The sequence below is a fragment of the Massilia sp. TWP1-3-3 genome (assembly GCF_049897805.1).
Classification (GTDB): domain Bacteria; phylum Pseudomonadota; class Gammaproteobacteria; order Burkholderiales; family Burkholderiaceae_D; genus Telluria_A.
In genome coordinates this window covers 57,672-112,507 of sequence record NZ_JAFCWX010000006.1, presented here as the reverse complement: position 1 = coordinate 112,507, position 54,836 = coordinate 57,672, and the positions used below count along the sequence as shown (strand labels likewise).

The 54,836-nt window shown below is 60.9% G+C and carries 55 protein-coding genes, 2 tRNA genes and 1 pseudogene (2 of these 58 cut by a window edge); 28 read left to right on the top strand and 30 right to left on the bottom strand.

Annotated elements, in window-relative coordinates:
- The 8 genes from ACP7D4_RS07875 to ACP7D4_RS07840 all read right to left on the bottom strand — a co-directional run.
- Positions 1 to 193 carry the 5' portion of a PAAR domain-containing protein gene (locus ACP7D4_RS07875; protein WP_426103309.1) on the bottom strand. It extends 74 nt beyond the left edge of the window, so 193 of the gene's 267 nt are visible here — the first part of the coding sequence; the start codon lies at positions 191 to 193; its stop codon lies beyond the left edge, outside the window.
- A gap of 9 nt (positions 194 to 202) precedes the next feature.
- Positions 203 to 1,960: a type VI lipase adapter Tla3 domain-containing protein gene (locus ACP7D4_RS07870; RefSeq protein WP_426208513.1), complete on the bottom strand. Its 1,758-nt coding sequence runs from the start codon at positions 1,958 to 1,960 to the stop codon at positions 203 to 205.
- The gene (locus ACP7D4_RS07865; RefSeq protein ID WP_426208512.1) at positions 1,957 to 4,338 is read right to left on the bottom strand and encodes a T6SS effector phospholipase Tle3 domain-containing protein; all 2,382 of its coding nucleotides are present in this window, start codon (positions 4,336 to 4,338) and stop codon (positions 1,957 to 1,959) included. The genes ACP7D4_RS07870 and ACP7D4_RS07865 overlap by 4 nt, the downstream gene beginning before the upstream one ends.
- A 10-nt stretch (positions 4,339 to 4,348) precedes the next feature.
- Complete coding sequence (locus ACP7D4_RS07860) at positions 4,349 to 7,093, bottom strand: type VI secretion system Vgr family protein (RefSeq protein WP_426208510.1); 2,745 nt, start codon at positions 7,091 to 7,093, stop codon at positions 4,349 to 4,351.
- Positions 7,094 to 7,477: 384 nt separating this feature from the next.
- Positions 7,478 to 7,553: transfer RNA gene (locus ACP7D4_RS07855), tRNA-Lys, on the bottom strand.
- Between the two features lie 61 nt (positions 7,554 to 7,614).
- Positions 7,615 to 9,420, bottom strand: a complete 1,806-nt coding sequence (locus tag ACP7D4_RS07850) for a GspE/PulE family protein (RefSeq protein WP_426103305.1) — start codon at positions 9,418 to 9,420, stop codon at positions 7,615 to 7,617.
- A gap of 20 nt (positions 9,421 to 9,440) precedes the next feature.
- A complete protein-coding gene (locus ACP7D4_RS07845) occupies positions 9,441 to 10,226 on the bottom strand; it encodes a spermidine synthase (protein WP_426103304.1) in 786 nt (261 codons plus the stop codon).
- 123 nt (positions 10,227 to 10,349) lie between these two features.
- Positions 10,350 to 10,907 (bottom strand): glycine zipper 2TM domain-containing protein, encoded by a 558-nt coding sequence (locus ACP7D4_RS07840; protein WP_426103303.1) that lies wholly within the window; start codon positions 10,905 to 10,907, stop codon positions 10,350 to 10,352.
- 353 nt (positions 10,908 to 11,260) lie between these two features.
- On the opposite strand from ACP7D4_RS07840, the gene ACP7D4_RS07835 reads away from it, so the two are divergent.
- From ACP7D4_RS07835 to ACP7D4_RS07815, 5 genes are all read left to right on the top strand, one after another.
- Entirely contained in the window at positions 11,261 to 11,659 is a 399-nt protein-coding gene (locus tag ACP7D4_RS07835) for a barstar family protein (protein WP_426208509.1), read from the top strand.
- 81 nt (positions 11,660 to 11,740) lie between these two features.
- Positions 11,741 to 12,367, top strand: a complete 627-nt coding sequence (gene purN, locus ACP7D4_RS07830; RefSeq protein ID WP_426103301.1) for a phosphoribosylglycinamide formyltransferase — start codon at positions 11,741 to 11,743, stop codon at positions 12,365 to 12,367.
- 12 nt (positions 12,368 to 12,379) lie between these two features.
- Positions 12,380 to 13,714, top strand: coding sequence for an RsmB/NOP family class I SAM-dependent RNA methyltransferase (locus tag ACP7D4_RS07825; RefSeq protein WP_426103300.1), 1,335 nt, complete (start codon positions 12,380 to 12,382; stop codon positions 13,712 to 13,714).
- Between the two features lie 14 nt (positions 13,715 to 13,728).
- A complete protein-coding gene (locus ACP7D4_RS07820; protein WP_426208507.1) occupies positions 13,729 to 15,024 on the top strand; it encodes a mechanosensitive ion channel family protein in 1,296 nt (431 codons plus the stop codon).
- Positions 15,025 to 15,134: 110 nt separating this feature from the next.
- Positions 15,135 to 16,334: a DesA family fatty acid desaturase gene (locus ACP7D4_RS07815; RefSeq protein WP_426103298.1), complete on the top strand. Its 1,200-nt coding sequence runs from the start codon at positions 15,135 to 15,137 to the stop codon at positions 16,332 to 16,334.
- Between the two features lie 77 nt (positions 16,335 to 16,411).
- On the opposite strand, the gene ACP7D4_RS07810 is transcribed toward ACP7D4_RS07815, so the two are convergent.
- Positions 16,412 to 17,155: an NUDIX hydrolase gene (locus ACP7D4_RS07810; protein WP_426208505.1), complete on the bottom strand. Its 744-nt coding sequence runs from the start codon at positions 17,153 to 17,155 to the stop codon at positions 16,412 to 16,414.
- Between the two features lie 142 nt (positions 17,156 to 17,297).
- Here ACP7D4_RS07810 and ACP7D4_RS07805 point away from each other — a divergent pair, with 142 nt between their 5' ends.
- On the top strand, positions 17,298 to 17,867 hold the full coding sequence (locus ACP7D4_RS07805; protein ID WP_426208503.1) for a 2OG-Fe(II) oxygenase: 570 nt from the start codon (positions 17,298 to 17,300) through the stop codon (positions 17,865 to 17,867).
- Positions 17,868 to 17,896: 29 nt separating this feature from the next.
- Entirely contained in the window at positions 17,897 to 18,373 is a 477-nt protein-coding gene (locus tag ACP7D4_RS07800) for a low molecular weight protein-tyrosine-phosphatase (RefSeq protein ID WP_426208502.1), read from the top strand.
- Between the two features lie 102 nt (positions 18,374 to 18,475).
- On the opposite strand, the gene rpmG is transcribed toward ACP7D4_RS07800, so the two are convergent.
- Positions 18,476 to 18,646 carry a 50S ribosomal protein L33 gene (gene rpmG / locus ACP7D4_RS07795; protein WP_197422130.1) on the bottom strand — a complete coding sequence of 57 codons (171 nt, stop codon included), beginning with the start codon at positions 18,644 to 18,646 and terminating at the stop codon, positions 18,476 to 18,478.
- A 10-nt stretch (positions 18,647 to 18,656) separates the two neighbouring features.
- On the bottom strand, positions 18,657 to 18,893 hold the full coding sequence (rpmB, locus tag ACP7D4_RS07790; protein WP_426103294.1) for a 50S ribosomal protein L28: 237 nt from the start codon (positions 18,891 to 18,893) through the stop codon (positions 18,657 to 18,659).
- A 204-nt stretch (positions 18,894 to 19,097) separates the two neighbouring features.
- Between rpmB and ACP7D4_RS07785 the strand changes: the two genes are divergently transcribed.
- On the top strand, positions 19,098 to 19,595 hold the full coding sequence (locus ACP7D4_RS07785) for an MgtC/SapB family protein (protein WP_426103293.1): 498 nt from the start codon (positions 19,098 to 19,100) through the stop codon (positions 19,593 to 19,595).
- 64 nt (positions 19,596 to 19,659) lie between these two features.
- Here ACP7D4_RS07785 and radC read toward each other — a convergent pair whose 3' ends face one another.
- Both radC and ACP7D4_RS07775 read right to left on the bottom strand, forming a co-directional pair.
- Positions 19,660 to 20,337, bottom strand: a complete 678-nt coding sequence (radC, locus tag ACP7D4_RS07780; RefSeq protein WP_426208501.1) for a RadC family protein — start codon at positions 20,335 to 20,337, stop codon at positions 19,660 to 19,662.
- Positions 20,338 to 20,418: 81 nt separating this feature from the next.
- The gene (locus ACP7D4_RS07775; RefSeq protein ID WP_426208500.1) at positions 20,419 to 20,664 is read right to left on the bottom strand and encodes a hypothetical protein; all 246 of its coding nucleotides are present in this window, start codon (positions 20,662 to 20,664) and stop codon (positions 20,419 to 20,421) included.
- Positions 20,665 to 20,802: 138 nt separating this feature from the next.
- On the opposite strand from ACP7D4_RS07775, the gene ACP7D4_RS07770 reads away from it, so the two are divergent.
- From ACP7D4_RS07770 to ACP7D4_RS07745, 6 genes are all read left to right on the top strand, one after another.
- Positions 20,803 to 21,258, top strand: coding sequence for an FKBP-type peptidyl-prolyl cis-trans isomerase (locus ACP7D4_RS07770; protein ID WP_426103290.1), 456 nt, complete (start codon positions 20,803 to 20,805; stop codon positions 21,256 to 21,258).
- Between the two features lie 36 nt (positions 21,259 to 21,294).
- Entirely contained in the window at positions 21,295 to 22,230 is a 936-nt protein-coding gene (gene ispH / locus ACP7D4_RS07765) for a 4-hydroxy-3-methylbut-2-enyl diphosphate reductase (RefSeq protein ID WP_426103289.1), read from the top strand.
- A 232-nt stretch (positions 22,231 to 22,462) separates the two neighbouring features.
- Positions 22,463 to 23,392 (top strand): branched-chain amino acid ABC transporter permease, encoded by a 930-nt coding sequence (locus tag ACP7D4_RS07760; RefSeq protein ID WP_426103288.1) that lies wholly within the window; start codon positions 22,463 to 22,465, stop codon positions 23,390 to 23,392.
- Positions 23,393 to 23,415: 23 nt separating this feature from the next.
- Positions 23,416 to 24,633, top strand: a complete 1,218-nt coding sequence (locus ACP7D4_RS07755) for an ABC transporter permease subunit (protein ID WP_426103287.1) — start codon at positions 23,416 to 23,418, stop codon at positions 24,631 to 24,633.
- Positions 24,634 to 24,644: 11 nt separating this feature from the next.
- Positions 24,645 to 25,415, top strand: coding sequence for an ABC transporter ATP-binding protein (locus ACP7D4_RS07750; protein WP_426208498.1), 771 nt, complete (start codon positions 24,645 to 24,647; stop codon positions 25,413 to 25,415).
- Entirely contained in the window at positions 25,415 to 26,146 is a 732-nt protein-coding gene (locus ACP7D4_RS07745) for an ABC transporter ATP-binding protein (RefSeq protein WP_426103285.1), read from the top strand. Before ACP7D4_RS07750 ends, ACP7D4_RS07745 begins: the two co-directional genes overlap by 1 nt.
- A 260-nt stretch (positions 26,147 to 26,406) precedes the next feature.
- On the opposite strand, the gene phaP is transcribed toward ACP7D4_RS07745, so the two are convergent.
- Positions 26,407 to 26,970: a TIGR01841 family phasin gene (gene phaP, locus ACP7D4_RS07740; protein ID WP_426103284.1), complete on the bottom strand. Its 564-nt coding sequence runs from the start codon at positions 26,968 to 26,970 to the stop codon at positions 26,407 to 26,409.
- A 346-nt stretch (positions 26,971 to 27,316) separates the two neighbouring features.
- Between phaP and ACP7D4_RS07735 the strand changes: the two genes are divergently transcribed.
- From ACP7D4_RS07735 to pbpG, 3 genes and pseudogenes are all read left to right on the top strand, one after another.
- Positions 27,317 to 28,222 (top strand): DMT family transporter, encoded by a 906-nt coding sequence (locus ACP7D4_RS07735; protein ID WP_426208497.1) that lies wholly within the window; start codon positions 27,317 to 27,319, stop codon positions 28,220 to 28,222.
- A gap of 8 nt (positions 28,223 to 28,230) precedes the next feature.
- Positions 28,231 to 28,953 (top strand): nitroreductase, encoded by a 723-nt coding sequence (locus ACP7D4_RS07730; RefSeq protein ID WP_426208495.1) that lies wholly within the window; start codon positions 28,231 to 28,233, stop codon positions 28,951 to 28,953.
- Between the two features lie 153 nt (positions 28,954 to 29,106).
- Positions 29,107 to 30,225, top strand: a pseudogene (gene pbpG / locus ACP7D4_RS07725) (D-alanyl-D-alanine endopeptidase); the annotation flags it as partial.
- Between the two features lie 195 nt (positions 30,226 to 30,420).
- On the opposite strand, the gene ACP7D4_RS07720 reads toward pbpG, so the two are convergent.
- Positions 30,421 to 31,197: an IclR family transcriptional regulator gene (locus ACP7D4_RS07720; RefSeq protein ID WP_426208494.1), complete on the bottom strand. Its 777-nt coding sequence runs from the start codon at positions 31,195 to 31,197 to the stop codon at positions 30,421 to 30,423.
- A gap of 130 nt (positions 31,198 to 31,327) precedes the next feature.
- Between ACP7D4_RS07720 and ACP7D4_RS07715 the strand changes: the two genes are divergently transcribed.
- The 9 genes from ACP7D4_RS07715 to ACP7D4_RS07675 all read left to right on the top strand — a co-directional run bounded on the left by ACP7D4_RS07715 (position 31,328) and on the right by ACP7D4_RS07675 (position 38,493).
- Positions 31,328 to 31,723: a diacylglycerol kinase gene (locus tag ACP7D4_RS07715; RefSeq protein WP_426103280.1), complete on the top strand. Its 396-nt coding sequence runs from the start codon at positions 31,328 to 31,330 to the stop codon at positions 31,721 to 31,723.
- Between the two features lie 89 nt (positions 31,724 to 31,812).
- Positions 31,813 to 32,376 (top strand): RBBP9/YdeN family alpha/beta hydrolase, encoded by a 564-nt coding sequence (locus ACP7D4_RS07710; RefSeq protein ID WP_426103279.1) that lies wholly within the window; start codon positions 31,813 to 31,815, stop codon positions 32,374 to 32,376.
- Between the two features lie 43 nt (positions 32,377 to 32,419).
- Complete coding sequence (locus ACP7D4_RS07705; protein ID WP_426103278.1) at positions 32,420 to 33,058, top strand: peroxiredoxin; 639 nt, start codon at positions 32,420 to 32,422, stop codon at positions 33,056 to 33,058.
- Between the two features lie 157 nt (positions 33,059 to 33,215).
- Positions 33,216 to 33,989, top strand: a complete 774-nt coding sequence (locus ACP7D4_RS07700; RefSeq protein ID WP_426103277.1) for a sulfite exporter TauE/SafE family protein — start codon at positions 33,216 to 33,218, stop codon at positions 33,987 to 33,989.
- 121 nt (positions 33,990 to 34,110) lie between these two features.
- Entirely contained in the window at positions 34,111 to 34,956 is an 846-nt protein-coding gene (cysT, locus tag ACP7D4_RS07695) for a sulfate ABC transporter permease subunit CysT (protein WP_426103276.1), read from the top strand.
- Positions 34,956 to 35,828, top strand: a complete 873-nt coding sequence (gene cysW, locus ACP7D4_RS07690) for a sulfate ABC transporter permease subunit CysW (RefSeq protein WP_426103275.1) — start codon at positions 34,956 to 34,958, stop codon at positions 35,826 to 35,828. The genes cysT and cysW overlap by 1 nt, the downstream gene beginning before the upstream one ends.
- Positions 35,829 to 35,830: 2 nt before the next feature.
- The gene (locus ACP7D4_RS07685; protein ID WP_426103274.1) at positions 35,831 to 36,904 is read left to right on the top strand and encodes a sulfate/molybdate ABC transporter ATP-binding protein; all 1,074 of its coding nucleotides are present in this window, start codon (positions 35,831 to 35,833) and stop codon (positions 36,902 to 36,904) included.
- On the top strand, positions 36,901 to 37,830 hold the full coding sequence (locus ACP7D4_RS07680; protein WP_426103273.1) for a CysB family HTH-type transcriptional regulator: 930 nt from the start codon (positions 36,901 to 36,903) through the stop codon (positions 37,828 to 37,830). Before ACP7D4_RS07685 ends, ACP7D4_RS07680 begins: the two co-directional genes overlap by 4 nt.
- 150 nt (positions 37,831 to 37,980) lie before the next feature.
- Positions 37,981 to 38,493, top strand: a complete 513-nt coding sequence (locus ACP7D4_RS07675) for a hypothetical protein (RefSeq protein WP_426208493.1) — start codon at positions 37,981 to 37,983, stop codon at positions 38,491 to 38,493.
- Positions 38,494 to 38,595: 102 nt separating this feature from the next.
- On the opposite strand, the gene ACP7D4_RS07670 is transcribed toward ACP7D4_RS07675, so the two are convergent.
- The 5 genes from ACP7D4_RS07670 to ACP7D4_RS07650 all read right to left on the bottom strand — a co-directional run bounded on the left by ACP7D4_RS07670 (position 38,596) and on the right by ACP7D4_RS07650 (position 42,872).
- Positions 38,596 to 39,642 carry an aldo/keto reductase gene (locus ACP7D4_RS07670; protein WP_426103412.1) on the bottom strand — a complete coding sequence of 349 codons (1,047 nt, stop codon included), beginning with the start codon at positions 39,640 to 39,642 and terminating at the stop codon, positions 38,596 to 38,598.
- Entirely contained in the window at positions 39,629 to 40,681 is a 1,053-nt protein-coding gene (locus ACP7D4_RS07665; RefSeq protein ID WP_426208491.1) for a quinone-dependent dihydroorotate dehydrogenase, read from the bottom strand. The genes ACP7D4_RS07670 and ACP7D4_RS07665 overlap by 14 nt, the downstream gene beginning before the upstream one ends.
- Before the next feature lie 63 nt (positions 40,682 to 40,744).
- Positions 40,745 to 41,473, bottom strand: a complete 729-nt coding sequence (locus tag ACP7D4_RS07660) for an arginyltransferase (RefSeq protein ID WP_426103270.1) — start codon at positions 41,471 to 41,473, stop codon at positions 40,745 to 40,747.
- Positions 41,474 to 41,556: 83 nt separating this feature from the next.
- Positions 41,557 to 42,285, bottom strand: coding sequence for a leucyl/phenylalanyl-tRNA--protein transferase (gene aat, locus ACP7D4_RS07655; protein WP_426103269.1), 729 nt, complete (start codon positions 42,283 to 42,285; stop codon positions 41,557 to 41,559).
- Positions 42,282 to 42,872, bottom strand: a complete 591-nt coding sequence (locus ACP7D4_RS07650; protein WP_426208489.1) for an NUDIX hydrolase — start codon at positions 42,870 to 42,872, stop codon at positions 42,282 to 42,284. Before ACP7D4_RS07650 ends, aat begins: the two co-directional genes overlap by 4 nt.
- Before the next feature lie 172 nt (positions 42,873 to 43,044).
- On the opposite strand from ACP7D4_RS07650, the gene ACP7D4_RS07645 reads away from it, so the two are divergent.
- Positions 43,045 to 43,121 (top strand) — tRNA-Met (locus ACP7D4_RS07645).
- Between the two features lie 86 nt (positions 43,122 to 43,207).
- Here the strand turns inward: ACP7D4_RS07645 and ACP7D4_RS07640 are convergent.
- The gene (locus ACP7D4_RS07640) at positions 43,208 to 44,221 is read right to left on the bottom strand and encodes a MerR family transcriptional regulator (RefSeq protein ID WP_426208618.1); all 1,014 of its coding nucleotides are present in this window, start codon (positions 44,219 to 44,221) and stop codon (positions 43,208 to 43,210) included.
- 82 nt (positions 44,222 to 44,303) lie between these two features.
- Positions 44,304 to 45,194, bottom strand: a complete 891-nt coding sequence (locus ACP7D4_RS07635; RefSeq protein ID WP_426208487.1) for a DNA-3-methyladenine glycosylase family protein — start codon at positions 45,192 to 45,194, stop codon at positions 44,304 to 44,306.
- A gap of 128 nt (positions 45,195 to 45,322) precedes the next feature.
- On the opposite strand from ACP7D4_RS07635, the gene ACP7D4_RS07630 reads away from it, so the two are divergent.
- Positions 45,323 to 45,457: a hypothetical protein gene (locus ACP7D4_RS07630; protein WP_426103266.1), complete on the top strand. Its 135-nt coding sequence runs from the start codon at positions 45,323 to 45,325 to the stop codon at positions 45,455 to 45,457.
- Positions 45,458 to 45,712: 255 nt separating this feature from the next.
- On the opposite strand, the gene ACP7D4_RS07625 is transcribed toward ACP7D4_RS07630, so the two are convergent.
- The 8 genes from ACP7D4_RS07625 to ACP7D4_RS07590 all read right to left on the bottom strand — a co-directional run.
- On the bottom strand, positions 45,713 to 46,786 hold the full coding sequence (locus ACP7D4_RS07625; RefSeq protein ID WP_426208486.1) for a M48 family metalloprotease: 1,074 nt from the start codon (positions 46,784 to 46,786) through the stop codon (positions 45,713 to 45,715).
- 16 nt (positions 46,787 to 46,802) lie between these two features.
- Positions 46,803 to 47,252 carry a dUTP diphosphatase gene (dut, locus tag ACP7D4_RS07620; protein WP_426208484.1) on the bottom strand — a complete coding sequence of 150 codons (450 nt, stop codon included), beginning with the start codon at positions 47,250 to 47,252 and terminating at the stop codon, positions 46,803 to 46,805.
- Positions 47,253 to 47,256: 4 nt separating this feature from the next.
- Positions 47,257 to 48,474 (bottom strand): bifunctional phosphopantothenoylcysteine decarboxylase/phosphopantothenate--cysteine ligase CoaBC, encoded by a 1,218-nt coding sequence (gene coaBC, locus ACP7D4_RS07615; RefSeq protein WP_426208482.1) that lies wholly within the window; start codon positions 48,472 to 48,474, stop codon positions 47,257 to 47,259.
- Between the two features lie 13 nt (positions 48,475 to 48,487).
- Positions 48,488 to 49,000, bottom strand: a complete 513-nt coding sequence (gene lspA / locus ACP7D4_RS07610; RefSeq protein WP_426208481.1) for a signal peptidase II — start codon at positions 48,998 to 49,000, stop codon at positions 48,488 to 48,490.
- 18 nt (positions 49,001 to 49,018) lie between these two features.
- Positions 49,019 to 51,835 (bottom strand): isoleucine--tRNA ligase, encoded by a 2,817-nt coding sequence (gene ileS, locus ACP7D4_RS07605; protein WP_426208616.1) that lies wholly within the window; start codon positions 51,833 to 51,835, stop codon positions 49,019 to 49,021.
- Positions 51,836 to 52,061: 226 nt separating this feature from the next.
- Positions 52,062 to 53,033: a bifunctional riboflavin kinase/FAD synthetase gene (locus tag ACP7D4_RS07600; RefSeq protein ID WP_426208479.1), complete on the bottom strand. Its 972-nt coding sequence runs from the start codon at positions 53,031 to 53,033 to the stop codon at positions 52,062 to 52,064.
- 121 nt (positions 53,034 to 53,154) lie between these two features.
- Positions 53,155 to 54,393: a tetratricopeptide repeat protein gene (locus ACP7D4_RS07595; protein ID WP_426103258.1), complete on the bottom strand. Its 1,239-nt coding sequence runs from the start codon at positions 54,391 to 54,393 to the stop codon at positions 53,155 to 53,157.
- A 65-nt stretch (positions 54,394 to 54,458) separates the two neighbouring features.
- Positions 54,459 to 54,836, bottom strand: the 3' portion of a protein-coding gene (locus ACP7D4_RS07590) for an ExbD/TolR family protein (RefSeq protein ID WP_426103256.1). The gene runs 54 nt beyond the window's last position; only the last 378 of its 432 coding nucleotides appear in the window; its start codon lies beyond the right edge, outside the window; it ends in the stop codon at positions 54,459 to 54,461.

Sequence of the window (54,836 nt, the reverse complement as noted above, 5' to 3'; positions counted from 1 at the left end):
CTTGGATGCCGTCAATCGTATAGTGCGGGTCGCCCTCGGCGATGGTGCAGCCGCTGTGGCCCGCTATTGGGCAGCTGCATGGGTCACCGACGCGAGCCACAGCAATGCCCTGCACAATAAAGTGACTGGCGGTGACGCTTTCTACTTTTCCGCCATGGCTGGTGGGGTCGTTCAGGCGAATAACGTTGCGCATGGCGCTCCTCTATTGCTTGTAATTTTCGGGATCGACGGCAGGCGTGCCGTGATGCTGGAATACGTCGCCGCCATTTGGATGGTGCTGGGTCTTGCGCAGCGCCTCGGATGGCGGACTGACCATGATGATGCTCGCCTCATTCGGGTCGCGCATGTTGACCGCAGCGCTCACGCCGCCGGCGCGGTAGCTGCCCATGACGCCGATGGCCATTTGCATGAACAGGGTGGCGGCGCCGGTATTGCCCAGCCGGCGGTCGGTATCGATCAGCAGGCCCGGAGCGCTGCCCGTCAGCTCTGGCCCGCCCTTGGACGCGTGCTCGTTCAGTGCTCCGTGCAAGACGCGCATCTGATCGGTATTGCCGCCGGTAGCGACGATGACGCGCGCGGGAGCGGCTTTTCGTTGCGCCTCTGGCAGCGTTTGCAATGCCTGATCCCATCCGGCCTGCATTGCCTTCTGGCGCTCGTCCGCGCGGATCAAAGGGTGGCCGTCCTTGTCGATAAATTTAACGAACGTCGGGCGGTGAATGTAGCCCAGGGTCGGCAGCCTGTCGAATTTTGCCAGTTGGGCCTTGTTCCATGGGATAGGGAACCATGGCGTTGGCTTCCATTCTTTTGGAGGGCGGTGGCCCCCTTGGGCAAGATCGCTGAGCAGGTCGCGGGTGCTGGTGCCGGTGCCGTTGATCTCGGGGCGATGGACGAATTGCGCCGTGGCCGTCAACCACTCTGAGACCACCGGTGGCCGATCCACGCGCATGTCGGAGTGCGGCAGGGAACGTGAGAGCGCGTTATAAGCGAGGAATAAGCGCCGGGCAAAACCGTGCTGATTGAGCTTTTCCACGGTCGCCCTGTCGTCGTCCATATCCTCGAAGGCGAAGGGCCGCACCGCGTCCACCCGTTCGCGCCGGGCCAGCACGAACAGCGCGGAAGCGTCTGGCATTGCGGGAATGGCATTGCCGTTGGTTGACAGCGGTGGCGTGCCTGGCGCGCGGGCCATGTTGCGTATAAACATGTTGTCGGAGGAATTGAGAACGATGTAGGGGACATCGGGATATGCATCGAAGAATGCAAATACATCCTCCAGAATGCGGTCGGGGCGTTCGTCGAAACGACGCGGGCCGGCAACGAACAGATGGAATTGCATGCCGGACGAATTGGCGCCGTCGGCCAATCCCATGGCGGGATCGTTCGGCTGATCCATCATGTCGGGAGCGTGAATCGGCGCTACAGCATTGAAAACCGGCACGCCCCAATACGTCGGCGTATCGTTCGCGCCGTTCTCGAGCGTGTTGCCGCCGCGGTTTCCGGACTGGCCGTCCCGCTCGTCCACGCTCCATGGGTACTTGTTCTTGTCTTGCTCGCGAATAGTCGTGTGTGGACTACCTTTTTGCAATTCATCCCACAAGGCCCCTTGACGATATTTGTCGAGCGTCACGCCAAGGCCGATCACCTCCAGCGCGTATTCCCGTTTTGCCTGGGCGGTGAGGACTGCAGGCTGCGGCGCCTGGACCTGCGCCTGGGCCGCCGGCTGCGAGTTTTTCGTCGCCATTACCCAACGGGCGCCGGCGAACAACGCTATTACCGTTACCGGTCCTGCAACCCACCACCAAAGTCGAACTCCCATCGTCTGCTCCTGTGACATTAAACTGACTGGCTGAACCACCGACATGACGAAGATTGTCCACAGCGGAATCAAGATGATCATCGCAATGGCGCAGCCCACCAAGTATCGCCCAAGTTTTGGCGGCCCCGTCATCTGACCTGAACTCATTTGGTCGCTCCCGGCTTGACGCTACGGGCGACGGGCTTGACGATGGGTCGCGACGCATGCGGCATCGCCGTTTTATCGGCGGTTCTTTGACAAATCACCGCCGTTGGCAAACCCGCAGTAAGGGACGGTACGCAGGCCGGGAGCACACCGGAACTGTAGTATCTGGCATTGCCTTCAATCACATCCTTGCGCCACTTAGGTTCCACCGACCAGTAGTTGGCGGTCGGGTTGTTGGGGTCCGCCGACGGCGCCCCCGCAAATGTCGTCAAGAATTTTTTCCAGCTAAAAATCCCATCGCGTAGCTCGTCCACCCTCCCTATCTTCAATCGCCAGTCCGCTACAGCGCACAGGTACGCGTAAAAAATCGGATGCGACGAAGCGAGACCACCGCCAATGGCGACATCATAGGCCGTCACGTTGGCATGGTTGGCTTTGTTGCCGAAAATTGCGCCGTGGAAGGACTTAGGACTCACTTCGTTTTGCCATCGCATGCGCGCCTCGTCCGGCGTTTCCTTGCGCTTGACAAGTAGCTGCTTGGTTGGCAACAAGTCTGATCCCTGACAGCTGAATACTTGTATCACCACGCACTGCTGGGTGACTGGTTTGCCTTCGTTCAAGTACTTCTGCACCGGCCCCACCTTATCTGATCGCTCGAGCGCCTTGCCTTGAAAGAGGTGTGGTACCGGACTGTCGCGGGACGTACCTCTCACTGCCCTTGTATCGACCGGACCCGGATCCGTAATGCTGACCCACGTATCGAAATATCCTTTAGCGCTGGCGACCGCAATTGCTGCGTCAATCGGGTCTACTTCTTCGCAAGGGCCTTGTTTATCGCGGGGCAGATTGCGCTTGGCCTGCAGCGAAGCGGCGGGGATGGCCGCTTCCCCCGCTCGCAATTGTGCCGCTACTGGCGTTGGCAATTCTTCACCGTTAATAGTGCGAATGCCTTCGCGCATGAATTCGGCATGCGACTGCTTCGATTCCATAAACATCGTGCCTGGGTCTACTACGGGCCAGTCGACGCCCCGCGATGTGCCGCGATGTCCGCGGTTATCGGCTGCAACGTGCGCCCCCATGTCCTCCTTCTTGAGGCGCAATGCAAAATCATAGGGTGGCTTTCTTCCCAGTAAGACTGGTCCTTCTTTTTTGGTAGCGAGATCGAACCGCCGTTTGAAGGTGAAGACGCGCTGATAAAACCCCGATGCGGGAGGGGATCCGACTTTCGTGGTCAATTCCGCCATCGCTGGTCGAACGGGCGCACCGGGCTCGCCGTACGGGCCATCGCGCACAAAGTCCGCGATGCCTTGCCAGCCGATGCCGTGCAAGTGGTCCAGCGCGACGGTCATGTCTTCCGGCGAAAAATACACATAGACCTTGCCGCGGTTATCTCTGTCGTTCCCCGCTACCCATTTGGCACCGACCATGCCGCAATGTTTGGCATGATCGTCGAGGGTGGCGAAGACCGGCGTTGCAGACTTTTTTCGCGCAACGCCCTGAACTATATTGATTAGCGTGTCCAAACGGGCGTTCAAGCTCTGCCGACCGTCAAGATGGGCATAGTCGGCGCTTGTCATGGCCGTGTTCGACTGGCCGGAAAACACCTCGGCAGCTGCCATCAGGCCGGTCGTGCGCGCCTCTAAACTATAAGGGGAATTGACGAGAACAAGCGTGTCAGCCGGCCGCGCGCCCATATCTAGCAGAAACGCCTGCGCGAGCAAACTGATGACAGTTCCCTGGCTGTGGGCGACAATGGAGACCACTTCGTTTTCGTCATAGTCGCGGATCATCGAGATAAGCGCTGCCAGTCTCTTGGCCGCCAAAATCATGTACATCCGGCCCGGGGCGTTCAGAACCGGGCGGATCGGGTCGCCCACGGGGTCGGTTGGAGCACCCGTTCCCCTGTTCCACATGTCTGGAATAGTGCCGGTGGCATTGGCGAACGGGCCGCCCCCTTTCGACAGGTCCTTGTCCAGCCGATTGCCGTTGCGATCGGTTCTCTGTCCAAACGCGGCCCGGGCGGCGTCCGTTTCTTCTCGGTAGCCCCAGTAAAACGGAATGACGGGACTAAAGGTCTCGTTGGTGACATGACGCTTGAAAAACAAAGCATCCGGGTCGTCGACGAGCTTGCCCTTGTCGTCCACGGTCGGCATGCGATAGCCCGCCGGCACCAGGCCGACCGACAGGCGCTTGTTCAACCCGGCGCACAAGCCTTCCTCGACCGCGCTAAAACCCACCCCGACGTCGTTCACGCCGTGAATGACAATGACATTGCCAGGCAGGTCCGGCTTGACCGCCACGGTCTTGTCGGACTTACGGCCGGTTTGCAGGACGCTGGTGTCTTCGCCGCCAACATAAGGTATTTTTGAGTAGAGTGCCATGGTGTAGCCCTTACGCGTTTTGCTTCAAGATGCGAATGGCGGCAATATGCATGGCGTCGCGCTGCAGAAGGTCCGTCTTGCCCTGCGCGTCGCTGACGCCCTTGAGGAGGCTCCCATCGGACATGTCGATCTCGTAGTGGACGTTGGGCGCGATGACCGCGCTTTCCCCGAACGGGTGGTACTGGAGCGTAAATTTCTGGTCGGGAGCGCCACCGCTAAAAGTGGGAAATTCAGTCGCCATTGTTGCTGGGCCACCAAACGGGAAATTCGCTGCCTTGTGGGCGATGTCTCCCTTCGTGCCAAGCGTGATCCCGCCGCCGATCTTGATGAAGGAACCATCTTCGGCGATGACGTGAATTTCCTTGGCCATCAGTTTGATCGCGCCATTGGTGGCCGTTAAATTGATGTTCTTGTCGGCGTTGATATGGATGTCGCCGTGCTGGCTTTGCATCAGCAGGTCGCCGTTGTGCGCAATGACCTTGATCCCATCGTGATGCGCAAACATTGAAATGCCCTTGCCCGCGTTTAGATTGAAACGCTGGCCAGCGGTCAACTGAAGGTGCTGCTGAGCCACCGTATCGATGTTGGCGCCGGCATAACTGACGATGGTCTTGGGCGTCGTGAAGGCCAGGCCGGCGGGTGCGGTGACGCTGATGCTCGGCTTGCCCCCATCGCCATTCGGTTCCGTGTTGCTGCCAGCCGCGGCCGCCTCGACGTCCTTTCTGATCTCCGCCTGCGGCGCGGCGTCGAGGGCCAGTGCTTGATTCTCGGCAGCATACTGACCAAGCGACTTGAACAAGTCCAGGCAGTCCTGCATCAGCCCAAGGTGCTCTTCACTGCTTAACTGCTTGCCGCAGGCATCGAGCCGCTTCCATGCCGAGATGAGAAGCGACTTGGCAGTGCGGATAGTGCCACTGTCGTTGGTCGTCAGTTCGAAGCCCTCGCCCCGCGCGTCGGCTTTGCCGTCGCAGCGCGGGTGAGTGAGGTAACCGAGATTGAGCTGGCTGTGTCCGTGTTCGCTTTCCAGCTGCGCGCTGATCTGCCCCGGCGTATCATCCATCCGCAGCTGGTTGTAGCGCTGCGCCTTGACTTCCTTGCTCCGGATGCCGGACAGGTATCTGTCGCCGGGCAGCTTGCTGGTGCGACTGAAGGAGGGCGGCGGCGTCTTGGCGCCGTGCACGCGGCCGACGATCAACGGTTTGTCCGGGTCGCCCCCCAGGAAGATAACCACCACCTCGTCGCCTGCGCGCGGCAAGGATATCGCGCCATACTGCGCACTGGCCCAGCTGCCGGCAAGCCGCAGCCAGGCGGAGTCCTTATCACTGTCGGATGTACCCGCGCCCTGCGCATGCGCGTGGTCGGGTACGCGGCACCCCGGGAAGCGCACTTTGACGCGGCCGAATTCGTCGCAATGGACTTCTTCATTGACGGGGCCGACCACGGTGACTGTTTGCGCTTCAGTGCGGGGCAGGTCAAACCGTGGGTCATAGGCGGGTACGATGGGTATGCCGCGCCGCACGCAGGTGAAGTGATTGGTATAGCGCACACCGCGCTCGAAGCTTGCTTGTTCAAGGTCGCCGCTGCTGCCGCCCCAGTGATTCAGCGCGAACAGGCGGCGCACCCGCTCGTCGAGCGTCTTGGGGAGATTGTTTTCGGCCTCGATACGCAGTTCCGTGATGATAAATTCGCGTTCCTCGGCAGGGTGTGAGTCTATCTCCGGATGGCCCGTGACAGCATTCCACTGGCCGCAGCACATGTTGCGGTCACTGCCTTCGCCTTGGAAGAATTTTGACTCGTACTCTTGCCGCTGCATGCGTAGCGCGCCAAGGCTGCGGTAATCCGTGGGATCATCACCGGCGTGTGGGACGTCAATCAAATAGTCATCCAGACTGGCCGCGAACTGATTGCCGAGGATCCCCTGGTCGTTGCCGCTGATGTCGGCGCTGCCCATCGACCATGCTTGCGCGTAGTCCCAACTGCGGCGCGTGACGTTCCCCGCTGTCAGGGTTCGAACCGCTTGCCAATTGGTGATGGTGTCGCGCATTTCAGTGCCGGCGTCGCGATGGTAGCGCACAGCACCCGCGGCGTTTTCCTTGAGCGACATGGCATCGTCGAACAAAACCAGAGTGTGCACGGGCGTCTGGTCGTTTCCCCGGTCGGTAGCCGAACCAGGTTGGACGAACCAAGCGATACCGCGCCGTTTCCATAGACGGCGCAGAAACCCCGCATTCGATTCGTTGTACTGCATCGTGAATTCACGCGACGGATAGCTTTTCAGGTACCCGAGATCGAAGTTGAACGCGCGCGCCGCTACCGGATTGGCTTCGCGCCATTCCCGCAATATGACGTTGGTGATATCGACTTCGCTTGCGTTGCGAAAGACGCGCGTGTTGCAGGTTTTCTCGAAGAGCGAGAATGCATCGCGCACGATCAACTGGTAAGTAGCCAGAGCGCCATCGGCGTGCCCTTCCACCACGGCGCCAACGATGCCGCACACGGAGCGCAAGCCACCTGAATCCGTCACAAACTGCAATTCGACGGGATTGGCGATGAATTGCTTAAGCTGCATGCCCGCCTTGGTGGACACGCACAGCAAAGCGTATTCGATCCCGCCGCAGATTGTTTCTACTCCGCTCACTTGTTTGACCAGCAACAGATCGTCGACGACGCCTTTCTCATTGGACAGGCGCAAACGAATGGGGCGATTCGCTTCTGTGAGGCCGCTAAGGTCAAGGGGGAGATTGCTCAAGTTCATGCACGGTCCTCCAGCGAAAGGGCGCCTTGTTATCGTGGCGGGCGCACTGCAAGTGCGCGAAGAAAGTTGCTTAGTGAACTTATGCTAAGAATGTTATCGAAACAGGAAAAACAGAGGCTCCGCGAAACGTGAACTGGCGACGGTAATAATCGCGCCTTGTCGCCCGGCAGAAAATGCCGTTGGGAAACCATAAATTTGGATGGGTTGCGAATTTCGGTGTTGAGTTGCATCAAGCAATCCGGCTTGTGTTCCGCATGGTTCAAAACGCGACGGTCCGGCTCGGCGGGACGGTACCAAAACACCCAACGCTGCCAGTTCACAAGCCGAAATGGCGCGCAAATGCAAAAAGCCCACAAGTTACCTTGTGGGCTTTTTGGGTATTCGTGGTAGGCCGTGCGGGATTCGAACCTGCGACCAACGGATTAAAAGTCCGCTGCTCTACCAGCTGAGCTAACGACCCGAAGAGGCAATATTATAGCCGCTGAATTGGTTTTCCGCTAGGCAGTTTTTTTACCTGTCGTTTAATTGGTCAGCTTGGACGTGACCTTGAGCACTTCCTCAGCCGTGGTCAAGCCCTCCATGATCTTGAACGCACCCGCAATGCGCAGCGGCTTCATGCCATCCTTGACCGCCTGCGCGCGCAGCGACGCCAGGTTGGTTTCCTTGCCGATCATCCTGGTAAAGTCTTCCGAGATGGTCAGCAGCTCGTACAGGCCCGTGCGGCCCCGGTAGCCCGTCTGGCGGCATTCCGGGCAGCCGACCGCCCGGTACACCTTGGCCGGCTTGGGCATGTTCCAATTGCCGCCGATGCTGTCCCACACATCGTCCGCAATCTCGCCATCGTCTGACTTGCAGTGCTTGCACAGCGTGCGCACCAGGCGCTGCGCCATGATGCCGACCAGCGTCGCTTCCAGCAGGTAATAGGGCACGCCCAGTTCGAGCAGGCGCATCACCGCCGCCGGGGCGTCGTTGGTGTGCAGCGTCGAGAGCACCAGGTGGCCCGTCAGCGCGGCCTGGATCGCCATTTCTGCGGTGGCCAGGTCGCGGATCTCGCCCACCATGATGATGTCCGGATCTTGCCGCATCAGCGCCTTGACGCCGTCGGCAAAGGTCAGGTCAATCGACGGCGTGACTTGCATCTGGTTAAAGCTCGGCTCCACCATTTCAATCGGGTCTTCCACCGTGCACACATTCACTTCCGACGTGGCCAAGGCCTTGAGCGTGGTGTACAGCGTGGTAGTCTTGCCCGAACCGGTCGGCCCGGTCACCAGGATGATGCCGTGCGGACGCACCGTCAGGCTGTCCCAGCGCACGGCGTCCTCGGGCGGAAAGCCCAGTTCAGGCAGCGTCTTGACGACCACGTCGGGATCGAAAATACGCATCACCATCTTTTCGCCAAACGCGGTCGGCATGGTCGACAGGCGCAGCTCGACTTCCTGGCCGCCGGAGGTGCGCGTCTTGATGCGCCCGTCCTGCGGGCGGCGCTTTTCAATCACGTCCATGCGCCCGAGCAGTTTGATGCGCGCCGTCATGGCGATCATCACCACCGCCGGCACCTGGTACACCTGGTGCAGCACGCCATCGATGCGAAAGCGGATCGACGCGATTTCGCGCTTGGGTTCCAGGTGAATGTCGGAAGCGCGCTGCTCGAACGCGTATTGCCACAGCCAGTCGACGATGTTGACCACGTGCTGGTCGTTGGCGTCGAGCTTGTTCGATTTGCCCAGTTCAACCAGTTGCTCGAAGTTGTTGCGCAGCGCCAGGTCCTGGCCCTTGGACTTGTTGGCATCCTTGATGGTCTTGGCCAGGCTGAAAAATTGCGAAATATACTGGGCAATGTCGAGCGGGTTGGCCAGCACCAATTCGATGTCGCGGCGCGAAATCTTGGCGATTTCACGGGCCCAGTCGATATTGAACGGCTCGGCCGTGGCCACCACCAATCTGGTCGCGCTCAATTCCACCGGCAAGATGTTAAAGCGCGCCGCGTAGCTGGCCGACATCACGTCGGCAACCTTGGTGAAGTCGATCTTGAGCGGGTCGATGCGGATGAAGGGCAGGTGAACCTTGCCGGCCGCCCACTCGGTCAGCGCGTCAAGCGTCATCAAGCGATTCGGCGGCAATGCCGAGACGATCTTGCAAAGCGCCACAGCCGACAGCGGATGCATCGCCACGGCATTTTTGTGGATCCCCTGCGCGTGCGCGAACTGGGCCTTCACCGTGGCTTTTTCGACAATGCCGTCGGCCAGCAACCAGGTGAAAATGGCTTGCAGGTCGAGCGCCTTGGGCCGGGTCTTGGGCGCCGTTTCTTTATGGTGTTCTGCGTTCAAGTTCGCTCCGGTTGCGTTGCTTATTGCACTGCAGTCTTGATACCCTTGACCCACGATTTGGCCGGCAGCTTGGTGGCGGCCACGATCTGGAGCGCGCGCGCGGTCAGCACGTCAAAGTCGAGGGCAGGGCGGGCCTGGAAGCAGATCGCCACTACATTACCATCATGCACTTCAGGCAGGCAAATGACGTGCGCGAAGGCGAATTTCATGGCCTTGATGTTGCGAGCAAAGCTGGGGTGGTCGCCAAACAGGTTGACCGTCATGATACCGCCCGGCGCCAGGCAGGCGCAGCAGGCGCGGTAGAACTCGGGCGTGTCGAGCACCGGGCCGCGCGCGGTTGCGTCGTACAGGTCGCACTGAAGGACGTCGAACGCGTCGGCATTGGCCGGGTCGTTGACGAAGTCGAGCGCGTCCATTTCAATCACGTTCAGGCGCGCGTCGTTGGGCGGCAGCTTGAACATCGAGGCGCACACCGTCACGACCGCGGCATTGAGTTCAACCGCGGTGACGCTGGCTTCGGGAAACTGGCGGTAGCAAAATTTGGTGAGGGTGGCGGTCCCCAGACCAAGCTGGGCAATGGCGCGCGGCTGTTCGAGAAACAGCATCCAGGCCATCATTTGTTGCGCGTATTCGAGTTCCGGCCAGTCGGGCTTGCGGATGCGCATCGCGCCCTGGACCCATTCCGTGCCGAAATGCAGGTAGCGCACGCCATCCTGTTCAGACAGCGTGACGGGGGCAAATTTGGGTTTGCGCGCGGGACGGCGCGAGGATTCGACTTGTTCGATGGATTTTCGTTTGATGAGCATAAGGGGCCTGGTTCGATCGCCCATTATCTGTTGGTGCCTTACCGTAGTGCAAGCGAAAAAAACCACATCGTCCCCGGGGGCGGACGATGTGGCGGTCGTGCTGGGGCGCGATTTACCTAGCGATCAGTACTGGTCCGGCTCCACCGTCACGCGCAGGCGCACCCGCTCGCCCGGATCGCGCTGCATGAAGCTGGTGTAGCTGCGGCCGCGGTAATCGTACGTGACGTCATAGCCCATGGTGCGCGATTCGTACGCGTCGACCATGCGGCACTGGCGCACCGCCTGCTCTTGCGGATACTGCGACTGCGCGTACTGGCCCTGGTCCACCGGACGGCCCTGGTTGCTGATCCGGTCGCCCGCCACGGCCCCGGCCATGACGCCGACTGCCGTTGCTGCCGCGCGCCCGCTGCCGCCGCCCACCTGGTTGCCGATGATTCCGCCCGCAATCGCACCCAGGATGGCGCCGCCGGCGCTGCGGGGCTGCTGCTGATACTGCGGCTGCGCATACTGGGATTGCCCCTGTACGTATTCGGTGCGGCATTCTTCGCGCGGCTGGCGGATTTGCTCGGTGCGCGGCTGGACGCGCAGGACGCGGCCAAATTCTTCAAACTGGGCGGCGCTGGCGCCCGGCACGGCGGCGGCGCCCAGGGCAGACAGCAAAAGCGTGATAGACAGTTTCATGATTACCTCTAGGTCGTTATTACGTGCAATTTGACAGGCTGGCTTGCGCCATGCTTGTATGGTAATCCGGTCCGCGCCTTTTACGTAAGTCTCGTGGCAACAAGATGTAACAGCAAGTGGCGAGAGCCACGCAGCACCGCACAATCAACGCATGACTTCGCCATGACCCGTAAATTTAGGTAAAACCTTCTGATTATTAACAAATATTGCGTTTGAAATCACATTCGGGTTGATTCAAGTTACACAAAACGTTACCCTTATACGATTAGGGGGTATATTGGCGCGTGGCAACCACCAACAGGCATTCGAGGATAGATAGCGCACCCGATACACCAGGACGACTTGAGGGAATAATGGATTTGTTGATAACAGTGCCGCCCAATCTTGTACAGTCCATCCGTGCTTTCCGAGTTGTGGAATTGCAGGAGGAAGCGGGGCGCCTTGGCCAGCATTTTTTGTATGCCCATTGCGCCAACACGCTGACCAAGCAGCAGGTGTGTGGACGGATCGGCGAAAGCTTTCATTTCCCCAAACCCTGCAGCAAAAATTTTGACGCACTGCGCGAGGTATTAACCGACACGATCAGCAAGGCGGGCCCCCAGCCCGGCTTCATCGTCGTCATCGAGCAACTGCCCAATACCCAGAAATTCGACAAGGAAGCGCGCGAAACCTTGCTCGACGTATTTCGCGACGCGGCCGACTTCTGGGCCGAGAAAAAGGTCCCGTTCCGCGTGTTTTACTCCTTCGAGTAAGGCCGCAGCGGGCTGCTGCACTGCAACATATTTTTCCTGCCTGCTTGGTCCGGCTTCCCGCTCAGGGTACAATGCCGCCTTATGAAAAACATTGTGATCCTCATTTCCGGTCGCGGTAGCAACATGGAAGCGGTCGTGCATGCAGCGCGGGCCGAGCAATGGCCGGCGCGTATTGCGGCTGTCATCAGTAACCGGGCCGATGCCAAGGGGCTGCAATTTGCGCAGTCGCACCACATTCCCACGGTCGTCGTTCCCAACAAGGATTACGCCAGCCGCGAACAGTTCGACGCTGCCTTGCAACAAGTGATCGACGGTTTTGCGCCCGATCTGGTGGTGCTGGCCGGCTTCATGCGCATCCTCACGCCTGCCTTTGTCGACCATTATGACGGGCGGCTGTTGAACATCCATCCGTCCCTGCTGCCGCTGTTTCCCGGGCTGCACACGCACCAGCAGGCAATCGACGCCGGCGAAAAAATTCACGGCGCCACCGTCCATTTCGTGACCGCCGAACTTGATCACGGGCCGGTGGTGGCCCAGGCCAGCGTCGACGTGATGCCGGGCGACACCGAAGACACACTGGCCGCGCGCGTGCTGGTGCAGGAACACCAGCTCTATCCACGCGCGATCCGCCTGTTCATCGAGGACCGGCTCAGTATTGATCAGGGCAAGGTTCGGATCGCCGAGCCACGTCACGAGTCAACAAAATAACCAAGGAATACCATGAGATTGCCACCAGCAATACTCGGCAATACAGAAGAAGTATTGCGCGAGATTTTGCGTTTTTCGGCGCCCGCCGATTCGACCTTGTCGCGTTACTTCAAGGACCACCCGCGCCTGGGCTCGCGTGAGCGCGGCGCCGTTGCCGAAGGCATTTATGCCATCTTGCGCAACAAATCCTTTTTCACCGACTTTGCCGAAGCGGGCCAGAGCCCGACCATGCGCCGCCTCACCATCCTCGGCCTGGCCGAAGCGGTGGGCGCCGACGCGCTGGGCGGCCTGACCGAAGAAGAGACCGCCTTCCTGGAACGCATCAAGGAAATCGACCGGACCCTGATGCCGGCGCAGATGCGCACCAACCTGCCCAAGTGGCTGTTCGACAAATTCGTCGCCCAATATGGTGAAGCGGAAACGCTGGCCCTGGCCGACGCCTTGAACCAGCCCGCGCCGCTCGACCTGCGCGTCAATTCGATCAAGGCCACGCGCGACGAAGTGCAGGCCGGCTTGCTCGAAGCGCCGATCGCGGCGCTGCCGATGCCGTATGCGCCGCTCGGCCTGCGCGTGCTGAAAAAGCCGTCGCTGCAAAACCTGCCGCTGTTCAAAAGCGGCGCAATCGAAGTGCAGGACGAGGGCAGCCAGGTACTGTCGCAGATCGTCGGCGCCAAGCGCGGCGAGATGGTGGTCGACTTTTGCGCCGGTGCCGGCGGCAAGACGCTGGCGCTGGGCGCGCTGATGCGCAACACGGGCCGCCTGTACGCCTTTGACATTTCCGAAAAGCGTCTCGCCAAGCTCAAGCCGCGCCTGGCGCGCAGCGGCCTGTCGAATGTGCATCCGGTGCAGATTGCGCACGAGCGCGATGCCAAGATCAAGCGCCTGGCCGGCAAGATCGACCGGGTGTTGGTCGATGCACCGTGCAGTGGCCTGGGCACCTTGCGCCGCAATCCTGACGTCAAGTGGCGCCAGAAGGTGGAGGCCGTGGCCGAAATGCAAGTCAAGCAAGCGTCGATCCTGGACGGCGCGGCGCGCCTGCTCAAGGGCGGCGGGCGCCTGGTCTACGCGACGTGCAGCTTGCTCAACGAAGAAAATGATTTCATCGTCGAACAATTCCTCGCCGCGCACCCGGAGTTCGACCTGGTTCCGATGAGCCAGGTATTGGCCGAGCAAAAGATCGACCTGGAAATGGGCGACTATCTCAAGCTGCTGCCGCACAAGCATCATACCGACGGTTTCTTTGCCGCCGTCATGCAGCGCAAACCGATCGAAAAGAAAGCGCCGCGCGAACAGCCGCTTGACGACGCCGACGCCGACGCCAACCCTGACGCCGACGCTGCGCAATAAAGCGCAGCGAGCCTATGCCACTACATAACCTGCTGACCGACCTGTTTGGCGACATCCACAAGCCAGAGATCGTCTGGCAGGCGGGCATCATTGTTGTGTGTGTGGCGCTCGGCTGGTTGCTCGAGCGCCTGTTGCGCGTCAACGGCAACGGCGCGCTGCGCGTGGGCGCGACCAATTTCCGCGATGTACTCACGCCCGCATTGATTGCGGCGCTGATTGCCATTTCTAAACTTGTCGCCAAAGCGTACCTGGGCAACGTCAATCTGTTGAAGGTGGCGCTGCCGGTGTTCGGTTCGCTGGCCCTGATCCGCCTGGCGTTCTACTTGCTGCGCGGCGCCGTCGCGCGCCGCGGAACGGTGGGCGCGACCCTCGTGACGTTCGAAAAAATCTTTTCGCTGCTGGTCTGGCTCGGGGTTGCCCTGTACCTGACCGGGCTGTGGGGCGATGTGTTCCTGTTCCTGGACACAACCACGCTGCCGCTAGGCAAAAATCACGTCGCGCTATCGACCATCTTGCAGGCCGCGGTGTCGGTCGTCATCTTGCTGATGCTGGCCATGTGGGCCGGCGCCCTGATGGAAGAGCGTCTGATGGGCGTGGCAGGACTGCACAGTTCGCTGCGGGTCGTGATTGCGCGCATGAGCCGCGCGCTCCTGATCCTGGTGGCGGTGCTGGTCAGCCTGTCGCTGGTGGGCATCGACCTGACCGTGCTGTCGGTGTTCGGCGGCGCGCTGGGCGTGGGCCTGGGGCTGGGCATGCAAAAGATCGCCAGCAATTATGTGTCCGGTTTCGTGATTCTGATCGAGCGCAGCCTGGCCATTGGCGACATGATCACGGTCGACAAGTATTCCGGCAGAGTTACCCAGATCAATACCCGCTACACCATCTTGCAAGGCCTCGATGGCGTGGACACGGTGCTGCCCAACGAAATGCTCATTTCCGGTCCCGTGCAAAACCAATCGTTGTCCAATCCTAACGTGCAGGTGGCGACACAATTGACAGTGTCGTACGATAATGATCTGGACGCCGTGATCGCCTTGCTCGAAGCGGTGCCGCGCAATTTGCCGCGCGTGCTGGCCGATCCCGGGCCGGGTGTCGCGCTCAAGAAGTTCGGTGCCGACGGTTATGAACTCGAGCTTGGATTCTGGATCGCCGATCCGCAAAACGGTCGTGGCGGCGTGGTGTCCGAAGTGAACAAAGGCATATACGCGCTGGTGCGTGATGGAAAAATCAAGCTTGCATATCCGTCACGCGACATGCGTGAACTGGACGCGCAAATGCTGGCTGTATTGACTGGGATGACCCGTTCATAAATTGAAATCATTCGTTACCAGCGTGCCGTGCGGCACTTGTTCGACGTAAAATAGGTGTATTCCTCAGTTCTTGTGCAGGCTGGCGCGAGCGCCACTATTTTGGAGCAGTAATGGATTTGTTAAGTATGGTTTTCGATTTCCTGGTGCACGGTATTGTTGGATTGTCGGGATGGCAAGTCGTGATCTACACCCTGGTGGTGACCCACATCACCATCGCCAGCGTGACCATTTATTTGCATCGCCATCAGGCGCACCGCGCGCTTGACCTGCACGCGCTGCCGAGCCATTTTTTCAGGTTCTGGCTGTGGTTCACCACCGGCCAGGTGACCAAGGAATGGGCCGCCATTCACCGCAAGCATCACGCCAAGTGCGACACCGAAGAAGATCCGCACAGCCCGGTTACTCGCGGCATCCGCAAGGTGCTGTTTGAAGGCGCCGAGCTGTATCGCATCGAGTCCAAGAACCTGGAAACCATCAAGAAGTATGGCTCGGGCACGCCGGACGACTGGATCGAACGCAACGTCTACACGCGTTTTAGCTGGCAGGGTATCGTGCTGCTGTTTATCGTCAATTTTGCGTTGTTTGGCGTCATCGGCATCACCATCTGGGCAATCCAGATGGCGTGGATTCCGATCACTGCGGCGGGCATCATCAACGGCATTGGTCACTATTGGGGCTACCGCAATTACGATTGCGCTGATGCAGCGACCAACATCATTCCTTTCGGTATTTTGATCGGCGGCGAAGAGTTGCATAACAATCACCATACCTTTGCCACGTCGGCCAAGCTGTCGTCCAAATGGTACGAATTCGACATTGGCTATTTTTACATCCGCGTGCTTGAAGTGATGGGCCTGGCCAAGGTCAAGAAGCTCGCGCCCAAGCCGGCTTTCGACCAGGGCAAGGTGGTGGCCGACTTCGATACCTTGCAGTCCGTGATCGCCAATCGCTACGATGTGATGGCCAAGTATGCCAAGTCGCTCAAGGCGGCCTGGCGCGAAGAAGCGGCGCACCTGAAAACCAAGGCCGAGCTGGAGGCACGCTTTTTAAAGTCGTCGCGCAAGCTGTTGCAGCGCGAACCGGCCAAGCTGGAAGCGTCGCACAAGCAACAATTAGTTGAGCTATTTCAGCATAGCAAAGCGCTGCAGACCATGCATGAAATGCGTGTGGAGCTCGGCGCTATCTGGGAGCGCTCGCACTTTACGCGCGACCAGTTGCTGCAGCAGTTGCAGGACTGGTGCAACCGCGCCGAGGCATCGGGCATCAAGTCGCTGGAAGAGTTCTCGATGCGCTTGCGCAGCTACGCATAACGCGCCAGCGGCGCACCTTACTTCGCTAACACGGCTCCTTCGGGAGCCGCTTTTTTTTCAGCGGTTTCAGTGGTGTTTCAGCGCAACGCACCCATCGCGCGGGCAAAATACACGGTGGGCTGGCCTTGCCGGATGGTGTAGAGCTGCGCGGGACGGTTGCTGGCGTGGCGCTGCTTGCCGGGAATCTCTTCCAGGAAGTCGCCATCCATGATGCGTTTTCGAAACGCGCTCTTGTCGACCTTGCGGCCCAATACTGTCTCGTACACGTGCTGCAGATCGGACAGCGTGAATTCAGGCGCCAGCAAGTGCACCGGCAGCGACGTGTATTCCACCTTGTTGCGCAGGCGTAGCAGTGCCGTGTTGAAAATCTGCGCGTGGTCGAACGCGAGGTCGAGCCGCTCGGCCAGGCCGTCGACCGGATGCCACGAGGCCGCGTCGCTGCCGCCGCCGTGGGCCAGGCTCACGCCATTCGCATCGATCAGCGCAAAGTAGGCAAACGTGGCCGACCAGCCGCGCGGGTCGCGCGTGGCGCTGCCAAAGCCTTGCAATTGCTCCAGATAGGGCGCGTCGACGCCGGTCTTTTCGCGCAGTTTGCGCAAGGCCGTCGCGTCCAGGTCGGCGTCGCGCCGGATGTCGATAAAGCCGCCGGGCAGCGCCCATTTCCCCTTGCAAGGGTGCTCGCCGCGCTTGACCAGCAGCACTTGCAGCGCTTGCTCGCGCAGCGTGAAAATGACCAGGTCAACGCTGGTGAGCGGTACGTCGAATGCGTGAATATCGTATGTTTGAAGAAATTCTTGTTCCGTCATTTTAGTGGGCGACATGCTTTTCCTCTCGATGCAAGGGCAGATTGTACGGCGTCAAGGCGGTTGGTGGCAAACGAAAAATAAGTTAGTTGCAGTAAATAATTAAGTTGGCTATGATGAACTTATCGGCCTCGGCCTGTTATTTTCTGAAAGTACCACTATGAATGCGACCCTGCCCGTGAACAAGCTGACGCCGGGCGTCTTCACAATTGAACACTTTTTCAGCCCCGAGGAATGCGCGCGCTATATTGCGCTGGGTGACGACATTGGTTATGTTGAGTCTGAAGTGAACTTTTCCACCGGGTCGCGCCGCGCCGCAGAAATTCGCAACAATGACCGGGTCATTTTCGACGATGCAACGCTCGCCGCGACACTGTTCGAACGTGCCCGGCACATGCTGCCGGCTGAGGTTTCGGGCTGGCAGCTTTCCGGCTTCAATGAGCGGCTGCGTTTCTACCGCTACACGCCGCAACAGTATTTCAAGTGGCACAGGGACGGCTCTTTCGCCAAAGGGCCGGATGAAGAGAGCATGTTGACGTTTATGATCTACCTCAATGACGGCTTTGATGGCGGCGCGACCGAATTCAAGGTGGAAGTGATCCAGCCGCGCACGGGAATGGCGCTGGTGTTTCCGCACCGTGCGACGCACCAGGGGGCCGAATTGCTGCGCGGGGTCAAGTACGTGCTGCGCACCGATGTGATGTACAAGAACGTCAACGGCGTGGCGTGATTCCGGAAAGCCTGTGGGATGATTGCAACATGAAAATTACTTCCATCCTTTTCGTGTGCATGGCGAACTACTGTCGCTCCCCCACGGCCGAGGGCGTTTTCCGCGCCCGCGCCCACGCAGCGGGGCTGGCCGACCGGCTGCAGATCGATTCGGCAGGCACCCATAACTATCGCATCGGATGCGAGCCTGACCCGCGCTCGGCCGCTTGTGCGGCCAAGCGCGGCTACGACCTGTCGGGCTTGCGCGCGCGCCAGGTTGTGGCGAGCGACTTTGCCGAGTTCGACCATATTTACGCCATGGATAACGAGAACCTGTCCGCGCTCACGCGCGCCTGTCCGCCCGAGCATCGCCACAAGCTGGGCTTGTTCATGCAGTACGCCAGGCATGCCGATTCGGACATCGTGCCCGATCCCTACCAGGGCGAGGACGATGGCTTTGACCTGGTCCTGGGCTACATTGAAGACGCTTCCGACGGCTTGATCGAGCACTTGCGCCGACACGGATAGATCACACAGCAGGGCACACAACAAAGCACACAACACGGCCCATAACAAAAGAGCCGCGCACTTGCGTGGGCGGCTCTTTTGGTACTGAAATGGGGATCCGGATTACTTGATCTTTGTTTCTTTGTACATGACGTGCTTGCGTGCCTTGGGATCGAACTTCATGATCTCCATTTTTGCAGGCATCGTGCGCTTGTTCTTGTCGGTGGTGTAGAAGTGACCCGTACCTGCAGTCGATTCCAGCTTGATTTTGTCGCGGCCAGTTTTTGCCATGATAGCTCCCTAATTAAACTTTAACGCCACGGGCACGCATGTCGACCAAGACGGCATCGATGCCGACTTTGTCAATGACGCGCAGACCGGCGTTGGACAAGCGCAGGGAGACCCAGCGATTTTCCGATTCGACGAAAATACGGCGATTTTGCAGGTTAGGCAAAAAACGACGCTTCGTTTTGTTGTTAGCGTGGGAGACGTTGTTACCAACCATCGGGCCCTTGCCAGTTACTACGCAAACACGTGCCATAGCGCACTCCTAAAATAAATCCAAACTTGGAAAAGAAAGAGTATAGCGTGAAAAGCGCTAGAGAATCAACGACTTGTGAAAAACAATTGTGTCTTCTAAGATTATTAAACTTAACAATGTGCGACACATTGCAACGTTCGTGGGGCTGGGCAAGAATCCATCTACAATCTGGTCTGTCAAATACCAATAAAACAGGAGTTGCGCATGGAGCCGTGGTTTCAAGAATGCTGGATGACCGTGCAGGAAGAATTTTCCGATTTGGGCGATGCCTCGGACATTACCCGGGTGGTTGTGCGCCTGACGGTGGCGATCGTGCTGGGCGCGATGCTCGGCTACGAGCGCGAATCGGTGGGCGCCTCGGCCGGCCTGCGCACGCACATGCTGGTCTCGCTCGGCTCTGCCTTGTTCGTGCTGATTCCCTTGCAGGCGGGCATGCCTTTGATGGATGCGTCGCGTGTGCTGCAAGGCGTGACCGCCGGCGTCGGCTTTCTGGGCGCGGGCGCCATATTGAAGTCGGAGAACGAAAAACAGGTGACCGGGCTGACCACGGCGGCCGGGGTGTGGCTGACAGCTGCGATCGGGGTCGCGGCGGGCATGGGACGCGAGGGGACGGCCGTGCTAAGCGCCGTGTTTGCGCTGGCGATCCTGTCGCTTCTCAAGTTCAAGAGCCGGCGCGCGCGCCTGAAGGAGCTACGGGAATAGCGCTTGGCAGCGTCATGGATGGTTGAACATGACGAACGCCCGGGAACGGCGCAGCGCCGACGAACTACAGTTGGCCGTGCTCGGCAAAGGAGTGAACGCTCGCCTCGGCCACGACAAAATGGTCCAGCACGCGTACATCGACCAGCGCCAGCGCCTGCGTCAGCGCGCGCGTGAGCAGCAGGTCGGCCTCGCTCGGCTCGGCGACCCCGGACGGATGATTGTGCGCCAGCAGCACGCTGGCCGCATTGTGAACGAGAGCCGCCTTTACCACCTCGCGCGGATAGACGCTGGTGTGCGTGAGCGTGCCGCGGAACATTTCTTCGCTGGCAATCAAGCGGTTTTTTACATCCAGGAACAACACGACGAAGGATTCATGCGCCTGACGCCCCAGTTGCAGGCGCAGGTAAAGCCGCACCGCGTCGGGCGAGGACAGGGTGGTGCCGTCGCGCAGCTGCTCGCCGATGGCGCGCCGCGCCAGTTCCATGATGGCTTGCAACTGAGCGGACTTGGCGGGACCCAGACCGTGCACCGCCGACAGCTGCCCGGCGCCGGCGCCAAGCAAGGCGTGCAGGGAGCCGAAGGTGGCGATCAGGTCGCGCCCCAGTTCGACCGCGCTTTTGCCGCGCACGCCCACGCGCAAGAACAGCGCCAGCAGTTCAGGGTCCGACAACGCCTTGGCGCCTTCGCGGTTCATGCGTTCGCGCGGACGCTGCTGTTCCGGCCAGTCGCTGATGCTTCCCATCCACATTCTCCACCGGTCTACGGCGCCCGATTGCAACCGTGTTATTTGGACCGCTGAGGCAGGCTGGAGTTCGCGGCGCCGTCAAGCCTGGTAATTGGCATTGATAAAAAGCAGTGCCAGCGGGACGGTGGCGATGGCGACCAAGATCGGCGCCATCGCCAACAGGCGCACCAGGATGCCCGCTTCGGGATAGGTCGTTATCGTTTCCCGGTAGCCTTTCCAGCCGAAGAAAATCGATACCGGCAACAGCACCAGCAGCGGCACCACCAGCCAGGCAGTCAGAAACATCAGAAAAGAACAGAACAGCGAGAGTATGGCAAAGCCCATGATGGCGGCACCTGAAATGGGGAAACATGTAGCATACGGCAAAGTTGACCGAATGGAACTATTAATGTGCTCATCGTGGGGTCGGAATGCACCAGCCTGACGCGGTACAATATCGCTTTCCCAGCTCTAGCGAACATCATGTCCAATGCCACTCCCCTGGTCGTCACCCCGTCGGCCTACCTGACCCTGCATTACCGGCTTGCCAGCGCGCAGGGCACCGACCTCATCACGACCTTCGGCGGCAACCCGGCCACGCTGATGCTGGGCCAGGGACAGCTCGCGCCGTTCCTCGAAGACGCCTTGCTGGGCCTGGAAGAGGGCGCGCACAAGGTGTTCGAGCTCGCTCCCGGACAAGCTTTCGGCGAGCGCAACAACGAGCTGGTGCGCGACGTCTCGCGCGCCACGCTCGACGAAAACTCGGCGCCGGGCGCCGACTACCGCATCGGCGACCTGGTCGACTTTGCAGCGCCCGGCGGCGGTCGCTTTGCCGGCATCCTGCGCGAACTGCGCGAGGACGGCGCCACCTTCGACTTCAACCATCCGCTGGCCGGCCAGTCGCTGACATTCGAAGTCAAACTGATTTCGGTGCTGTAACAAGTGACAAGTAACAAGTAACGTGAGGGAAACATAATGACCAGTGAAATTCTCCTGGCCCAGCCGCGCGGCTTTTGCGCCGGGGTCGACCGTGCCATTGAAATCGTCGAGCGCGCGCTGCAGCAGTTTGGCGCGCCTATTTATGTGCGCCACGAAATCGTGCACAACGCCTATGTGGTGGACGACTTGCGCAACAAGGGCGCGATCTTTATCGAAGACCTGGACGACGTCCCGGCCGGCAATACGCTGGTGTTTTCCGCGCACGGCGTCTCGAAAGCGGTGCGGGCCGAGGCCGAAGCGCGCGGCCTGACCATTTTCGACGCCACCTGTCCCCTGGTCACCAAGGTGCATGCGGAAGTGGCCAAGATGCGCCGCCAGGGCTGCGAAATCATCATGATCGGCCACGACGGCCATCCGGAAGTGGAAGGCACGATGGGCCAAACCAATGAAGGCATGTACCTGGTTGAAACCGTGGCCGACGTGGCCGCCCTGGCCGTGACGAGCCCGGACAATCTGGCGTTTGTGTCGCAGACCACCTTGTCGGTGGACGACACGGCCGACATCATTGCCGCCATCAAGCAAAAATATCCAAACGTGATCGAGCCTAAAAAAGGCGATATCTGCTACGCCACCACTAACCGCCAGGAAGCAGTCAAATTCATGGCGCCGCAGGTGGACGTGGTGATCGTGGTTGGCAGCCCCAACAGTTCGAATTCGAACCGGCTGCGCGAGGTGGCTGAAAAGAAAGGTACGCCCGCCTACATGGTCGACAACGCCTCGCAAATCGATCCGCAATGGCTCGTTGGCAAGCTGCGGATCGGCGTCACGGCTGGTGCTTCTGCGCCTGAAGTGCTGGTGCAGGCCGTCATCGACCGGCTCAAGGAACTCGGTGCGCGCAGCGTGCGCGCGCTCGATGGCGTGGAGGAACATGTGACGTTCCCGCTGCCCAAAGGCTTGGTCGGGGCAGCTTAAGCCAAAAAAACCGTGCTTGGCGAAATAATATTTGGAACACGTGTTATTTTCCGATATTAGTTTTTATCATTCCTCGCTATCATGACGACGCTCGGAATTTTTGTCGCTGGAGGCAAGTAAATACGCCTCGTGCGGTGCGCGGTTACATTGGAACCATGAAACAAGGAGCGGCACCTCGGGGGTTTCCCCGGGTGCCGTTTTTGTTACAACGATTTAAAAGAGGCGCTTAAACATGGATACATTCATCCAACAGATTATCAACGGTCTTGTGCTCGGCAGCATGTATGCCCTGGTCGCCCTCGGCTACACCATGGTGTACGGCGTATTGAACCTGATTAACTTCGCGCACGGCGACGTGTTGATGATCGGCGCCATGGTCGGCCTGTCGATCCTCAAGGGACTCTCCATTGTCGCGCCTGGTTTGCCCGGCTTTGCGATGTTGGGCATTGCCATTGCCGGCGCCATTCCCGTGTGCATGCTGGTGAACGTCATCATTGAACGGGTCGCTTACCGCCGCTTGCGCAACGCGCCGCGCCTGGCGCCCCTGATTACGGCGATTGGCGTCTCTTACCTGTTGACTACGTTTGCGATGATGATCTGGGGCCGCAGCCCGCTGTCGTTCCCGCAACTGCTCTCGTCCGAGCCGATCAATATCGGCGGCGCCGTCATTTCGCAAACCCAGGTCGTGCTGCTGGCGCTGGCCGTGATGGCGATGGCCGCGCTGGTGGTGCTGGTTGAAAAAACCAAGATGGGCCGCGCGATGCGCGCCACCGCCGAAAACCCGCGCGTTGCCGGCCTGATGGGCGTGGACTCGAACAAGGTCATCGTAGCAACCTTTGCCATCGGTGCGGCGCTGGCCGCCATCGCCGGCGTGATGTGGGGCGCCAATTATTCATCGATCCAGTTTGCGATGGGTTTCCTGCCCGGCTTGAAGGCTTTCTGCGCCGCCGTGCTGGGCGGTATCGGCAATATCTACGGCGCCATGATCGGCGGCATTTTGCTGGGTTTGATCGAAGCGCTGGGCGCCGGCTACATCGGCGACCTGACGGGCGGCTTTCTGGGCAGCCACTACCAGGACATCTTTGCGTTTGTGGTGCTCATCCTGGTGCTGACGGTGCGTCCCTCCGGCATCATGGGCGAACGCGTCGCCGACCGCGCCTGACCGACAACCGATAAAGGATCACCATGGCACTTCTCACTTTTGACGTTGAGCACAACAAGAAAAAAGCATTTGCCAGCATGGGCGTGGTGCTGCTCCTGCTGCTGATTTTCCCCTTCGTTGCCCAAAATTTTGGCAACTCGTGGGTGCGCATCATCGACATGGCGCTGCTGTACATCATGCTGGCGCTGGGCTTGAACATCGTGGTTGGCTTTGCCGGCTTGCTGGACCTGGGCTACATCGCGTTTTTTGCGATCGGTGCTTACCTGGCCGCGCTGCTGGCGTCACCCCATTTTGCGGTGTTGCTAACGTCGGTGGCCGACGAGTATCCGCGCTTGAGCGAGTGGCTGCTGGGCAGCGGCCTCATTTCCAAGGATGTGCAGGATAACGGCATTCACCTGTCGGTCTGGCTGATCGTGCCGCTAGCCGCGCTGGTGGCGGGCTTTTTCGGCGCCTTGCTGGGCGCGCCTACGCTGAAACTGCGGGGCGACTACTTGGCCATCGTCACGCTCGGCTTTGGCGAAATTATCCGCATTTTCATGAACAACCTGAATGCGCCCATCAATTTTTCCAACGGCCCGCAAGGCATTAACATGATCGACCCGGTTTCGATCGCCGGCGTTTCGCTGGCGGGCGAAGCCGGTTCCAAGGCCACCGTCATGCTGGGCAGCTACGCCATGCCCTCGGTGAATGCTTATTACTTCTTGTTCCTGTTCCTGTGCATCGCCATCGTGTTCGTCACCTCGCGCCTGCAGCATTCGCGCCTTGGCCGGGCCTGGGTCGCGATTCGCGAAGATGAAATCGCCGCCAAGGCCATGGGCATCAACACGCGCAACATCAAGCTGCTCGCGTTCACCATGGGCGCGTCCTTCGGTGGCGTGGCCGGCGCGATGTTTGCGTCGTTCCAGGGTTTTGTGTCGCCTGAATCGTTTGCGCTGACCGAATCGATCGCCGTGCTGGCGATGGTGGTGCTGGGCGGTATTGGCCACGTGCCGGGCGTGATCCTGGGCGGCGTGCTGCTGGCTGCCTTGCCGGAAGTGCTGCGTCACACGGTCGAGCCGTTCCAGATGCTGGTGTTCGGCAAGGTCTTGGTGGAAGCGGAAGTGTTGCGCCAGCTGCTGTACGGCCTGGCGATGGTGCTGATCATGCTGTATCGCCCGGCCGGCCTGTGGCCCTCGCCCAAGCATGAAGACCGTCCGGACGCGGCCGAGACCAACAAGCAAGACGCCTTTCCGGCTGCGTGAGGAAGATGACGATGAGCCAACAGACTATCCTTAAAATCGAAGGCGTGAACAAGCGCTTTGGCGGCTTGCAGGCGCTGACCAATGTCGGCATCGAGATCCAGCAAGGCCAGATCTATGGCCTGATCGGCCCCAACGGCGCCGGCAAGACCACGTTTTTCAATGTCATTACGGGACTGTACCAGCCGGATACGGGCGGGTTTTTCCTGGCCGGCAAACCGTATTCGCCGTCGGCGCCGCACACCGTGGCCAAGGCCGGGATTGCCCGCACCTTCCAGAACATCCGCCTGTTTGGCGAAATGACGGCGCTGGAAAACGTCATGGTCGGTTGCCACGTGCGCACGCATCAGGGCGTGTTCGGCGCCGTATTTCGCCTGCCGGCGGCGCGCCGCGAAGAAGCGATGATCCGCGAGCGCGCGCAAGCGCTGCTCGACTTTGTCGGCATTGGCGCGTTCGCCAAGCGCACCTCCAAATTCTTGTCGTACGGCGACCAGCGGCGCCTGGAAATTGCACGCGCGCTGGCCACCGATCCGGTGCTGCTGGCGCTCGACGAGCCGGCCGCAGGCATGAACGCGACGGAAAAGCTGGCCTTGCGCGAGTTGCTGGTGAAAATCAAGGAAGAGGGCAAGACGATCTTGCTCATCGAGCACGACGTCAAGCTGATGATGGGTTTGTGCGACCGCATCACGGTGCTGGAGTATGGCAAGGTGATTGCAGAAGGTTTGCCTGCCGAGATACAAAAAAATCCGGCCGTGATTGAAGCCTATCTGGGAGGTGGCCACTAATGAGCGAAACTATGCTGAAGATCCAGGGTCTGAAGGTTGCCTACGGCGGCATCAAAGCTGTCAAGGGGATCGACCTGGAAGTGAACAAGGGCGAACTGGTTACGCTGATCGGGGCCAATGGCGCGGGCAAGACCACGACCTTGAAGGCGATCACCGGTACCTTGCCGCCATGCTCGGTGGAAGGGGTGATTAGCTACAAGGGCGTGTCGCTCAAGGATGCCAAGTCGTTCCATTTGGTTGAGAAAAAGTTGGCCATGGTGCCGGAAGGGCGGGGCGTCTTTACCCGCATGTCGATTGAAGAAAACCTGTTGATGGGCGCTTACACGCGCAACGACAAGGCGGGCATTGCGCTGGATGTGGAGAAGTGGTTCACGGTGTTCCCGCGGCTAAAGGAACGGGCGTCGGCAATGGCCGGTACCTTGTCGGGCGGCGAACAGCAGATGCTGGCGATGGCGCGCGCGCTGATGAGTCACCCTGACTTGCTGCTGCTTGACGAGCCGTCGATGGGGCTCTCGCCTATCATGGTGGAAAAGATTTTTGAGGTGATTCGCGATGTGTCGAAGCAGGGGATTACGATCCTGCTGGTCGAGCAGAACGCGAAGCTGGCGCTGCAGGCGGCGCACCGCGGGTATGTGATGGATTCGGGCGCCGTGATCATGAGCGGGAATGCGGACGACATGCTGCATGATCCGCGGGTAAAGGCGGCGTATCTGGGCGAAGAGGCCGGGTAGCAGCGATAGCTCACATCGTCCTCGCGGATGCGGGGACCCATACAACAGTTGCTCAGTTGAACCGTTCCATGGGCCCCCGCGTTCGCGAGGACGATGTTGCTCTGCTGTACCGTCACCGTGATTGCGACAGCATCGTGAGCCAGATGTAACTTTGCGGCTTACGCTTTTGCCAGAGTCGTCCACGCGGGAACGATCCGCTGCTTGATGACGCAGACGTAAAAAAACCCGCCTCGGCGGGTTTTTCATTCAGCAACCAGGAATTACTTCTTGGCTTTTTGCACGGCATTCTGTGCAGCCTGGGTGAACTGGCTGACAGCCGTGTTCACGTTGGTTTCCATGGCTTCAACAGCTTGCTTGGCCGTCTTGGTGATTTGCTCGTAACCAGCGTTGGCATTGCCCAGGCTCGACTTGAAGGCAGCAACAACGTTCTCCGAACCGGCAGGCGCGTTCTTGGTCACTTCGTCAACCAAGGTGATGACCTTGCGGTTGGTTTCAGCAATTTGCAGCTCGGCTGCTTTGGTGAACTCAGCCTGGGTGCCGGCGGCAATCGCTGCAACCTGGCGGCTGTACGACATCGCTTTTTCAGCGTTTGGCTGGGCTTGTGCGGCGCTCAGCGAGAAGAATTCCTGTGGATCCTTAGCCGACAGCAACTGACGGGCGGCGGCCGACGACTCTTCCAGCGATGCCTTGGCAGCAGTCATGTTCAGTTCGATCAGCTTTTCCATGCCTTCGAATGCCTTCGAGGTCAGCGAGGAGAAAATGGCGAATTGCGATTCGAAATTGGCTTTGGTGGCGTTCGAAAACTGCTCTGGGATTGCAAACATAGAATTCTCCGGTATTGTATAAATGAATGGGTGCTGCTTAGAACTAATGAAGCAGGTAGATCCTAAACTTTCAGGCTGACGGTGTATTGTGCAGCGCAACAAGTTCTATTTTACTCAGATCTGGTGATGAGTCAAGCGCTTTTTGTGCGGTGCACCAAAATCAATTCTCACCAACTGTCAGCGCATTTTGCCATGCCATGACGAGGCCGCTGCAACAGTGCTTTCCATAGGAGAACAAGGGTCCAGGGCACGTCCCCAACAGGGGCGTGCTAGACTCGTCACGCCATGTTGATGAGCTTGTGATCTGGCGCAATATCACATGTGTGACCAACTAAACTATTGATTAATGTCAAAGAACACTGAAAAAAATGTTGCAACGCGACAATCCGGAGCGCGCTTGAGTCCGATACCGGTATTTTTCGTGTTCTTGTGGAGTACCGGTTTCATCGTTGCCAAGTTCGGCCTGCCATTCGCGCCCCCGCTCACCTTCCTGCTGCTGCGCTGCGCCTGCGTGCTGCTGGTGCTGGTACCGCTGGTCGGGGCGGTCAGGGCGCCATGGCCGACGGGAAGTATCGGCCATATCGCCGTGGCCGGCTTGCTGCTGCAGGCGGGCTACCTGGGTGGCGTCTGGTGCGCCATCAAGCTGGGCATGCCCGCCGGCGTCACGGCCCTGATCGTCGGCATGCAGCCCATCCTGACGGCTGCGGCCGCTCCGCTGATCGGCGAATCGGTGCGTCCGCGCCAGTGGCTTGGGCTTCTGTTGGGCCTGGCTGGCGTGGCGCTGGTGGTGTATGCCAAAATGTCGCTGGTCGGCCTGTCGCCGCTGGCAGTCGGCTACTGTGTGCTGGCGTTGCTGTCGATTACGGCGGGCACCATGTACCAGCGCCGCTTTTGCCCGCGCTTTGACCTGCGCACCGGTACCGTGATCCAGTTCGGCGCGACCGTGGCCTTGCTGCTCCCGCTGGCCATCGTGTTTGAAGGCTTCTCGCCCGGCTTGGCGACTGTGCAATGGACGCCAAGCTTCATCGGCGCTTTGCTGTGGTCGGTCTTTGCGCTGTCCATCGGCGCCATTTTCCTGCTGTTCACCCTGCTGCAGCGCAATGACGCGACTGTGGTGACCAGCTTGCTTTACCTGACGCCGCCCACCACCGCCGTGATGGCGTGGATCATGTTCGGCGAGGCGTTCAGCCTGCTGGGCGTGGCGGGCATGGCGGTCGCCATTGTCGGCGTTGTGTGTGTCGTTAAAAAATAGGAGCAGTCATGTTTGTCAGCCAGCAGCAAGAGCAGCAACAACAGCAACAGCGGCAGGACGCTGTCGATGCCGCCATCACCAGCCGCCACGCGATTCGGGCTTTTTTGCCAGACCCGATTGCGCGGGCCGACATCGAGCGCCTGCTTGAAGTGGCCGCGCGCGCGCCGTCCGGCACCAACACCCAGCCCTGGAAAGTCTATGTGCTGACCGGCGACAGCAAGACGCGCCTGTCGGACGCCATTCTCGCCGCCCACCAGGACCCAACGCTCAGCGCCCAGCACAGCGAGGAATACGCTTACTATCCGCGCGAATGGGTCTCGCCCTACGTTGACCGCCGGCGCAAGGTCGGCTGGGACCTGTACGCCTTGCTTGGCCTGACGCGCGACAACAAGGCTGGCATGGCGGCCCAGCATGGCCGCAACTACCGCTTTTTCGACGCGCCCGTCGGCTTCATCTTCACCATCGACCGGGTGATGGAGCAGGGCTCATGGCTCGACTATGGGATGTTCTTGCAAAGCATAATGATTGCTGCGCGAGGCCGCGGGCTGGACACGTGTCCGCAGGCGGCGTTTACGCAATACCACAAGATTATCGAGCAACACCTGGCGCTGCCGCCCGGCGAAATGGTGGTGTGCGGCATGGCGCTCGGCTACGCCGACCCCGACAAAATTGAGAATACCCTGGTCACCGCACGGGAGCCGGTCTCAGGCTTCGCTCGATATTTTGATTGAGGGTACACTGTTACATCGCAATAACTGCTCGCCCGAAATAGCGTAGCAGCCAGTGCACAACAGGCGCTACGTCGAGGCTGAATTCGCTTGCCATCGACGTCCGCTTTGTTACACTGCAACAAGATGCAGATGTCTGCGGTAAAGGATTTCCAGATGTATAAATTTGTCTTCAGTGCCCTCGTATCAGTCCTGCTTGTTGCCACGCCAGCCGACGCCGCGCGCGCCGATCACCGGGCCAAGGTCACCAAGGTCACCAAGGCCGGCAAAGCCGGCAAAGCCACCAGCGCCAACAAGGTCCGCGTTGGTGGTAAGGCGAGCGGCAAGCGCCGTGCCGGTCGGGCCGATGCCGTGCCACACAATAACTATGTCAGCCGCAGCGTTGTCGTCAGGGGCAAGCGCAAGCTGGTCTATGAGCGCATCGTCACCGCGCGCAACATCGCACCGGTGGTCGCGATGAGTGCGGGCGATCGCGCCGGCCTGAACCTGACGCGCGATGCGCTCGATCTGGCGTCGAGCGTGGCGCTGGTGCTCGACCAGAGCACCTCGGAAGTACTGTTCGAGAAAAATTCGAATGTCGCCTTGCCGATCGCCTCCATCACCAAGCTGATGACCGGCCTGATCGTGGTCGAAGCCAAGCAGGACATGGAGCAAGTGCTCACCGTCACCGACGACGATGTCGACCACGAAAAATTCACCCGCTCGCGCCTGCAGGTGGGTTCGCAAATGACGCGCAGCAGCCTGCTGCATATCGCGCTGATGAGTTCGGAGAACCGCGCCGCGGCAGCCTTGGGACGCAACTATCCGGGCGGCGTGGCCGGCTTTGTCGAAGCGATGAACGCCAAGGCGCGCGAACTGGGCATGATCCATACGCGCTATGTCGATTCGAGTGGTCTGTCGAGCCGTAACGTGTCCAGCGCGCGCGACCTGGCCAAGCTGGTTGCGTTTGCCTACCACCAGCCGCTGTTGCGCCAGTTCTCGACCGATCCGCAGTCGCAGGTCGATGCGGGTGGACGTATCATGCAGTACAACAATACGAACTACCTGGTGAAAAACCCTGACTGGGATATCGGCCTGCAAAAAACCGGCTTCATCAATGAGGCGGGGCGTTGCCTGGTGATGCAAACCATTATTCAGGGCCGCCCGGTGATCATGGTGTTTTTGGATTCCAAGGGCAAGCAGTCACGTACCGCCGACGCCGGCCGCGTCAAGCGCTGGCTCGAAGCGTTCAACAAGCCGCCGGCGCTGACCCAGCCACTGTACACGCAGAGCGACAATACGCTGCCGGTCACGCGGCCGGTCATCACGCGCTCGGCCGCTGTTCAACCGGTAACAGCGCAGCCGGCAATGGCGCCGGCAATGGCGCAACCGGCGACGGCGCAACCGTCCACCATGCGACCGCTCTTTACGCGCCCGACCATCGTGCGCCCGGCCACACCGCAACCGGCGGTGCCGCAACCTGCCAGCAATTCACAGCCCGGTGTAACCCAGGGTGGCTGAAATCTGCTTGGCCGTGCCGACCAGGTCATCCAGCCATTCTTCCTGGAGCCGGTCGGCCGGCGCCGAGATCGACAGGCCGGCCACCAGTTTGCCTGAATCGTCATAGATGCCTGCCGCCATGCAGCGCACGCCCAATTCCAGTTCTTCATTGTCGCGCGCATAGCCGCGCGTGCGTACCAGGCTCAGCTCGCGTTCGAGCTTGGCCAGGTCCGTGATCGAATTCTTGTTGTGTCCGGCAAGGCCGGTGCGCGTGGCGTAAGCGCGGATCGCCTTTGGCTCGTCCACCGACAGGAACAGCTTGCCGGTCGAGGTCAGGTGCAGCGGGCCGCGCCCGCCGATGGCGCGTACCACCTGCATGCCCGAGCGCTCCGAAAAAGCCCGGTCGATGTAGACGATTTCGTCGCCCTGGCGCACCGACAGGTTGATCGTTTGCTGGGTTTTTTTGTGCAGCGAGCGCATGAAGTCGAGCGCCGCTTCGCGCACCGACAGCCGGCTTTTGACCACGTTGCCCAGTTCCAGCAGGCGCATGCCGAGCCGGTAGGTGCCCGGTTCGACGCGATCGACAAAACGGGTGATGACCATGTCGTTGAGGATGCGGTGCGCGGTCGACGGGTGCAAGCCGGACACCTTGGACAATTCCTTCAGACTCACCGGATCGGTGTAGCTGGCCAGCGCGTCGAGCAAGGCCACCATGCGTTCGATGACCTGGATGGATGTTTTCGGGGCTTCGACGGTTTCAATTTTCATAATGTGGTTTGTGCGCTGCAGTATATATGGATCCTTTATACCATAATGTGAAAAGGATTGGCAATTTCCCTGTTGTGGATGACTTTGGGGCAGGGAGGTAAGGCATAATGCGGCATCGAAATTGCAGCGGATGACCACCATGACCCAGCCAGTGAGCGAATTCAAGAGCAAGAGCGGACTCCAGCGTATCCTGCCCGCCATGGGCTATGCCATCGCAGGCTTGAAAGCTGCCTATGAGAATGAGCATGCGTTCCGCCAGGAGTTGGTGCTGTTTGTCATCGGTACCGTGGTGGCGCTGTTGCTGCCAGTGTCGTCATTCCAGAAATTGTTCCTCGTTGGCGTGCTGGTGTTCGTGCTGATCGTCGAACTGTTCAACTCGGCCATTGAAGCGATCGTCGACCGCGTCTCGCTCGAGCGCCATCCCTTGTCCAAGAACGCCAAGGACATGGGCAGCGCGGCCGTCATGCTGTCAATTTTCCTGGCCGTGGCATGCTGGGCTGTGGTGCTGTTCAACCGTTTTTACTAAGACCGCTCCACTAAGCGCATAAACTAGCACGAAAGCATTCGTTCACTTTCGCTGCGCCTGCCCGTATTCTCCTGACTCAGGAGGCGCGCATGGCTACTCAACTTTTTCCCGATTTTCATGTCATTATTGTTCCCGGCTTGCATGACAGCAGCCCGGATCACTGGCAATCGCGCTGGCATCGCCGCCATCCCGAATTTGCGCGCGTGCGCCAGGACCACTGGGACCGCCCGCAGCTTGCTGCCTGGGCCGCCCGTCTCGGGCAGGTGCGCGCTGCCGATCCGCGCCCGGCCTTGCTGGTCGCTCACAGCTTTGGCTGCCTGACGGCGGTCCACAGCATTGCCCGCGACTGCAGCAACCTGGCGGGCGCCTTGCTGGTGGCGCCGGCCGATCCGGACAAATTTTCCGTTGCCGATCTGCTGCCGGCGCTGCCGCTGCCGTGTCCGTCCATCATGGTCGCCAGCAGCAATGACCCGTGGATGCGCGCCGACAACGCCGCGCGGTGGGCGGGGCGCTGGGGCAGCGAGCTGGTCGAAGGAGGGCTGCTGGGGCATATCAATGCCGAGTCCGGCCTGGGAAATTGGCCGCAGGGACAGGCGCTATTGCGCCGGCTGGCTGAAAAGGCGCACAATAGGATGGCGGCCATTCCGGCATGATTGACTTAGTATTATTCACTTGATTCATTTCACGGAGATCATTATGACTTTGCGTCTGGGCGATACCGCCCCCGATTTTGAGCAGGATTCATCCTTGGGTCCCATCAAGTTCCATGAGTGGGCGGGCGATTCATGGGTGGTGCTGTTTTCCCACCCGGCCGACTTCACGCCCGTGTGCACGACCGAGCTGGGCTTGACAGCCAAGCTCAAGCCCGAGTTCGACAAGCGCAATGTCAAGGCGATTGCCTTGTCGGTCGACCCGGCCGACCAGCACCGGCAGTGGATCAAAGATATCGAAGAGACGCAGCAGACGGTGGTGGGCTTTCCCATCATTGCCGACGCGGACAAGAAAGTCGCTGCGCTGTACGACATGATTCATCCGGAGCAATCGGCCACGGCCACGGTGCGCTCGCTGTTTGTGATTGATCCGAACAAGAAGATCAGGCTGTCGATCACGTATCCGATGAGCACGGGGCGCAATTTTGACGAAGTGCTGCGGGTGATCGATGCCTTGCAGCTGACCGACAAGCATACGGTGGCAACGCCCGGCAACTGGAAGGATGGGGATGACGTGATCATTCCCTTGACCGTGCAAGATCCGGATGTGATCAAGCAAAAGTATCCGAAAGGTTTTACTGCAGCCCGGCCATATTTGCGGTTGACGCCACAGCCGAACAAGTAAGCTTGCCCAACAACGTGGTGGAAGAGCATGCGCGCAGACACGGTGTATTTTGCTCAAACCCCGCTCATTTCCACCACACGCATAAGCAAATAAGCTTTCTGTCGTTTGTTTTACTGCTGAGCCCCTTTACCCTTGCAGCTACTTTAGGGGTTCTCGCATGCTTACTACATATATTATTTCCGGCTTTGCCGTCGGCTTGTTGGTCGGCATGACTGGCGTGGGCGGCGGTTCCCTGATGACGCCGCTCCTCACGCTCATCTTCGGCATTCCACCCTCTGTGGCCGTGGGCACCGACCTGGCCTTCGCCTCCATTACCAAAACGGCCGGCACCTTCACCCACCGCCTGCGCGGCACGGTGCGCTGGGACATCGTCAAGCTGCTGTGCTACGGCGCCTTGCCTGCGGCCGTCCTCACCACGCTGGCCCTGAAATACTTCGGCACCGTCGACAAGAGCATCGGGCAAGTCATCCGCTACTCGATCGCCGGCTCGGTTTTGTTGACCGTGGTCGCCATCTTGTTCAAGGGGAAAATGCTGGCCTGGCTGGCCGCCCATCCGGAGCGCCAACTGCAAGGCAGGGCACTGGACACGGCCACCATCGTCGCCGGCGTTGTGCTCGGCACGCTCGTGACGGTGTCCTCCATCGGCGCCGGCGCCATTGGCGCCACCTTGCTGGTCATGCTTTACCCGCGCCTGAGTTCGGCCGAAGTGGCCGGCACCGACATCGCCTACGCCGTGCCGCTGACCGCAATCGCCGCCTTCGGCCACTGGTGGCTGGGATCGATCAACTGGACGCTGCTGGCCATGCTGCTGATCGGCTCGGTTCCCGGGATCACCATCGGTTCCTGGTTCGCACGCTCCGTGCCGGAAAAATTCCTGCGCGTACTGCTGGCCCTGACCTTGACCGGCGTCGCTGCAAAACTCATTTACTGATCGCTCAGCGCATTCCTAATAACAAAAAACGACTATGCAAATGAGGAAAGCTTCGTTTCCTTTATGACTCCATAGTGCGATTATTGAGCCTTCTTAGATAAAAATGTAATAAGAGGGCTCCATGTCTCCTACCCCCAAGCCTCAACGCGCGCCTTACCGGGTCATGCCCGGGTTCGGCCTGTCGTTGGGGTTCACCATTTTCTACCTGGCGCTGATCGTCCTGATCCCGCTCTCGGCGGTGTTCCTGAAAACCTTCACGATGACGTGGGAAGCCTTTTGGGCGGCCGTCACGTCGGACCGTGTGATGGCGTCTTACCGGCTCAGCTTTGGCGCGTCGCTGATTGCCGCCACCATCAACGTGTTTTTCGGCGGCATCGTCGCCTGGGTGCTGGTGCGCTACCAGTTTCCCGGCAAGCGCATCATCGACGCCCTGGTCGACCTGCCGTTCGCGCTGCCCACCGCAGTGGCGGGCATCACGCTCACCGCGCTGTATTCGTCCAACGGCTGGATTGGCCAGTACCTGGAAAAACTCGGCTGGAAGGTCGCCTTTACGCCGGTCGGCGTGGTGGTGGCGCTCACCTTCATCGGCTTGCCGTTCGTGGTGCGCACGGTGCAACCGGTACTCGAAGACGCCGAGCGCGAACTCGAGGAAGCGGCCGCCAGCCTGGGCGCCACGTCGTTGCAAACTTTTACCCGCATCATTTTCCCGACCATCATGCCGGCCATGCTGACCGGCTTCGCGCTCGCCTTTGCGCGCGCCACCGGCGAATACGGTTCGGTCATTTTCATCGCGGGGAACATGCCGATGGTGTCCGAGATCACGCCGCTGTTCATCATCACCAAGCTGGAACAATACGACTACGCGGGCGCCACGGCGATCGCGGTCGTGATGCTGGTCGCATCCTTTCTGATGCTGCTGTCGATTAACCTTTTGCAGGCGTGGACGCGCAAACGGGCGGGCAAATAATGAACGGTTCACGCCAGTCATCCAACAACGTGCTTGAGCCGGCCTGGATCCGGATCGTGCTCACGCTGGTCGCCTTGAGTTTTCTCGCGCTGTTCCTGTTCGTGCCGCTGGTGGCGGTGTTCGTCGAGGCCTTCAAAAAGGGCTGGCAAACCTACCTGACCGCGATCACCGACCCGGACGCCGTCTCGGCCATCAAGCTCACGCTGATCGCCGCCGTCATCTCGGTGCCGCTGAACCTTGTGTTTGGCGTGTGCGCGGCGTGGGCCGTGGCCAAGTTCGAGTTTCGCGGCAAGAGCATCTTGCTCACGCTGATCGACTTGCCGTTCTCGGTTTCGCCCGTGATCTCGGGCCTGATCTACGTGCTGATGTTCGGCGCCCAGGGCTGGTTTGGCCCATGGCTGCAAGAGCACGACATCAAGATCCTGTTCGCGTTGCCGGGCATCGTGCTGGCGACCGTATTCATCACGTTCCCGTTCGTGGCGCGCGAGCTCATTCCGCTGATGCAGTCGCAGGGCAATGAGGAAGAAGAAGCGGCGCTGGTGCTGGGCGCGTCGGGCTGGAAGACGTTCATCAAGGTGACGCTGCCGAACATTAAATGGGGCCTGCTGTACGGCGTGATCCTGTGTAACGCGCGCGCCATGGGTGAATTTGGCGCGGTGTCGGTGGTGTCGGGCCATATCCGCGGCCAGACCAACACCATGCCGCTGCACGTGGAGATCCTCTACAACGAATACCACTACGCGGCCGCCTTTGCCGTCGCTTCGCTGCTGGCGTTGCTGGCGCTGGTGACGCTGGCAATCAAATCATTTATCGAATGGCGTTTGCACGAGACCGACCCGGTCGAATCGGCAGCACGCAACAGGGAGCATTGACCATGACGATCGAAGTCAAGAATATCAACAAGCGTTTCGGCGAATTCGTCGCTCTCGACAATGTGTCGCTGCAGTTCCCGGCGGGCGAACTGACCGCGCTGCTCGGGCCTTCCGGCTGCGGCAAGACGACACTGCTGCGCATCATTGCGGGCCTGGAGCATCCCGATTCGGGCAGCGTGCTGCTCGACGCCCAGGATGCGTCGCGCCGCCATGTGCGCGAGCGCCAGGTCGGCTTCGTGTTCCAGCACTATGCGCTGTTCAAGCACATGACGGTGTTCGAGAACGTCGCCTTCGGCCTGCGCGTCAAGCCGGCCAAGGAGCGCCTGCCCGAAGACCAGATCCGGCGCAAGGTCAAGGATCTGCTCGAGCTGGTGCAGCTTGACTGGCTGGGCGACCGTTTTCCGCCGCAGCTGTCGGGTGGACAGCGCCAGCGCATTGCTCTCGCGCGCGCGCTGGCGGTCGAACCGCGCGTGCTGCTGCTGGACGAGCCATTCGGCGCGCTCGACGCCAAGGTGCGCAAGGAATTGCGGCGCTGGCTGCGCCGCCTGCACGACGACCTGCATGTGACGTCCATCTTTGTCACGCACGACCAGGAGGAAGCGCTGGAAGTGGCCGACCAGGTGGTGTTGATGAACAAGGGGCGGGTCGAACAGCTGGGCGCGCCCGACGAGGTTTACAACAACCCCGCGTCGCCTTTCGTGTACGGCTTTCTGGGTAACGTCAACCTGTTTCACGGGCGGGTGCACGAAGGGGTGCTGGCCAGCGGCGACGCCAGCTTTACGGTGCCCGACCACGCCCAGGTACAAGACAGCAAAGGCATCGCCTACGTGCGTCCGCATGACCTGGACGTCGAGCGCTACGTGGCCGGCGGCGAAGGCATCGTCGTCACGCTGCGCCGCGCGCATGCGATCGGTCCGCTCGCCCAGCTGGACCTGGAACGGGCCGACAACGCGGAACTGATCGAGGCCGTCATTCCCAATGAGCGCTACAGCCAGCTGCAGCTGCGCGAAGGCGACACGCTGCTGGTGCGCCCGCGCCGGATGCACGTGTTTGTCGACCAGGGAGCATCGATATGAACTTCCAACAATTGCGCTCGATTCGCGAAACGGCGCGCCGCGGCTACAACCTGACCGAGGTGGCCAACGCGCTGTTTACGTCGCAGCCGGGCGTGAGCCGCCAGATCCGCGAGCTCGAAGACGAACTTGGCGTCGTCATTTTCGAGCGCAACGGCAAGCGCCTGACCGGCATGACGGAGCCGGGCAAGGGCATCCTCAAAATCATCGACCGGCTGCTGGTGGAAGCGGAAAACCTGCAGCAGGCAAGCCTCGATTACGCGGGCCAGAATAGCGGCACGCTGACCATCGCGGCCACCCACACGCAGGCGCGCTATGCGCTGCCGAAGGTGGTGCAGTCGTTCAGGCAGGATTTTCCGGACGTGCGCATCGCGCTCCAGCAAAGTACGCCCGACCATATCGCGCAGTGGGTCTTGTCGGGCAAGGCCGACATCGGCATTGCGACCGAGGGCTTGTCGCAGTTTCCCGATCTGGTGTCGTTTCCGTGCTACCGCTGGAGCCACCTGATCGTGGTGCCGGACGGGCACCCGCTGCTGGGCCATTCGCCGATCCGGCTCGAGGACCTGGCCGCTTTTCCCTTGATTACCTACGACGTGGGCTTTACGGGCCGCGGGCATATCGACGCGGCGTTCGCCCAGGCTGGCGTGAAGACCGATATCGTACTTACGGCCATGGATTCGGATGTGATCAAGCAGTATGTGTCGCTCGGGATGGGCGTGGGGATCGTGGCCTCGATGGCGTTCGATCACGGGCGCGACAAGGGGCTGCGCGCGGTCGAGGCGTCGCATTTGTTTGCGCCCAACGTGACGCGGCTGGCGTTGCGGCGGGGGGCGTATTTGCGTGAGTATGCGTATCGGTTTATCGCGCAGTTCGCGCCCGAGGTGACGCGCGCGCAAGTGGAGAAGGCGTTAAATGCAGATGTGCAATAAGTACCTTGTTATTTTTAACTGTTTGTATAGACAAGCAGATTGAAATAATAACAATTAAAAAATTGCAAATATTTAATTGCATCATATAATGATTCCTCAGAAGAACAATTCATTCCGGAAACTTCGGTCTGACCATACAGGGATCAAAACATGTTTGCAAAACGTTATATCGGTTTGGCGGGAACGAGCGCCGCATTGGCCGCGCTGATCATTACCCCCGGCTGCGCGTCAATCGTTAGTGGAACGAGCCAGATTATTTCGGTTGAAACACTCTCCGACGCTGGTAAAGTCGATGGCGCCAGTTGCAAACTTCAAAATGATAAGGGTGTTTATTTTGTCACGACGCCTGGCACCGTGACAGTCCGCCGTGCTTATGGCGACATGAATGTCAAGTGCGAAAAGGCGGGCTTTCCAACGGGTATGGCCAGCGTCAAGTCCAAAACTAAAGGTATGATGGCCGGCAATATCATTTTCGGCGGCGTGATTGGCGTCGGCGTCGATGCAGCTTCCGGTGCGGCTTATGATTACCCGGTTTTGTTACAGATCAAAATGAACGACGCTGTTGCCAATTCAGTGTTGCCACCATCGACATCGGCGGCGCCATCCGCAGCGCCTGCGCAGGCAGCGTCGGCCGACATGGTAAATGGCGTACCGATGAAATAAAATGTGAGCCGCAAGATGCAGCAACGCCACCCGAGGGTGGCGTTGTTGTTTGATCCTAGGCGGGCGGGCGTGCCTTTCAGGCGCTGTCGTTCAGTGCCGAGGCTATGCCCCCGGATTCGTTATCCGCGCATGAATCCCATCAATCGCATCAACCACTTCTGCCGCCAGCACCACGCTGGCCGCATCGATATTTTCCTTCAGCTGCGCCAGGCTGGTCGCGCCAATGATGGTCGAGGCCACGAACCAGCGTGAATAACACCACGCCAGCGCCATCTGCGTCGGCGTCATCGCGTTCGCCCTGGCCAGTTCAACATAGTCCTTGACCGCCGCCAGCACGCTTGGCCGCAAATAGCGCGGACTCCAGTTGGCGGGAAAAATCGTCAGCCGTCCCGACGCTGTCGGGTCATCGAGATACTTCCCGCTCAGCTGCCCGAACGCCAGCGGGCTATACGCGAGCAGGCTCACTTCTTCGCGATAGCAGGTTTCGTTAAGCAAGCTGGTTTCAAAACTGCGCGCGGTCAGGTTGTACAAATTCTGGATCGTGGCAATGCGCGGCAGGCCCTTGGCCTCGGCCTGCTTGATGTATTCGCTCACGCCCCATGCGCTTTCGTTGGATACGCCGATGTGTCCGATCTTGCCTTCGTCAATCAGCTTGCCCAGCACGGCCAGCGTGTCTTCAATCGCCACGCAGCTGCGCTCCTTGGCCGGCTCGAATGCGGTCGCGCCGAAAATCGGCACGTTGCGGCTCGGCCAGTGGATCTGGTACAGGTCGATATGGTCGGTCTGCAGGCGCGCCAGGCTGGCCTCGACGGCGGCGCGGATATTGACTGCATCGAGGTTGTTCTTGCCGTTGCGGACCCAGTGCATCGCCGCGTTGGGACCGGCCACTTTGGAGGCCAGCACGATCTCGCCGCGCCGGCCGCTTTTTTTGAGCCACGAGCCGATGAAGCGCTCGGTGGCACCCTGCGTCTGCGCGCGCGGCATGACCGGGTACATCTCGGCGGTATCGATGAAGTTGATGCCGCGTTCAAGCGCGTAATCGAGCTGGCTGTGGGCGTCGGCCTCGCTGTTTTGCTCGCCGAAGGTCATCGTGCCAAGGCATACCTTGGATACTTCCAGCGCCGTGGCGCCCAGCTTACGCTTGTCCATCTTGTCCTCCAATCGCTTGCGCGCACTCGCGCACCAACCCCGGGCCGGCGTAAATGAGGCCGGTGTACAGCTGCACCAGCGAGGCGCCCAGCTTCATTTTGACGCGCGCATCGTCGCCATTCATGATGCCGCCCACGCCGATGATCGGCAGCGCGTCGCCCATTTCGCGCTTGAGCGCGCGGATCACGATGTTCGACAGTTCGAACACCGGTTCGCCCGAGACGCCACCCTGTTCGTTCCCGTTGCGCACGCGGTCCACCGTGCGATGATTGAGCGTGGTGTTGGTGGCGATGACGCCGTCGATCTTGTGGCGCAGCAGCGTGTCGGCGATGTTCTTGATCTGCTCGGCGTCGAGGTCGGGCGCGATCTTGAGCGCCAGCGGCACGTAGCGCTTGTGCTGGTCCGACAGGCGCAACTGGGCCTGTTTGAGCGTGGCGAGCAGCGCGTCCAGTTCCGAGGCGCCCTGCAGCTGGCGCAGGTTGGCGGTATTGGGCGACGAAATATTCACCGTCACGTAGCTGGCGTACGGATAGACCTTTTCAAGGCAGTGCAGGTAGTCGTCGACCGCATTCTCGATCGGGGTGGCGGCGTTCTTGCCGATGTTCAGGCCCAGGATGCCTTCTTTATTTTGATAAAATTTCGACGACTGCACATTGGCGACAAACGCATCGACGCCGCCATTGTTAAAGCCCATGCGGTTGATAATGGCGCGCTTGGCCGGCAGGCGGAAGATGCGCGGCTTGGGGTTGCCCGGCTGCGCGCGCGGCGTGACGGTGCCCACTTCGATCGATCCGAAACCGAGTGCGGCCAGCGCGTCGATGTAGGCGCCGTCCTTGTCCAGCCCGGCGGCCAGGCCGACCGGATTGGGAAAGGTCAGGCCCATCACCACGCGCGGATCCGGCGCCGCCTTGCGCAGCCTGGCCGTCAGGCCCAGCGCGTGCGCCTTGCGCAGCGCAGGCAGGGTCAGGTTGTGCGCAGCCTCCGCATTGAGCGAAAACAGCAGGGGACGGGTCAGGGCGTACAACAATTTTTCAGACATGGGCCACTCGGGTTGGTGCGGGTGCAGCATTTTACCTTGTACCGCGGCAACAGCCCAGTCCGCCTATCGGTCCAGCACGCTCCAGGCACCGTCGATGCGTGCTTCGAGCGGCTTGAAATTGATCTTGTAAGCCATCTTGGGGCTTTGCTCGATCCAGTAGCCCAGGTACACGTACGGCAAGACCAGTTCGCGCGCCTGGGCGATCTGCCACAACACGTTGTAGGTGCCGAACGAGGCGCCGGCCAGGTCGGGGTCGAAAAAAGTGTAGACCGACGACAGGCCGTCGGACAACACGTCGATGATGGAGACCATGCGCAGCACGCCTTCAGGGTCGCGAAATTCAACCAGCCGCGTGTTGACTCGGCTTTGCAGCAGGAACTGGGCGTACTGGTCGCGGCTGTCCTGGTCCATGCCGCCGCCTGCGTGGCGCGTGGTCTGGTAGCGCAGGTAGAGCGCGTAATGTTCGTCCGAAAAGCTCAGGTTGGCGACGCTGGCGACCAGCGCCGCATGGCGCGTCCAGGCCCGGCGCTGGGCGCGGCTGGGCTTGAATTCGGCGGTGCGCACGCGCACCGGAATGCAAGCCTGGCAACCGTCGCAATACGGGCGGTACGTAAAAATGCCGCTGCGCCGAAAGCCGTTTTTGACGAGCTCGGAATACACGTCGGCGTTGATCAGGTGCGAAGGGGTGGCCACCTGGGACCTGGCCTGGCGCGCGTCCAGATAGCTGCAAGGGTAGGGCGCCGTGGTGTAGAACTGCAGCGTCGAGAAGGGCAGGTCATTTAAGTGGGCCATGCATGAGCTTTCAAGGCGACGTGGTTGCTTCCTCTGGCGTCCATTGTATCGAAACTTTGGCGTCTTTACCGCCTTTACCGTCTTTACCGTATCGCGCGCAAGCGGGGCGGCAACTCCCATCCGGACACCGCCCCCTGCCCGATGGCGATGCGCAAATGGTGCAAAAAGGCAGCGCGCGCGATGGGTGCGGCGCCAAGCGACGCCAGATGCCCGGTCTCTTGCTGGCAATCGATCATCGTCACGCCTTGGCTGCGCAAAAAGTCGACCAGGAAAGCGAGCGCGATCTTGGAGCCGTCGGTCACGCGCGCGAACATTGATTCGCCGTAGAACATGCGCCCGATGCACACGCCGTAGGCGCCGCCGACCAGTTCGCCATCGAGCCACAGTTCGGACGAGTGCGCGTAACCGAGCGCGTGCAGGCCGGTGTAGCCGTCGATGATGTCTTCCGAAATCCACGTACCGGGCCCGTCCTTGCGGGGCGCGGCGCAGGCGCGCATGACGCGCTCGAAGGCGCTGTCGAACTTCACTTGCCAGCGGCCATGCTCGGCCATGCTGCGCTCGACCCGGCGCAGCGCCTTGCGCAGGCTGTCGCTGACCTTGAAGTCGGCGGTTTTGAGCACCATGCGCGGGTCCGTACTCCACCACAAGATGGGCTGGCCTTCGGAAAACCACGGGAAGATGCCGCGCTGATAGGCGGCCAGCAGGCGCTCGGGCGACAGGTCGGCGCCGGCCGCAAGCAGTCCCGGCGCGTCCAAGGTCAATGCTTCGGACACGTCGGGAAAGGGCGAGTGGGTCTCAAGCCAGGGGATCATGAGTCTTTCGGCAGGCTCGCTATGCGCATGGGGTGCGTGATGTCATGGGTGTGAAAGCCGAAGCCGGCACCACTCTCCTTGATTTGGACGCAGTCGGCAAAAAACAGTTCCAGCGTCTTGCGGATCGTGGGGAAGGCCAGGTCGTCCCAAGGAATTTCATGTTCGGCAAACAGTTGCACATCCAGGCTTTCAATGCCGGCCTTGAAGTCCAGGCTGCGCAAACGCGCCAGGTAAAACAAGTGCACCTGGTGCACCTGGGCCACGTTCAGCAGGCTGAACAGTTCGCCGATCTCGATGTCGGCGCCCGCTTCCTCCTCGGTTTCGCGCACGGCAGCCTCGGCTGTCGTTTCATTGTTTTCCATGAAGCCGGCCGGCAAGGTCCAAAAGCCATGGCGCGGCTCGATGGCGCGCTTGCACAGCAGCACGCGGATGCGGCCGTCTTCATCCCACACGGGGATCGAACCGACCACCAGCTTGGGATTGTGATAATGGATGGTCTCGCACTGGGCGCAGACGTAACGCGGGCGGTTGTCGCCTTCGGGAATTTGCAGCACGACCGGGTAGGCGCACTCGGAGCAGAATTTCATATGTGACCGTCAGTTGGATTTTCGCCTACTTTACACCGATTGCGCGGGGCGTGGCGGTTCGAGAATGCGGCGAAAGGGCGGCGGCACCGGATTTTTCGTGCTGCTATCGCACATTGAAGATAGATTGATATTGCCTAAGACGGAAAACGCCCGTATAATCACTGCATACAGACGCGGGGTGGAGCAGTCTGGCAGCTCGTCGGGCTCATAACCCGAAGGTCACAGGTTCAAATCCTGTCCCCGCAACCAAATTCCAAAGCCGCTGAATTCGCAAGAGTTCAGCGGCTTTTTGGTGTCTGGGGCGGTTGCCCTTATGCTGCTCTGTATGCCACAGGCTAGCCGGCCACGGCCGCCCGTATGAACATCAGCAATTCGTCAGTGACAAAGGTTCCCGTCTTTAGCCCCGCTTCCTTTTCGTGCGCTTCCCGGATTTTCATATGTGTAGCAGGATCTTGCCCTGCATACGAACAAAACAGTTCCATCCACTCGCCCGCCAGTAGCTTCGATGCGGGATCAAGCGGCGACGCGCCCGTGGCGATATGCGCGCGCACCTTGGCGATCAGCGGTCCCCACTCCTGCATGCGGACGGGATAGTTGGCCTTCATAAAAGCAAATTCATCCGGGCTCAGGTATTTTTGATACAGACCCAGGCGCCACGCGCTGAAGGACGCCTTGACGTAGTCCCCCAATTCGGCGGTGATGCCGTTTCGCGCCCGCGCCGCCGGTTCGTTATCCTGCATCGCATTCAGGCGCACCAACTGCTGCGCGTCGCCGCCAGTGTCGCGCTCAAGCATCGCCATCCAGGTGCGTGCTGCCTGCTGCACCTCGGGCGTCTCCGGCGGCGTGCCTGCATCGCGAAACGCGTGCATGCGCGCGACCATCGCATCCCATTCGGCGATACATTCCTCGCTGCCGTTAAAAAACGGCAGGCGCTCGCGCTGCTCTTGCGTAAAATATTTATCGTACATGGTCATCAGCTCCAAAGTAGTCAGCCAGTCGGCCAGCGCCGGCTCCTCGTCGGCGGCCAGCTGGCGCTTTAGGCGCGTGAGCTGGTCGCGCAAGACGCCGGCCTGTTCGATCTGGCGCGTGAGCGCGGCGATCTGCTGGTCGACGATGGCGGGGAGGCGGGAGCCGGGATTGGCCAGGAAAGTGCCGATGTCGGCCAGCGCCACGCCAAAACGCCGCAGCGCCTGGATCTGGTGCAGGCGCGCGATGTCATCGCGGTTGTAGAGGCGGTAGCCGGCATCGGTGCGCGTTGAAGGACGGAGTAGGCCGATGCTGTCGTAGTGGTGAAGCGCGCGCACCGTCAATCCCGACCGTTTCGCCAGCTCGCCAATTTTCAGATGCATCATGCGGTGTTCCATGCGGTGCTCCATCTTTGCTCCATGTCTTCAACGTAAAGCCAGTGTGAAAGCTGACGCGGCGTGAGGGTCAAGCGTTTTCTGTCGTGGGCGGATGCAGGCTGGCCCACAGGTGGGCGGCGGCCATGGTCCGGTGCGGCGCATAGCGCGCCAGCAACGCTTCGGTGCGCGCAATGTCCGGTTTTGCCACTTCGCCAAGCAGCAGCTGGAAGGCGGCGCGAATCGCCACGTCGCCATGCAGCGAGCAGTCGGCATAGCCGTAGCCGCGCAGCAGCGCATAGTTGACGGTCCATGGACCGATGCCTTTGACGGCCAGCAGCGCAGCGCTGACCTGCGCGACGTCGGCGCTGCGATCGAGCACCAGGCTCCCGCTGTCGACCAGGCGCGCCAGGCGCAGCAGCGTGTCGGCCTTGGCGCGCGAAAATTTGCGCGTGGTGAGCTCTTCCGGCGCGAGGCGGGCGACGTCGGCCGCCTCCGGATAGCACCACAGGCCGCTGGCGTGGGCGCGCCCGGCCTGGGCGATGAAGGTGCGCCGCAGCGCGATGGCGAACGTGAGGTTGATCTGCTGGCCGATGATGGCCCAGGTCAGCGCTTCGAAAATCGTTGCCGACTGCACGATGCGCAGACCGCGCTGGCGCTGCACCACGGGGCCGAGCAGGGTGTCGGCGCGCACGGCGTTTAGAAACGGCGCGGGGTCGATGCGCAGCGCGAGGATATTGAGCAGCGCATCGTCGACCTGGTCCAGAGCCGCAGGCGTGAGCACGCCGTCGGCGTCGACCGTGCAGCGCGCCGCGCCGCTCGCAAGCGCGACGTCGAGCAGCACCGGCACGCCGTCGATCAGCACGCCCTTGCGGATGCGCTGCGGCTGGACTTTTTCGGCCAGCGCTTCGCGGTCGCGGCTGTGAAAGGCGAGGATGTCGTCGCTGCGGTAGTCATCCGGTAGTGGAATCGACCTGGTCAAGTTGGAGGCCTATGGACTGTTGCATGAGAGCGGGACGATACCATGCCCGTACCACGCGTGGCATGTCCGCTGTGAAATGGCTGCGGCGTCGAATATACTGGTGGTTTAGACCAGCATACGGCGCGATGATGAGCAATGATACGAAAAATGACGACGGCTCGCCCAAGTTCGGCAAGCTGCTTGTGGTGCTGGTGGGGGCGGTGGTGTTTTGCGGGGTGCTGACGTGGGTGATGGGGACGTATTTCCCGAATTTCCCGAGCTAAAGGCGGTTTTGCCGGCACTTTTCCTTCAGCTGCTTGCTTGTTGCGGCCGCAGTTGTTACGCATGTTGTGCAACCATCTAACTGCACAACCATCGCCAATTTTTGCCTACGCGAACACCCAAACAACATCGTCCTCGCGTATGCGGGGATCCATCGAACAGGTCAACTGAGCAACTGTTCTATGGGTCCCCGCGTGCGCGAGCACGATGTGCTGTGCTGCATCGTGGCCTCTTTCGCGGCAGCCTCGTGCCCCGGATTACTGCGTCTTCTTGTTGCCCTTGGCCTTGATGTCCGCGCTGGTTTTTTCAATCGCGGCCAGGCGCGCCGCGGTGGCGGGGTGATTGGCCACATAGCTGTTGAGCACCGTGGCTGGATAGGTCGCCGCCAGGCGCTTCCAGAACGGCGCCGCGGCGTCGATGCTGTAGCCGGCGCGCGAGAGCAGGTACAGGCTCAGGCCGTCGGCCACGGCGTCCATCTCGGCCGGCGTGGCCTTGATGCCGGCGCTGCCGATGAGCATGGAACTGTCCGGGCGCACATGGGCCAGGTTGTCGATCATGCTCGAAAGCGTGCCGGTGCTGCGCATCAGCGTGGGATGGTTCAAGATATTGTGCGCCATGCCCTTGGCCAGCAGCACCGCCACTTCGGCGTCGGACTGGGCAAAGTGCAGCATGCCGCGCGTGACCATGACGCGATTGCCGTCAGCGTAGGAATTGATGTTGTCGGTGTTGCCAAGCTCGATCAGAAAGCCGCAGGCGCGCGTGACCGGAATATTCAGTTCGCGGTTCTTGCCATCGCGTTCGATCTGCATGTCGAGCGCCGCCTTGGAGGCCACCAGCGGACCGAATACGGCGCCGGCCGAACTCGACGCGTTCGGACCGGTCGGGAGCAGCCTGCCGTTGGCTGAGATCAGGTCGTCGCCGCGGCGCAAACCGGCGCGCGCCGCGCCGCTGCCGGCCAGTACGCCGGTGACCTGCAGCCGCTCGCCCATGCCAAAGGCCACTTGCGCCGCCTCGTTGTATTCACCCGGGTACCAGTAGCGGTTGCGGGCCGTGAAGCCGAGCAGATTGCGCGCATGCGCCTTGCATAGTTCGGCGTTGTTGATCAACAGCGGCGCCGCCACGCGGTACAGGCGGTCCTGCATCGCGGCCAGCTTGGTGAGCGAGTCGGCCGCCGCCGCCACTTTTGGCGAAATGACCGGGGTGGTGTCGACCGGCACGCTGGGCGCGACGACCGGCCCGGTGTGGACCGGCGCGATCGTTTCGCACGCCGACAGCAGCAGAGCGACCAGGATTGCCGGCGCAGCCGGGCGCAGACCGATGAATCGGGTCATAACATTCTCCATATTTTTATTGTTTGCCGGTGCTGCCGAAACCGCCCGCACCGCGTTCGCTTGTGTCGAATTCATCGACGATATTGAATCCCACCTGCAGAACAGGCACCACGATCAGTTGCGCCAGCCGCTCCATGGGGGTGAGGGTGAAGGCGCTTTGTCCGCGGTTCCAGGTCGACACCATCAGTTGCCCCTGGTAGTCGGAGTCGACCAAGCCTACCAGATTGCCGAGCACGATGCCGTTCTTGTGGCCCATGCCGCTGCGCGGCAGGATCATGGCCGCGTAGCGAGGATCGGCCAGGTGAATGGCCAGGCCGGTGGGAATGAGGACCGTCTGCCCCGCTTCGATGGTGAGCGGCGCGTCGATGCAGGCGCGCAGGTCCAGGCCCGCGCTGCCTTCGGTGGCATAGGCGGGCAGCAGGTCTGTCATGCGCGGATCGAGGATCTTGATGTCTATCGTTTTCATGGTCTTATTTGAGCAAGGAGCGTTGTTCGAGGCGCTTGGCGATCTCGGAAATGAGCTGGCGCGCCAGGGTCAGCTTGTCGGCGCGCGGCAGCACGGTGTGGCCGCTCTCGTCGAACAGGATGATCTCGTTATCATCCTGCCCGAAGGTGTGGTGGCCGATATTGCCCACCAACAATGGAATGCCTTTTTTCTCGCGCTTGGTGGCGCCATAATCCAGCAGGTTTTCCGATTCGGCGGCAAAGCCGACGCAGTACGGCCAGCCTGAAATCGACGTGGTCGCCGCGACGTCGGCCAGGATGTCGGCGTTCTGCGCGAATTCGAGTGTCGGGATGGCGCCATCCTGCTTTTTCATTTTCTGGTCGCTGGCGTTGACGACGCGCCAGTCGGCCACGGCGGCCACGCCGATGAACACGTGCTGGCCCTTGAGCTGGGCCATCACGGCGTCATGCATCTGCTGCGCGCTTTGCACATTGGTGCGGCGCACGCCGTGGGGCGTGGCCAGCGCGGTCGGTCCCGACACCAGCTGCACGTCGGCGCCCGCTTCGCGCGCGGCGCGCGCAATCGCGTAACCCATCTTGCCCGACGACAGATTGGTGATGCCGCGCACCGGATCGATGGCTTCAAAGGTCGGGCCGGCCGTGATCAGGACGCGCTTGCCGGCCAGGACCTTGGCCTGGAACGAGGCGACCAGTTCATCGAGCAGGTCGAGCGGCTCGAGCATGCGGCCCAGGCCCACTTCGCCGCAGGCCTGTTCGCCGGCGGCCGGGCCCAGGATGCGCACGCCGTCGGCGCGCAGCTGCTTGGCGTTGCGCTGGGTTGCCGGGTTCTGCCACATCTCGACGTTCATGGCCGGCGCGATCAACAGCGGCACCAGGTGCGGGCGCGCCAGGCACAGCGTCGAGAGCAGATCGTCGCACACGCCGTGCGCGAGTTTGCGCATGAAGTCGGCCGAGCAGGGCGCGATCAGCACCGCGTCGGCGCCGCGCGTCAAGTCGATGTGGGCCATGTTGTTGGCCACGCGCGCGTCCCACTGGTCGGTAAAGACCGGGTTGCCCGACAGGGCCTGCATGGTGACGGCGGTGATGAAGTGGCTGGCCGCTTCGGTCATGACGACGTGCACGGTGGCGCCTTCGCGGGCCAGCGCGCGGCACAGCTCCGCAGCCTTGTAGCAGGCAACGCCGCCGGACAGGCCGAGCACGATTTTCTTACCTTTCAAATCCATCGGCATGGTTCCTTCAATTTTTGTTCACGCGCCGCAGCTCGTCGTAGATGAACAGGACCGCGCCAAGGAAAATGGCGCTGTCGGCGACATTAAAGGCCGGGAAGTGCTGGCCCTTGACGTGAAAGTCGAGAAAGTCGATCACGTGCCCGTACAGCGCCCGATCGATCGCGTTGCCGATGGCGCCGCCCATGATCAAGGCCAGCGCCCAGCAAAACAGGCGCTGTCCGGAATGCTTCTTGAGCATGTACAAAATGGCGCCGACGGCAATGAGCGCGATGGCGGTGAAAAAGTAGCGCTGCCAGCCCGGCTGGTTGTTCAGAAAGCCGAAGGCGGCCCCCTTGTTATAGGCCAGCACCAGGTTGAAGAACGAGGTGATCGCCTTTTCTTCGCCAAAGGTGAACAATTTGGCGATCGTGATCTTGGTGAGCTGGTCGATCAAGATCACGATGGCGGCCACGCCCAGCCACGGCAGCAGGCTGCCGCCGGAGGACTTGGAGGTGGAGAACAGCTGTTTTTTGCTTGCCATAGATGTGATTATTATCGTTTATACAAAGGCGCGTTTTTGGCCGCTGCCAAACAGGTTGCTCACGCAGCGCGCGCACAGGCCCGTGTGCTCGGCGTGGCTGCCCACGTCGGCCCGGTAGTGCCAGCAGCGCTCGCACTTCGGTGCGGCCGACGCGGTCACGGCAATCGTTTCGTCGGCTTCTGCCGCCACTTCGCTCACTTGCGCCTGCGAAGTGATGAACAGGAACTTGAGGTCGTCGTCCAGGCTGGCGAGCAGCTGGTACTTGGCGCTAGCAGCCTGGATGGTCAATTCGGCCTGCAGCGACGAGCCGATGGCGCCGGAGACACGCAACTCTTCCAGTTGCTTGGTCACGTCGGCGCGCACCGCGCGCAGCGCCGCGTATTTTTCCAGCAGCGCCTCGGCGCCGTCGATGGCCGGCAGAGCCCAGAAGGTCTGGGTGAAGATGGTCTCGTCGCTGGCGGCGAACGCTTCCGGGCTGGCAAACACGGCCCACGCTTCTTCGGCCGTAAAGGAGAGCATCGGCGCCATCACGCGCAGCAGGCTTTGCGTGATGTGCCACAGCGCGGTCTGGGCCGAGCGGCGCGCCGGCGCATCCACCGCGGACGTGTACAGGCGGTCCTTGAGGATGTCGAGGTAAAAGCCGCCCAGGTCTTCCGAGCAGTAGTTTTGCAAGCGCGCCACGACCGGATGGAATTCGTAGCGTTCGTAGTGGGCGGCGATGTCCGCCTGCAGCGCGGCCATGCTGGCGATGGCGTAGCGGTCGATCTCGACCAGGTCGGCCACCGGCACGGCATTGCTGGCGTAGTCGAAGTCGGACGTGTTGGCCAACAGGAAGCGCAGCGTATTGCGGATGCGGCGGTACGACTCGGTCACGCGCTTGAGGATCTCTTCGGAGATCGACAGCTCGCCCGTGTAGTCGGTGGCGGCCACCCACAGTCGCAAGATGTCGGCGCCCAGCGTGTCGGAGATTTTCTGGGGCGCCAGCGTGTTACCCAGCGACTTGGACATTTTCTTGCCTTCGGCGTCCACCGTGAAACCGTGCGTGAGCAGGGCTTTGTATGGCGGGCAGCCGTTCAACATCGACGACGTCAGCAGCGACGAATGGAACCAGCCGCGGTGCTGGTCCGAGCCTTCCAGGTACAGGTCGGCCGGAAAGCGCGATTGCGCCGCGTGCGAGCCGCGCAGCACGGTCTGGTGGGTGCAGCCGGAGTCGAACCAGACGTCGAGCGTGTCCTTGTTCTTGACGTACATGTCGGCGTCTTCACCCAGCAAGTCTTTTGGCTCGACCGACAGCCAGGCGTCGATGCCGCGCTCCTCGAACATTTTGGCGACCTGTTCGAGCAGCTCGGGCGTGCGCGGGTGCAGCTGGCCGGTTTCCTTGTGCAGGAAAAAGGCCATCGGCACGCCCCACTGGCGCTGGCGCGAGAGCGTCCAGTCCGGACGGTTCTCGATCATGCCATGCAGGCGCGCCTGGCCCCAGTCAGGGAAGAACTTGGTCTCGGCAATGCCTTTCAAGGCTGTTTCGCGCAGCGATGGACCGCCGTCTTTGGGCGTGTTGTCCATGCTGGCGAACCACTGCGACGTGGCGCGGTAGACGATCGGGGTCTTGTGGCGCCAGCAATGCATGTAGCTGTGGTCGAACATCTTCACCTCGAACAGCGCGCCGGCAGCGGTCAGGGCGCTGCAGATCGGCTTGGACGCTTCCCAGATGGTCATCCCGCCAAACAGGGGCAGGGTGGACGCAAAGCGGCCGTCCCCCATCACCGGCGTGAGGATGTCATCGTCCTGCATGCCGTGCTCCTTGCACGAGATGAAGTCTTCCTGGCCGTAGGCGGGCGCCGAGTGCACCACGCCGGTGCCGCTTTCGGTGGTCACGTAGTCGGCCAGGTACATCGGCGAGAGGCGGTCAAAGAAAGGATCGGCCGCGTGCAGCGGGTGCTTGAAGGAGATGCCTTCGAGCGCCGCGCCAAGGCAGGTGGCGATGACTTTACCTTCGAGCTTGTAGCGCGCCAAGCACGACTCGGCCAGGTCTTGCGCCAGGATCAGGAACAAGGGCTTGCCGCCCCGCGCCGTTTCCACCAGCGCGTAGGTGACTTCCGCGTTCGCGTTGAGCGCCTGGTTGGACGGGATGGTCCAGGGTGTGGTGGTCCAGATGACGACAAAGCCGTCGCCGGCCGGCATGGCGGGCAGGCCGAAAGCGGCCGCCAGTTTGTCAGGCTGCGCGAACGGGAAGCCGACGTCGATTGCCGGGTCGCGCTTGTCCTGGTATTCGACTTCCGCTTCGGCCAGCGCCGAGCCGCAATCGAAACACCAGTTCACCGGTTTCAAGCCGCGGTAGACATAGCCTTTGTCGAGCAGCGTGCCGAGCGCACGCAGTTCGTCGGCCTCGTTCTTGTAGGCCATGGTCAGGTAAGGGTTGTCCCATTCGCCCAGCACGCCCAGGCGGATGAAGCCGGCGCGCTGGCGGTCGACCTGCTCGAGCGCGTAGGAGCGCGCTTTGGTTAGCACTTCGGCGGTCGGCAAGCCTTTGCCGTGCAGTTTTTCGATCTGGATTTCGATCGGCATGCCGTGGCAATCCCAGCCCGGGACATACGGCGCGTCAAAGCCGGCGATGGTGCGCGACTTGACGACCATGTCCTTCAAAATCTTGTTGACGGCGTGGCCCAGGTGGATGTCGCCATTCGCGTACGGCGGGCCGTCGTGCAGGATGAACATCGGGCGGCCCTTGGCGGCCTTGCGTACGCGCTCGTAGATTTTTTTGTCCTGCCATTGCTTGACCCAGCCCGGTTCGCGCTTGGCGAGGTCGCCGCGCATCGGGAACGCTGTGTCGGTCATGTTGACCGGGTATCTGGAGGCAGGTTTAGCTTCTTTTTTGCCCGCACGCGGGGCGTTTGCGGTCGGTGCGGCGGCGGCGTTGGTGCTGGCGTGGACTGGCTGGTCTGGCTTGGTATCGGACATATTTTTCTTCAAAGGTGTGTATCTGGGTATTCGGGGAGCGGCGCACGGCGCGCGCAGGGGTGTGGTGGCAAAGTCGGCGGCAAAGCCGGCGTCAAAGTCGGCGTCAAATTCGGTCGGTGGCGGTGAGGGCGCCTGCACGCCGGCGGAACCAGGCGCGCGCCTGTTCGCCGTCGCGCGCGATGGCTTCGGTCAGCGTGGCCAGGTCGGTGTATTTTTCTTCGTCGCGCAGCTTGGCGAGAAATTCAACCTGCACCACCTTGCCGTAGCAGGACGCGTTGAAGTCGAAGACGTGCACTTCGAGCAGCACGCGCCCGCTGTCGTCGACCGTCGGGCGCACACCCAGGCTGGCCACGGCAGGGAGCGGCTGCTCCGCCAGTCCGTGCACCTGGACCACGAAGATCCCGGCCAGGGCGGGGCGGTGCGCCACGCGCAGGTTCAGCGTCGGAAAGCCGAGCGTGCGGCCAAGCTTGGCGCCGTGGATCACGTGGCCGGATATTTTGTAGGAGTGGCCGAGCAGCTCGCGGGTCTGGGCAAAGTCGCCGCCGGCCAGCGCCGCGCGCACCGCCGAGGACGAGACGCGCTGCGCGCCGAGCAGCACCGTGGGCAGCGTCTCGACCTGAAAGCCGTGGCGCGCGCCCGCCTCCTTGAGCATGGCGACGGTGCCGGCGCGCCGGGCGCCGTAGCAAAAGTCGTCGCCCACCATCAGCCACTTGACGTGCAGGCCATCGACCAGCACGCGCGACGTAAAGTCGTCCGGCGCGATGGCGGCAAACTGGGTATTGAAGTGTTCGACGATGACGCGGTCGATGCCCGCGCTTTCCAGCGACTGCAGCTTGTCGCGCAGGTTCGCGATGCGCTTTGGCGCCTTGGACATGTCGCCCGAGCGGCGCGCGAAAAATTCGCGCGGGTGCGGCTCGAACGTCATCACGGCCGCCTCGATTCCCAGCCGGCTTGCGTTCTCGCGCACGCGCGCGAGCAGGGCCTGGTGGCCGCGGTGGACACCGTCAAAATTGCCGATCGTAAGCGCGCACGGCGCGCGTGCCCTGTCGTTGGGAAGTCCGCGAAATACCTTCATGGGCTGGGGTACAAGAACCTTGTGATGAAACTATGGAAATAGAGATTATACGGTCAAAGCTAAAAAGCGCTGCCTGCAAGATGCAGGCAGCGCTTTTAGCGAGGCACGACCGCAGGAACGATCAAGCCATCGGGCGGTTGATCGCCAGGATCCAGTAGCGGGCGATTTCGGCGGTGCCGTCCTTGCCGCCGACCGATTTCAAGGTCGTAATCGCTTGCGCCTTCTTGCCCGCTGCGGCGTAGGCTTCGCCCAGGCGCAGTTTGGCGTCTTCAGGCTGCTTCAGGCCGCCGGCCTTGATGGCGTTTTCCATCATCTTCAGACCCTTGTCGGCTTGGCCGGACTGCACCAGGCCGTAACCGAGGTTGAGCAGGCCGTTGTTGTCGGCGGCCTTGGTCAGCGTGGCTTCTTCGGTGGCCAGATTCTTGGCCGCATCGGCCAGGTTTTTGTCGGCCAGGTCTTTCAGGCGCTGGTGGCGCGGCGCATCGGGACCCACGCCCAGCACGCCGTCCTTGTAACCCTTGGCAAGGATCTTGACCGCTTCGCCGGGGGCGCCGTCACGCAGCACCAGCTGGGCCAGTTCCATGAACTCGCTCGGCTTTTTCAGCAGGTTGTTGGCCAGTTGCAGGCGCAGCACGTCGGTGTTCAGGCGCGACGAAAAGCCGGACTTGGCCTTGACGCGGTTCAGCAGGTCAGCCCAGTAACTTGGCTGCGGATAGTACTGCGCCAGCTTTTCAATGGTATTGACGTAGCCGTCCTTGTCGCCCTTCATGTTTTGTAGGTTGGCCAGCATCTTGAGCTGGTCTTCCTGTGGCGAACGGCCGGCTTTTTCAGCGTTGCGCAAGTCGTTTTGCAGCAGGCGCATGGCTTCGCCTATGTTGCCCATGGAAACATAATTCTGGATCAGGTAGCCGCGCAGACGGGCGTCGTCGCCTTTGGCGAGCGCCTTGTTGATGGCGGCGTTGGCTTTGCCGTATTCGCGGGCGCGCATGTAAATGCCGACCAGGCCTTCGGAAAATTTATTGCTTTCTGCGCCAGACAGCTTGCCCGAATTGATCAGGTATTCAAAAGCGCGGGCGGCCGTATCGTAGTCGCCGGAGGAGGAAGCGGCGGCGGCGCGCACGCGCTCGACCAGATAGGCTTCGTTGTCCGATTTTTTCATGCCGTCGAGCTTGCGCAGCTCGTTCATGGCGCCCTTGGCATTACCTTGGGACATCATTTTTTGGGCGGCTTGCAGTGGGCCGCCGATTTCCGGACGCACCGTTTCAGCGTGCGCGGTGGACAAGCCGATAACCGGGCTGACGGCGGTAAAACCGAGTGCGGCCAGAGCGAGGCCGAGATGTGCGAGGCGTGACTTGATCATAGGAAATCTTTCAATCAAAAAGAAACGGCAGGGGATACCTGCCGTTCGTCTATCAACAATAGCGCTTACTGGAACTGTTCGTTGCCGACCATGCCGATCTTGGTGACACCAAGACGTTGGGCAGTAGCCATGACGCCAGCCACATACTTGTAAGACACCAGCTTGTTCGGACGCAGGTGAACTTCGGCCTGGTCTGCTGTGGCTGCAACGGCCAACATTTTTGCTTCCAGAGCCTTACGGTCAGGAACAACTGCGCCGTCCCACAGGATCGTACCGTCAAAGTCAACGTCAATGGTAATGACGACTGGCTCTTTGGTCGGAGGCGGTGGCGTACCGACAGGCATGTTCAGGTTGACCGAGTGTTGCTGCTTCGGAATGGTGATAATCAACATGATAATCAAGACCAACATCACGTCGATCAAGGGAGTCATGTTCATTTCCAT

What these genes read in the sequence shown, in the direction of transcription:
- ACP7D4_RS07870 (WP_426208513.1), bottom strand. Translation starts at nt 1,960, where the DNA reads ATGAGTTCAGGTCAGATGACGGGGCCGCCAAAACTTGGGCGATACTTG.
- ACP7D4_RS07865 (WP_426208512.1), bottom strand. Translation starts at nt 4,338, where the DNA reads ATGGCACTCTACTCAAAAATACCTTATGTTGGCGGCGAAGACACCAGC.
- ACP7D4_RS07860 (WP_426208510.1), bottom strand. Translation starts at nt 7,093, where the DNA reads ATGAACTTGAGCAATCTCCCCCTTGACCTTAGCGGCCTCACAGAAGCG.
- ACP7D4_RS07845 (WP_426103304.1), bottom strand. Translation starts at nt 10,226, where the DNA reads ATGCTCATCAAACGAAAATCCATCGAACAAGTCGAATCCTCGCGCCGT.
- ACP7D4_RS07840 (WP_426103303.1), bottom strand. Translation starts at nt 10,907, where the DNA reads ATGAAACTGTCTATCACGCTTTTGCTGTCTGCCCTGGGCGCCGCCGCC.
- ACP7D4_RS07835 (WP_426208509.1), top strand. Translation starts at nt 11,261, where the DNA reads ATGGATTTGTTGATAACAGTGCCGCCCAATCTTGTACAGTCCATCCGT.
- purN (WP_426103301.1), top strand. Translation starts at nt 11,741, where the DNA reads ATGAAAAACATTGTGATCCTCATTTCCGGTCGCGGTAGCAACATGGAA.
- ACP7D4_RS07825 (WP_426103300.1), top strand. Translation starts at nt 12,380, where the DNA reads ATGAGATTGCCACCAGCAATACTCGGCAATACAGAAGAAGTATTGCGC.
- ACP7D4_RS07820 (WP_426208507.1), top strand. Translation starts at nt 13,729, where the DNA reads ATGCCACTACATAACCTGCTGACCGACCTGTTTGGCGACATCCACAAG.
- ACP7D4_RS07815 (WP_426103298.1), top strand. Translation starts at nt 15,135, where the DNA reads ATGGATTTGTTAAGTATGGTTTTCGATTTCCTGGTGCACGGTATTGTT.
- ACP7D4_RS07810 (WP_426208505.1), bottom strand. Translation starts at nt 17,155, where the DNA reads ATGTCGCCCACTAAAATGACGGAACAAGAATTTCTTCAAACATACGAT.
- ACP7D4_RS07805 (WP_426208503.1), top strand. Translation starts at nt 17,298, where the DNA reads ATGAATGCGACCCTGCCCGTGAACAAGCTGACGCCGGGCGTCTTCACA.
- ACP7D4_RS07800 (WP_426208502.1), top strand. Translation starts at nt 17,897, where the DNA reads ATGAAAATTACTTCCATCCTTTTCGTGTGCATGGCGAACTACTGTCGC.
- rpmB (WP_426103294.1), bottom strand. Translation starts at nt 18,893, where the DNA reads ATGGCACGTGTTTGCGTAGTAACTGGCAAGGGCCCGATGGTTGGTAAC.
- ACP7D4_RS07785 (WP_426103293.1), top strand. Translation starts at nt 19,098, where the DNA reads ATGGAGCCGTGGTTTCAAGAATGCTGGATGACCGTGCAGGAAGAATTT.
- radC (WP_426208501.1), bottom strand. Translation starts at nt 20,337, where the DNA reads ATGGGAAGCATCAGCGACTGGCCGGAACAGCAGCGTCCGCGCGAACGC.
- ACP7D4_RS07775 (WP_426208500.1), bottom strand. Translation starts at nt 20,664, where the DNA reads ATGGGCTTTGCCATACTCTCGCTGTTCTGTTCTTTTCTGATGTTTCTG.
- ACP7D4_RS07770 (WP_426103290.1), top strand. Translation starts at nt 20,803, where the DNA reads ATGTCCAATGCCACTCCCCTGGTCGTCACCCCGTCGGCCTACCTGACC.
- ispH (WP_426103289.1), top strand. Translation starts at nt 21,295, where the DNA reads ATGACCAGTGAAATTCTCCTGGCCCAGCCGCGCGGCTTTTGCGCCGGG.
- ACP7D4_RS07760 (WP_426103288.1), top strand. Translation starts at nt 22,463, where the DNA reads ATGGATACATTCATCCAACAGATTATCAACGGTCTTGTGCTCGGCAGC.
- ACP7D4_RS07755 (WP_426103287.1), top strand. Translation starts at nt 23,416, where the DNA reads ATGGCACTTCTCACTTTTGACGTTGAGCACAACAAGAAAAAAGCATTT.
- ACP7D4_RS07750 (WP_426208498.1), top strand. Translation starts at nt 24,645, where the DNA reads ATGAGCCAACAGACTATCCTTAAAATCGAAGGCGTGAACAAGCGCTTT.
- ACP7D4_RS07745 (WP_426103285.1), top strand. Translation starts at nt 25,415, where the DNA reads ATGAGCGAAACTATGCTGAAGATCCAGGGTCTGAAGGTTGCCTACGGC.
- phaP (WP_426103284.1), bottom strand. Translation starts at nt 26,970, where the DNA reads ATGTTTGCAATCCCAGAGCAGTTTTCGAACGCCACCAAAGCCAATTTC.
- ACP7D4_RS07735 (WP_426208497.1), top strand. Translation starts at nt 27,317, where the DNA reads ATGTCAAAGAACACTGAAAAAAATGTTGCAACGCGACAATCCGGAGCG.
- ACP7D4_RS07730 (WP_426208495.1), top strand. Translation starts at nt 28,231, where the DNA reads ATGTTTGTCAGCCAGCAGCAAGAGCAGCAACAACAGCAACAGCGGCAG.
- ACP7D4_RS07720 (WP_426208494.1), bottom strand. Translation starts at nt 31,197, where the DNA reads ATGAAAATTGAAACCGTCGAAGCCCCGAAAACATCCATCCAGGTCATC.
- ACP7D4_RS07715 (WP_426103280.1), top strand. Translation starts at nt 31,328, where the DNA reads ATGACCACCATGACCCAGCCAGTGAGCGAATTCAAGAGCAAGAGCGGA.
- ACP7D4_RS07710 (WP_426103279.1), top strand. Translation starts at nt 31,813, where the DNA reads ATGGCTACTCAACTTTTTCCCGATTTTCATGTCATTATTGTTCCCGGC.
- ACP7D4_RS07705 (WP_426103278.1), top strand. Translation starts at nt 32,420, where the DNA reads ATGACTTTGCGTCTGGGCGATACCGCCCCCGATTTTGAGCAGGATTCA.
- ACP7D4_RS07700 (WP_426103277.1), top strand. Translation starts at nt 33,216, where the DNA reads ATGCTTACTACATATATTATTTCCGGCTTTGCCGTCGGCTTGTTGGTC.
- cysT (WP_426103276.1), top strand. Translation starts at nt 34,111, where the DNA reads ATGTCTCCTACCCCCAAGCCTCAACGCGCGCCTTACCGGGTCATGCCC.
- cysW (WP_426103275.1), top strand. Translation starts at nt 34,956, where the DNA reads ATGAACGGTTCACGCCAGTCATCCAACAACGTGCTTGAGCCGGCCTGG.
- ACP7D4_RS07685 (WP_426103274.1), top strand. Translation starts at nt 35,831, where the DNA reads ATGACGATCGAAGTCAAGAATATCAACAAGCGTTTCGGCGAATTCGTC.
- ACP7D4_RS07680 (WP_426103273.1), top strand. Translation starts at nt 36,901, where the DNA reads ATGAACTTCCAACAATTGCGCTCGATTCGCGAAACGGCGCGCCGCGGC.
- ACP7D4_RS07675 (WP_426208493.1), top strand. Translation starts at nt 37,981, where the DNA reads ATGTTTGCAAAACGTTATATCGGTTTGGCGGGAACGAGCGCCGCATTG.
- ACP7D4_RS07670 (WP_426103412.1), bottom strand. Translation starts at nt 39,642, where the DNA reads ATGGACAAGCGTAAGCTGGGCGCCACGGCGCTGGAAGTATCCAAGGTA.
- ACP7D4_RS07665 (WP_426208491.1), bottom strand. Translation starts at nt 40,681, where the DNA reads ATGTCTGAAAAATTGTTGTACGCCCTGACCCGTCCCCTGCTGTTTTCG.
- ACP7D4_RS07660 (WP_426103270.1), bottom strand. Translation starts at nt 41,473, where the DNA reads ATGGCCCACTTAAATGACCTGCCCTTCTCGACGCTGCAGTTCTACACC.
- aat (WP_426103269.1), bottom strand. Translation starts at nt 42,285, where the DNA reads ATGATCCCCTGGCTTGAGACCCACTCGCCCTTTCCCGACGTGTCCGAA.
- ACP7D4_RS07650 (WP_426208489.1), bottom strand. Translation starts at nt 42,872, where the DNA reads ATGAAATTCTGCTCCGAGTGCGCCTACCCGGTCGTGCTGCAAATTCCC.
- ACP7D4_RS07640 (WP_426208618.1), bottom strand. Translation starts at nt 44,221, where the DNA reads ATGCATCTGAAAATTGGCGAGCTGGCGAAACGGTCGGGATTGACGGTG.
- ACP7D4_RS07630 (WP_426103266.1), top strand. Translation starts at nt 45,323, where the DNA reads ATGAGCAATGATACGAAAAATGACGACGGCTCGCCCAAGTTCGGCAAG.
- ACP7D4_RS07625 (WP_426208486.1), bottom strand. Translation starts at nt 46,786, where the DNA reads ATGACCCGATTCATCGGTCTGCGCCCGGCTGCGCCGGCAATCCTGGTC.
- dut (WP_426208484.1), bottom strand. Translation starts at nt 47,252, where the DNA reads ATGAAAACGATAGACATCAAGATCCTCGATCCGCGCATGACAGACCTG.
- coaBC (WP_426208482.1), bottom strand. Translation starts at nt 48,474, where the DNA reads ATGGATTTGAAAGGTAAGAAAATCGTGCTCGGCCTGTCCGGCGGCGTT.
- lspA (WP_426208481.1), bottom strand. Translation starts at nt 49,000, where the DNA reads ATGGCAAGCAAAAAACAGCTGTTCTCCACCTCCAAGTCCTCCGGCGGC.
- ileS (WP_426208616.1), bottom strand. Translation starts at nt 51,835, where the DNA reads ATGACCGACACAGCGTTCCCGATGCGCGGCGACCTCGCCAAGCGCGAA.
- ACP7D4_RS07600 (WP_426208479.1), bottom strand. Translation starts at nt 53,033, where the DNA reads ATGAAGGTATTTCGCGGACTTCCCAACGACAGGGCACGCGCGCCGTGC.
- ACP7D4_RS07595 (WP_426103258.1), bottom strand. Translation starts at nt 54,393, where the DNA reads ATGATCAAGTCACGCCTCGCACATCTCGGCCTCGCTCTGGCCGCACTC.